Annotated in this window: 55 protein-coding genes, 2 tRNA genes and 3 rRNA genes (1 of these 60 running past the window's edge); 3 read left to right on the forward strand and 57 right to left on the reverse strand. The window is 40.3% G+C overall.

Annotation, left to right across the window (positions count from 1 at the left end; all coding sequences use genetic code 11):
* Positions 1-261: 261 nt before the first annotated feature.
* From lysS to spoIIE, 18 genes are all read right to left on the reverse strand, one after another.
* Positions 262-1,746: a lysine--tRNA ligase gene (lysS, locus tag ACXAEO_RS00750; RefSeq protein ID WP_474876885.1), complete on the reverse strand. Its 1,485-nt coding sequence runs from the start codon at positions 1,744-1,746 to the stop codon at positions 262-264.
* Positions 1,747-1,979: 233 nt separating this feature from the next.
* Positions 1,980-2,981 (reverse strand): tRNA dihydrouridine synthase DusB, encoded by a 1,002-nt coding sequence (dusB, locus tag ACXAEO_RS00755; RefSeq protein WP_474876887.1) that lies wholly within the window; start codon positions 2,979-2,981, stop codon positions 1,980-1,982.
* A gap of 17 nt (positions 2,982-2,998) precedes the next feature.
* On the reverse strand, positions 2,999-3,217 hold the full coding sequence (locus tag ACXAEO_RS00760; RefSeq protein WP_474876889.1) for a helix-turn-helix domain-containing protein: 219 nt from the start codon (positions 3,215-3,217) through the stop codon (positions 2,999-3,001).
* Positions 3,169-3,696, reverse strand: a complete 528-nt coding sequence (gene folK, locus ACXAEO_RS00765) for a 2-amino-4-hydroxy-6-hydroxymethyldihydropteridine diphosphokinase (RefSeq protein ID WP_474876892.1) — start codon at positions 3,694-3,696, stop codon at positions 3,169-3,171. Before folK ends, ACXAEO_RS00760 begins: the two co-directional genes overlap by 49 nt.
* Positions 3,697-4,056, reverse strand: coding sequence for a dihydroneopterin aldolase (folB, locus tag ACXAEO_RS00770; RefSeq protein ID WP_474876997.1), 360 nt, complete (start codon positions 4,054-4,056; stop codon positions 3,697-3,699).
* Complete coding sequence (gene folP, locus ACXAEO_RS00775) at positions 4,049-4,903, reverse strand: dihydropteroate synthase (protein ID WP_474876894.1); 855 nt, start codon at positions 4,901-4,903, stop codon at positions 4,049-4,051. Before folP ends, folB begins: the two co-directional genes overlap by 8 nt.
* On the reverse strand, positions 4,900-5,775 hold the full coding sequence (pabC, locus tag ACXAEO_RS00780; RefSeq protein ID WP_474876896.1) for an aminodeoxychorismate lyase: 876 nt from the start codon (positions 5,773-5,775) through the stop codon (positions 4,900-4,902). Before pabC ends, folP begins: the two co-directional genes overlap by 4 nt.
* Before the next feature lie 3 nt (positions 5,776-5,778).
* Positions 5,779-6,354 (reverse strand): aminodeoxychorismate/anthranilate synthase component II, encoded by a 576-nt coding sequence (pabA, locus tag ACXAEO_RS00785; RefSeq protein WP_474876899.1) that lies wholly within the window; start codon positions 6,352-6,354, stop codon positions 5,779-5,781.
* The gene (locus ACXAEO_RS00790) at positions 6,351-7,769 is read right to left on the reverse strand and encodes an anthranilate synthase component I family protein (protein WP_474876901.1); all 1,419 of its coding nucleotides are present in this window, start codon (positions 7,767-7,769) and stop codon (positions 6,351-6,353) included. The genes pabA and ACXAEO_RS00790 overlap by 4 nt, the downstream gene beginning before the upstream one ends.
* Before the next feature lie 184 nt (positions 7,770-7,953).
* Positions 7,954-8,880 (reverse strand): cysteine synthase A, encoded by a 927-nt coding sequence (gene cysK, locus ACXAEO_RS00795; protein WP_474876905.1) that lies wholly within the window; start codon positions 8,878-8,880, stop codon positions 7,954-7,956.
* Between the two features lie 134 nt (positions 8,881-9,014).
* On the reverse strand, positions 9,015-9,893 hold the full coding sequence (hslO, locus tag ACXAEO_RS00800; protein WP_474876908.1) for an Hsp33 family molecular chaperone HslO: 879 nt from the start codon (positions 9,891-9,893) through the stop codon (positions 9,015-9,017).
* Between the two features lie 53 nt (positions 9,894-9,946).
* Entirely contained in the window at positions 9,947-10,720 is a 774-nt protein-coding gene (locus ACXAEO_RS00805; RefSeq protein WP_474876911.1) for a type III pantothenate kinase, read from the reverse strand.
* 191 nt (positions 10,721-10,911) lie between these two features.
* Complete coding sequence (gene ftsH, locus ACXAEO_RS00810) at positions 10,912-12,840, reverse strand: ATP-dependent zinc metalloprotease FtsH (RefSeq protein WP_474876913.1); 1,929 nt, start codon at positions 12,838-12,840, stop codon at positions 10,912-10,914.
* A 99-nt stretch (positions 12,841-12,939) separates the two neighbouring features.
* Entirely contained in the window at positions 12,940-13,479 is a 540-nt protein-coding gene (gene hpt, locus ACXAEO_RS00815; protein ID WP_474876915.1) for a hypoxanthine phosphoribosyltransferase, read from the reverse strand.
* 29 nt (positions 13,480-13,508) lie between these two features.
* On the reverse strand, positions 13,509-14,891 hold the full coding sequence (gene tilS / locus ACXAEO_RS00820) for a tRNA lysidine(34) synthetase TilS (protein WP_474876918.1): 1,383 nt from the start codon (positions 14,889-14,891) through the stop codon (positions 13,509-13,511).
* Between the two features lie 86 nt (positions 14,892-14,977).
* Positions 14,978-15,964, reverse strand: a complete 987-nt coding sequence (locus ACXAEO_RS00825) for a serine/threonine protein kinase (protein WP_474876920.1) — start codon at positions 15,962-15,964, stop codon at positions 14,978-14,980.
* Positions 15,933-16,670, reverse strand: coding sequence for a vWA domain-containing protein (locus ACXAEO_RS00830; RefSeq protein WP_474876923.1), 738 nt, complete (start codon positions 16,668-16,670; stop codon positions 15,933-15,935). The genes ACXAEO_RS00825 and ACXAEO_RS00830 overlap by 32 nt, the downstream gene beginning before the upstream one ends.
* A gap of 88 nt (positions 16,671-16,758) precedes the next feature.
* Positions 16,759-19,239: a stage II sporulation protein E gene (gene spoIIE / locus ACXAEO_RS00835; RefSeq protein WP_474876925.1), complete on the reverse strand. Its 2,481-nt coding sequence runs from the start codon at positions 19,237-19,239 to the stop codon at positions 16,759-16,761.
* A gap of 294 nt (positions 19,240-19,533) precedes the next feature.
* Here spoIIE and ACXAEO_RS00840 point away from each other — a divergent pair.
* Positions 19,534-19,607, forward strand: a tRNA-Met gene (locus ACXAEO_RS00840).
* A 10-nt stretch (positions 19,608-19,617) separates the two neighbouring features.
* Positions 19,618-19,689: transfer RNA gene (locus ACXAEO_RS00845), tRNA-Glu, on the forward strand.
* A 144-nt stretch (positions 19,690-19,833) separates the two neighbouring features.
* Here ACXAEO_RS00845 and ACXAEO_RS00850 read toward each other — a convergent pair.
* The 26 genes from ACXAEO_RS00850 to metG all read right to left on the reverse strand — a co-directional run bounded on the left by ACXAEO_RS00850 (position 19,834) and on the right by metG (position 45,417).
* Entirely contained in the window at positions 19,834-20,358 is a 525-nt protein-coding gene (locus ACXAEO_RS00850) for a S1 domain-containing RNA-binding protein (RefSeq protein WP_474876927.1), read from the reverse strand.
* A 73-nt stretch (positions 20,359-20,431) separates the two neighbouring features.
* Positions 20,432-20,815 carry an FtsB family cell division protein gene (locus tag ACXAEO_RS00855; RefSeq protein ID WP_474876929.1) on the reverse strand — a complete coding sequence of 128 codons (384 nt, stop codon included), beginning with the start codon at positions 20,813-20,815 and terminating at the stop codon, positions 20,432-20,434.
* 2 nt (positions 20,816-20,817) lie between these two features.
* A complete protein-coding gene (yabQ, locus tag ACXAEO_RS00860) occupies positions 20,818-21,441 on the reverse strand; it encodes a spore cortex biosynthesis protein YabQ (protein WP_474876933.1) in 624 nt (207 codons plus the stop codon).
* The gene (gene yabP / locus ACXAEO_RS00865; protein ID WP_474876935.1) at positions 21,438-21,743 is read right to left on the reverse strand and encodes a sporulation protein YabP; all 306 of its coding nucleotides are present in this window, start codon (positions 21,741-21,743) and stop codon (positions 21,438-21,440) included. Before yabP ends, yabQ begins: the two co-directional genes overlap by 4 nt.
* Before the next feature lie 133 nt (positions 21,744-21,876).
* Positions 21,877-22,140, reverse strand: coding sequence for an RNA-binding S4 domain-containing protein (locus ACXAEO_RS00870; RefSeq protein WP_474876999.1), 264 nt, complete (start codon positions 22,138-22,140; stop codon positions 21,877-21,879).
* Between the two features lie 23 nt (positions 22,141-22,163).
* The gene (yabN, locus tag ACXAEO_RS00875; protein ID WP_474876937.1) at positions 22,164-23,633 is read right to left on the reverse strand and encodes a bifunctional methyltransferase/pyrophosphohydrolase YabN; all 1,470 of its coding nucleotides are present in this window, start codon (positions 23,631-23,633) and stop codon (positions 22,164-22,166) included.
* A 15-nt stretch (positions 23,634-23,648) separates the two neighbouring features.
* On the reverse strand, positions 23,649-25,265 hold the full coding sequence (locus tag ACXAEO_RS00880; protein ID WP_474876940.1) for a putative polysaccharide biosynthesis protein: 1,617 nt from the start codon (positions 25,263-25,265) through the stop codon (positions 23,649-23,651).
* Positions 25,266-25,630: 365 nt separating this feature from the next.
* Complete coding sequence (spoVT, locus tag ACXAEO_RS00885) at positions 25,631-26,167, reverse strand: stage V sporulation protein T (RefSeq protein ID WP_474877002.1); 537 nt, start codon at positions 26,165-26,167, stop codon at positions 25,631-25,633.
* A 419-nt stretch (positions 26,168-26,586) separates the two neighbouring features.
* On the reverse strand, positions 26,587-30,120 hold the full coding sequence (gene mfd / locus ACXAEO_RS00890; protein WP_474876942.1) for a transcription-repair coupling factor: 3,534 nt from the start codon (positions 30,118-30,120) through the stop codon (positions 26,587-26,589).
* A 74-nt stretch (positions 30,121-30,194) separates the two neighbouring features.
* Positions 30,195-30,425: an anti-sigma-F factor Fin gene (locus ACXAEO_RS00895; RefSeq protein WP_474876944.1), complete on the reverse strand. Its 231-nt coding sequence runs from the start codon at positions 30,423-30,425 to the stop codon at positions 30,195-30,197.
* A gap of 61 nt (positions 30,426-30,486) precedes the next feature.
* Positions 30,487-31,047 (reverse strand): aminoacyl-tRNA hydrolase, encoded by a 561-nt coding sequence (gene pth, locus ACXAEO_RS00900; protein ID WP_474876946.1) that lies wholly within the window; start codon positions 31,045-31,047, stop codon positions 30,487-30,489.
* A 97-nt stretch (positions 31,048-31,144) separates the two neighbouring features.
* Positions 31,145-31,759 (reverse strand): 50S ribosomal protein L25/general stress protein Ctc, encoded by a 615-nt coding sequence (locus ACXAEO_RS00905; RefSeq protein ID WP_474876948.1) that lies wholly within the window; start codon positions 31,757-31,759, stop codon positions 31,145-31,147.
* A 170-nt stretch (positions 31,760-31,929) separates the two neighbouring features.
* Complete coding sequence (locus ACXAEO_RS00910) at positions 31,930-32,883, reverse strand: ribose-phosphate diphosphokinase (RefSeq protein WP_474876951.1); 954 nt, start codon at positions 32,881-32,883, stop codon at positions 31,930-31,932.
* 19 nt (positions 32,884-32,902) lie between these two features.
* Positions 32,903-34,282 carry a bifunctional UDP-N-acetylglucosamine diphosphorylase/glucosamine-1-phosphate N-acetyltransferase GlmU gene (glmU, locus tag ACXAEO_RS00915; RefSeq protein ID WP_474876953.1) on the reverse strand — a complete coding sequence of 460 codons (1,380 nt, stop codon included), beginning with the start codon at positions 34,280-34,282 and terminating at the stop codon, positions 32,903-32,905.
* Between the two features lie 310 nt (positions 34,283-34,592).
* The gene (spoVG, locus tag ACXAEO_RS00920; RefSeq protein ID WP_028397363.1) at positions 34,593-34,883 is read right to left on the reverse strand and encodes a septation regulator SpoVG; all 291 of its coding nucleotides are present in this window, start codon (positions 34,881-34,883) and stop codon (positions 34,593-34,595) included.
* 216 nt (positions 34,884-35,099) lie between these two features.
* On the reverse strand, positions 35,100-35,477 hold the full coding sequence (locus tag ACXAEO_RS00925; RefSeq protein WP_474876956.1) for a RidA family protein: 378 nt from the start codon (positions 35,475-35,477) through the stop codon (positions 35,100-35,102).
* Positions 35,478-35,527: 50 nt separating this feature from the next.
* Positions 35,528-36,349: a pur operon repressor gene (purR, locus tag ACXAEO_RS00930; protein ID WP_474876958.1), complete on the reverse strand. Its 822-nt coding sequence runs from the start codon at positions 36,347-36,349 to the stop codon at positions 35,528-35,530.
* Between the two features lie 56 nt (positions 36,350-36,405).
* Positions 36,406-37,275, reverse strand: a complete 870-nt coding sequence (ispE, locus tag ACXAEO_RS00935) for a 4-(cytidine 5'-diphospho)-2-C-methyl-D-erythritol kinase (RefSeq protein ID WP_474876960.1) — start codon at positions 37,273-37,275, stop codon at positions 36,406-36,408.
* 490 nt (positions 37,276-37,765) lie between these two features.
* Positions 37,766-37,939 carry a small, acid-soluble spore protein, alpha/beta type gene (locus ACXAEO_RS00940; RefSeq protein ID WP_474876962.1) on the reverse strand — a complete coding sequence of 58 codons (174 nt, stop codon included), beginning with the start codon at positions 37,937-37,939 and terminating at the stop codon, positions 37,766-37,768.
* 99 nt (positions 37,940-38,038) lie between these two features.
* Positions 38,039-38,305, reverse strand: coding sequence for a biofilm formation stimulator Veg (gene veg / locus ACXAEO_RS00945; RefSeq protein WP_028397358.1), 267 nt, complete (start codon positions 38,303-38,305; stop codon positions 38,039-38,041).
* A 293-nt stretch (positions 38,306-38,598) separates the two neighbouring features.
* Positions 38,599-39,480, reverse strand: a complete 882-nt coding sequence (yabG, locus tag ACXAEO_RS00950; RefSeq protein ID WP_474877004.1) for a sporulation peptidase YabG — start codon at positions 39,478-39,480, stop codon at positions 38,599-38,601.
* A 68-nt stretch (positions 39,481-39,548) separates the two neighbouring features.
* The gene (gene rsmA / locus ACXAEO_RS00955) at positions 39,549-40,430 is read right to left on the reverse strand and encodes a 16S rRNA (adenine(1518)-N(6)/adenine(1519)-N(6))-dimethyltransferase RsmA (RefSeq protein WP_474876964.1); all 882 of its coding nucleotides are present in this window, start codon (positions 40,428-40,430) and stop codon (positions 39,549-39,551) included.
* 2 nt (positions 40,431-40,432) lie between these two features.
* The gene (rnmV, locus tag ACXAEO_RS00960; RefSeq protein WP_474876966.1) at positions 40,433-40,987 is read right to left on the reverse strand and encodes a ribonuclease M5; all 555 of its coding nucleotides are present in this window, start codon (positions 40,985-40,987) and stop codon (positions 40,433-40,435) included.
* 118 nt (positions 40,988-41,105) lie between these two features.
* On the reverse strand, positions 41,106-42,323 hold the full coding sequence (locus ACXAEO_RS00965; protein ID WP_474876968.1) for a ubiquitin-like domain-containing protein: 1,218 nt from the start codon (positions 42,321-42,323) through the stop codon (positions 41,106-41,108).
* Positions 42,324-42,552: 229 nt separating this feature from the next.
* Positions 42,553-43,323 carry a TatD family hydrolase gene (locus ACXAEO_RS00970; RefSeq protein ID WP_474876970.1) on the reverse strand — a complete coding sequence of 257 codons (771 nt, stop codon included), beginning with the start codon at positions 43,321-43,323 and terminating at the stop codon, positions 42,553-42,555.
* 135 nt (positions 43,324-43,458) lie between these two features.
* A complete protein-coding gene (gene metG, locus ACXAEO_RS00975) occupies positions 43,459-45,417 on the reverse strand; it encodes a methionine--tRNA ligase (protein WP_474876973.1) in 1,959 nt (652 codons plus the stop codon).
* A gap of 508 nt (positions 45,418-45,925) precedes the next feature.
* Here metG and ACXAEO_RS00980 point away from each other — a divergent pair.
* The gene (locus ACXAEO_RS00980) at positions 45,926-46,210 is read left to right on the forward strand and encodes an AbrB/MazE/SpoVT family DNA-binding domain-containing protein (protein ID WP_028397351.1); all 285 of its coding nucleotides are present in this window, start codon (positions 45,926-45,928) and stop codon (positions 46,208-46,210) included.
* Between the two features lie 94 nt (positions 46,211-46,304).
* On the opposite strand, the gene rsmI is transcribed toward ACXAEO_RS00980, so the two are convergent.
* The 13 genes from rsmI to ACXAEO_RS01045 all read right to left on the reverse strand — a co-directional run.
* Positions 46,305-47,180, reverse strand: a complete 876-nt coding sequence (rsmI, locus tag ACXAEO_RS00985) for a 16S rRNA (cytidine(1402)-2'-O)-methyltransferase (protein ID WP_474876974.1) — start codon at positions 47,178-47,180, stop codon at positions 46,305-46,307.
* Positions 47,155-47,448: a GIY-YIG nuclease family protein gene (locus ACXAEO_RS00990; protein ID WP_474876976.1), complete on the reverse strand. Its 294-nt coding sequence runs from the start codon at positions 47,446-47,448 to the stop codon at positions 47,155-47,157. The genes rsmI and ACXAEO_RS00990 overlap by 26 nt, the downstream gene beginning before the upstream one ends.
* The gene (locus tag ACXAEO_RS00995) at positions 47,438-48,181 is read right to left on the reverse strand and encodes a tRNA1(Val) (adenine(37)-N6)-methyltransferase (protein ID WP_474876978.1); all 744 of its coding nucleotides are present in this window, start codon (positions 48,179-48,181) and stop codon (positions 47,438-47,440) included. Before ACXAEO_RS00995 ends, ACXAEO_RS00990 begins: the two co-directional genes overlap by 11 nt.
* An 80-nt stretch (positions 48,182-48,261) precedes the next feature.
* On the reverse strand, positions 48,262-48,624 hold the full coding sequence (gene yabA, locus ACXAEO_RS01000; RefSeq protein WP_474876980.1) for a DNA replication initiation control protein YabA: 363 nt from the start codon (positions 48,622-48,624) through the stop codon (positions 48,262-48,264).
* Between the two features lie 14 nt (positions 48,625-48,638).
* Complete coding sequence (locus tag ACXAEO_RS01005; protein ID WP_474876983.1) at positions 48,639-49,466, reverse strand: PSP1 domain-containing protein; 828 nt, start codon at positions 49,464-49,466, stop codon at positions 48,639-48,641.
* A gap of 4 nt (positions 49,467-49,470) precedes the next feature.
* Positions 49,471-50,463: a DNA polymerase III subunit delta' gene (gene holB, locus ACXAEO_RS01010; RefSeq protein ID WP_474876985.1), complete on the reverse strand. Its 993-nt coding sequence runs from the start codon at positions 50,461-50,463 to the stop codon at positions 49,471-49,473.
* A 25-nt stretch (positions 50,464-50,488) separates the two neighbouring features.
* Positions 50,489-50,818 carry a cyclic-di-AMP receptor gene (locus ACXAEO_RS01015; RefSeq protein ID WP_474876988.1) on the reverse strand — a complete coding sequence of 110 codons (330 nt, stop codon included), beginning with the start codon at positions 50,816-50,818 and terminating at the stop codon, positions 50,489-50,491.
* Between the two features lie 272 nt (positions 50,819-51,090).
* Positions 51,091-51,720 carry a dTMP kinase gene (tmk, locus tag ACXAEO_RS01020; RefSeq protein WP_474876990.1) on the reverse strand — a complete coding sequence of 210 codons (630 nt, stop codon included), beginning with the start codon at positions 51,718-51,720 and terminating at the stop codon, positions 51,091-51,093.
* Positions 51,721-51,769: 49 nt separating this feature from the next.
* Complete coding sequence (locus ACXAEO_RS01025; RefSeq protein WP_474876992.1) at positions 51,770-53,221, reverse strand: aminotransferase class I/II-fold pyridoxal phosphate-dependent enzyme; 1,452 nt, start codon at positions 53,219-53,221, stop codon at positions 51,770-51,772.
* A 69-nt stretch (positions 53,222-53,290) separates the two neighbouring features.
* Complete coding sequence (locus ACXAEO_RS01030; RefSeq protein ID WP_474876995.1) at positions 53,291-53,506, reverse strand: sigma factor G inhibitor Gin; 216 nt, start codon at positions 53,504-53,506, stop codon at positions 53,291-53,293.
* A gap of 325 nt (positions 53,507-53,831) precedes the next feature.
* Positions 53,832-53,947 (reverse strand): 5S ribosomal RNA (gene rrf / locus ACXAEO_RS01035).
* Positions 53,948-54,013: 66 nt separating this feature from the next.
* Positions 54,014-56,945: ribosomal RNA gene (locus ACXAEO_RS01040) — 23S ribosomal RNA — on the reverse strand.
* A gap of 209 nt (positions 56,946-57,154) precedes the next feature.
* A 16S ribosomal RNA gene (locus ACXAEO_RS01045) occupies positions 57,155-57,671 on the reverse strand (it continues 1,033 nt past the right edge of the window).
* Together the 16S, 23S and 5S rRNA genes form the textbook arrangement of a ribosomal RNA operon.

Consider the following 57,671-nt stretch of genomic DNA (forward strand, 5'->3'; position numbering starts at 1 on the left):
TCGTCGCCGCGAAGCAACTTTTATATCCTATCACATTTCTAAACTTAAGGTCAACTCTTTTTCAAAAAAACTTTCCTTTGCGTTAACCTGTTCGAAACGACAAATATAAATATATCAGAATAAAAAAAGTTAATCAACCCATTCCAAAAAAGTTTAAATATTAAAAATAAATATCCTCTCCATTGACTGTAAAACTGAACGTATATAAAAAAAGACAGCTTTGCAGAGAGCTGTCTTTTTTTATCCTAAAATAATTACATTTTAACGATGACGCATTTGCGGGAATAATAATACGTCGCGGATAGAAGGAGCATTCGTCAATAGCATAACTAAACGATCAATCCCAATCCCTAAACCACCAGTTGGAGGCATTCCATATTCCAACGCTTCAATGAAATCATTGTCCATTTCATGTGCCTCGTCATTCCCTTGTTCTTTCTCTTTTAACTGCGCTTCAAAACGTTCTCTTTGATCAATCGGGTCATTTAACTCTGTAAATGCATTAGCATGTTCACGACTCACAATGAATAACTCAAAACGGTCTGTGAAGCGCGGATCTTCATCGTTTTTCTTCGCTAATGGAGAGATTTCCACCGGATGACCGTAAATAAAGGTTGGTTGAATTAACTTCTCTTCTACCTTCTGTTCAAAGAATTCATTAAGAATATGACCAAACTGCATATGCTCAGATACTTCCACTCCGTGCTCTTTCGCCAAAGCACGCGCTTCTTCATCAGTCATTTGCTTCCAGAAATCTACGCCTGTATATTCCTTAACAGCATCAACCATGTGAAGTCTTGTCCACTGAGGAGTTAAATCAACTTCGTACTCTCCATACTGAACCTTTGTCGTACCTAATACTTCTTGAGCAATGTGCGCAATTAAGTTTTCTGTTAAACTCATGATATCTTGATAATCTGCATACGCTTCATAAAGCTCAATCATCGTAAATTCCGGGTTATGTCTTGTAGAGACACCTTCATTACGAAATACGCGTCCGATTTCATAAACTTTCTCAAGTCCTCCGACAATCAGACGTTTTAAGTGCAATTCAATCGCAATACGCATATATAAAGTCATATCCAACGTATTATGGTGTGTGATAAACGGTCTTGCAGATGCTCCTCCAGCAATCGCATGCATCATTGGAGTTTCTACTTCTAAGTAACCTTGGCTATCTAAATAACGACGCATGGATTGAATGATAAGACTTCTCATAATAAATGTACTTTTGCTTTCTGGATTTGTAATCAAATCTAGATAGCGCTGACGATAACGTTGTTCAACATCTTTTAAACCATGGAATTTATCAGGAAGCGGGCGTAACGCTTTCGTTAGTAAAGTGAATTCACTCACTTTAATAGAAAGTTCCCCTACCTTTGTTTTGAAAAGTGAACCTGTCACCCCTACGATATCACCAATATCAGCCGTATTAAAGATTTCATACGATTCTTCACCGATTGAATCTTGTCTTACATATAGCTGAATTTGACCCGTTAAATCTTGTACATGAGCAAAACCAGCTTTCCCTTTGCCGCGTTTTGTCATAATACGCCCTGCTAGTGACACTTCAACTTTTTGTTCTTCTAATTCTTCTTTTGAAAGAGCTTCATATGTAGCAAAAAGCTCTTTAGATGTGTGAGTACGCTCGAAACGTTTACCGAATGGATCCATCCCTTGCTCTCTAAGCTTTTGCATTTTCTCCCTACGGACAAGCAACTGGTCGTTTAATTCTTCATGACTCATATAATCATCTCCATGCCTTATTTTTTATCCCGCTCAAATAGACACCTCTCGCCCTCTCAGAATGAACAAGTACCTATTGTCTATTAGAACTTATATAGGTAAACTAACCTCTTAACAGAAAGAGCATTCCGATGAGGAAAGTTCCATTTTATACAAACAGAAAAAAAGCCAGTATTATACTGGCAGCAAGTAATATTCGTTATGGGTAATTATAGGTTAGCACATTCTAGATGTCAAATGACTTGGGCATCCATTTGCTGCTTTAACTCGACTTCTTCAACGTAATTTTTCAATAAGGTTGTCATCTCATCTCTCGTCGTACATTCATTAACTCCATTTCGAACTTGAGCATTCCCACGAATACCTTTTAAATACCAGGCAGCATGCTTTCTCATTTCACGCACCGCTACATTTTCACCCTTTAAGTCAATCAAACGATTAAGGTGCAATAAACAAACATCAATTTTTTCTCTTATAGACGGCTCATCCATCAATTCACCTGTCTCTAAATACTTAACCGTACGATAGATCATCCACGGGTCCCCTAATGCGGCGCGTCCAATCATTACACCGTCTACTCCGGTCTCTTTTAACATACGCTTAGCATCTTGAGGGGTTTGAACATCACCGTTCCCAATAACAGGAATTGACACCGCTTCTTTTACTTGTTTAATTATGTTCCAATCAGCATGACCTTCGTACATTTGCACACGAGTCCTACCATGAACCGCTACAGCCTGCCCACCTGCACGTTCTACAGCCCGCGCATTCTCAATAGCGTAGATATGGTCTTCATCCCAACCAGTACGCATCTTAACCGTAACTGGTTTTTCAACGGCATCAACTACCGCAGCCACCATTTCATAAATTTTATTAGGGTCTAACAGCCATTTTGCCCCTGCATCACATTTCGTAATTTTCGGTACTGGGCAACCCATGTTGATATCAATAATATCTGCTGTCGTATTTTTATCGACAAACTTAGCCGCTTCTACAAGCGTGTCTTTTTCCCCACCGAAAATTTGCAAACTTAACGGCTTTTCACGTTCATCAATGTACAGCATGCCCATAGTTTTAGCGTTATTGTACAAAATCGCTTTATCACTGACCATTTCAGCACAAACGAGCCCTGCTCCGAATTCCTTTACCGTTAAGCGAAAGGCTGCATTACAAACCCCCGCCATCGGAGCAAGCACAACTTGGTTCTTCATTGTAATATCTCCAATTTTAAGCAAATTCTTTGAACCTCCTTTTAGTTTTTCTTCACTTCTTGCGATGTTAATTCTTGAATACTAATATTTAATGCCTCAGCAATATGTTCAACAAATTCTTCAGAGGGAAATCGAGTTCCACGTTCAATCTCCCCTAACATAGAAACAGACACTCTTAAATCCTTCGCAAACTCCTCTTGGGTATAACCCTTTAGTTTGCGAAAAGCGCGTATACGTCTTCCCCACTTCTCCGCTTCCATACCCTGACTCCCTCTTTGTCTTGTAATAATTCCATTATCATTGATATTGACTCATCTTGATTAGGAATATAGACGTCTCGGTCTATTTCAAATAACGGAATCATCACAAAAGCTCGTTCAGTCATTCGAGGGTGAGGGATTTCAAGTTGTTCTGCTTCCATATTTTCTTGGTTAAATAATAAAATGTCAAGGTCTAAAGTACGTGGCCCCCAATGGATATCCCTTTTTCTCCCACATTTTCTTTCGATGTGCTGCAACAGGTCCAACAGCGCAAAAGGAAGCAATGAGGTTTGAATTTTAATGACCATATTTAAAAAAGCACTTTGTTCTGTATATCCTACAGGGTCTGTTTCATAAATGGAGGAGACATCAATGATTTCTACCGAATCATGTTGGTGTAACTCTCCAACAGCCTCCTTCAAATAACCAAAGCGATCTCCTACATTTGAACCTAGTGCAATAAAAGCTATATTTTCCATTTAACGACTCCTTGTAATTTCCACAGAAACATATTCATAGTACCCAGGAATTGGAGGGTCTGGTTTGTATAATTTAATCGTACAAGATTGTACAAGCGAAAAGTTCTCCAAAATCTTGGAAGCCATTGCTTCAGCTACCGCTTCCACAAGATTAAACGGCTTTCCTTCTACCACCTCACGGCAAGTATTATATATCTCCGCATAATTCACTGTGTAATTTAAATCATCCGTCATTCCCGCCTTACGCAAATCCACATCCACTGTGACATCTGCATTAAACCTTTGTCCAAGTTTGTTCTCTTCAGCATAGACACCGTGATACCCATAAAACCTCATACCGTTCACATGAATTTTATCGATGAGAATCCTCCCCTTTCCCAACGAGCACGTCCATCATTTTAGCTGTTCGCGCAATGAGCTTCACATCATGGACTCTTGTCATATGAATCCCTTTTGTAATTCCTAGACAGACCGTAGCAGCGGTTCCCTCTCCACGCTCATGCGGAGGTAAATCTAACACTCGTCCAATCATGGATTTTCGGGATGTACCTAAAAGGAGAGGATACCCTAGCGTCGTAAAACGTTCTAAATTTTGAAGTACCTCTACGTTTTCTTCAAACCCTTTGGCAAATCCAATCCCCGGGTCAAGGATAATGTTTTCGTCTTTGACACCCGCTGCCTTTACAATTTTAATGCTCTCATACAAATCAGAAAGCATATCACCAATCAAGTTTTGATAATGATTGTTCTCACGATTATGCATAAGGATAATTGGAACATTATAAAAAGCAGCCACTTCTGCCATCTTAGGATCCGCCTTCGCTCCCCATACGTCATTAATAATATGAGCTCCAGCTTCCACAGCTTGTTTCGCCACTTCTGCTTTATACGTATCAATGGAAACTGGGATTTCAATCTGTTTCGTTAACTGTGAAATGATCGGAACCACACGATCCAACTCTTCTTCTAGCGATACCTTCACGGCACCAGGTCTTGTTGATTCCCCTCCCACGTCAATCATATCGGCTCCATCAACAATCATTTGCCTTGCATGTTCAACGGCCAAGTCTACACGATTGTATTGACCTCCATCTGAAAAAGAATCCGGCGTGACATTCAATATACCCATCACCAAAGTTTTAGCGGAATAATCGAGTTCATACTTTCCGCAACGGATGACAGAAGGTGTTACGAACGTTCTCGTCATAAGTGCATATTCCTTTCTTTTAAATCACATTTACTCCATAAAGACTCACAAGTTTGGTTGTAAATCTGCTGAATTTGATTTGTTAAGGTATGAGGACCATGATGATATTTACGATTTTCAATTTGTATAATCGGAGTGATTTCCTGAACCGAATTTGTCACGAACACTTCATCACTTAAAAGCAGTTCCTCTTTTGTAAATAACCCTTCCTCTACCTTTATTTCTAATTTGTCCAAAAGAGCCAAAACAAATTGCCGAGTGATCCCATTTAGAATTCCTGTTTCAAGAGAAGGAGTGTAAACCGTTCGCCCTTTTACAAAGAACACATTCGACACGATCCCCTCTGCTATATGACCCTCCTTCGTAAGAAAGATTCCTTCTTTATGCAGGTCATTCCCTACCTCTTTTTTAGCGAGAATATTATTCATATAGTGATGAGATTTAAGCCGACGAGACCCTTCTGGTGAATTTCTCCGCGTCTCTAGAAAGACCCCTTCCTTTTCAATCGTTCCAGTAGAGGGAAGGGGTTTCATATACATTAAAATAGTAGGATTCGTGTATGATGTAGTCGGAAGACCTAACTCAGCAGGTCCAGCTGAAATATTGAAACGAACATAGGCATCTCGCAGTCCATTCGCCTCCAACAGCTTCTCTACTAGTTGAACAATCTCTTCCCTTTTGCATTCATGCCGGATATCTAATTCTTTCAACCCTTCATTTAAACGAGCTAAATGGTCATCCAGTAAAAACGGATGACCATTATATGTGCGAAACGTTTCAAATAAACCTAACCCATACATATAGCCGTGATCAAAAGGGGAAATCATCGCTTCCTTATCGTTGACGATTTTCCCGTTTAAATATATATACATAATTCATCCCTTCTTGTAAGTAGAGATAAAGTTTTGGAGCATTTCTTTTCCAAATGAAGTCATAATCGATTCTGGATGGAATTGAACTCCTTCAATTGGCAACGTTTTATGACGGAGCGCCATAATCTCCCCGTCCTCTGTCCATGCTGAGATTTCAAGACAATCAGGGAAGGTCTCTTTTTCCACAATTAGCGAGTGATAACGTGTCGCTGTCAGCGGATTGTCTAACCCTTGAAAGATGGTTTTCCCATCATGATGGACTTGAGACGTCTTTCCATGCATAAGACGCTCTGCACGAATCACCTTTCCACCAAACGCTTGGCCAATTGACTGGTGTCCTAAACATACACCGAAAATAGGCATTTCACCTGCAAAATGCGTAATTGCTTCTAAACTAATCCCTGCCTCATTCGGACTGCAAGGACCGGGAGAAATCATAAGAAACTCAGGATTTAATTCTTCAATTTCTTTCAAGGTAATTTGGTCATTCCTCTTTACCACTAATTCCTCTCCGAGTTCTCCTAAATACTGTACTAAATTAAATGTAAACGAATCATAATTATCAATCATTAAAATCATCTCTTCTCACCCTCACTCAGCTCTTTTTCACTCTTCTCTTTCGCTTTCCATAAAGCAGTAGCCTTCTTTAACGATTCTTTATATTCCTGAAGAGGATTAGAATCAATTACAATGCCAGCCCCCGCTTGTACATAGGCAGTTCCTTGTTTGGCTACCAATGTTCGAATGACAATGTTTAACTCCATCTCCTCATTGAACCCAATCCATCCGATAGACCCTGTATACAAGCCCCTTCTGACCGGTTCCAACTCTTCGATGATTTCCATTGTCCTAATTTTCGGAGCACCTGTAATGGTACCACCCGGAAATACAGCATCAATTACATCCACATAATCCTTGGATTCTTGCAATGTGCCTTGTACATTCGAAACGATGTGCATAACATGGGAATATTTCTCAATAACCATAAATTCATCTACATGCACCGTGCCATATTCACACACTCTTCCTAAATCGTTTCTCTCTAAATCCACAAGCATCACATGTTCGGCACGTTCTTTTTCATTATGAATCAGTTCATCCGCCAACTGACGGTCCTCTGCATCTGTTCTTCCCCGTGAACGCGTCCCCGCAATCGGTCTTGTACTAACTTCACTGCCCCTCTTTTTTATCAATAGCTCTGGTGAACTGCTGACAATTTCAAACGCTGGGGTCTTCATATAAGCCATATAAGGAGATGGGTTAATTTCACGTAGTTTTTCATAAATATGAGCAGGTGGCGTCCCTAAAGGCTGAGATTGCCGAACAGACAAATTGACTTGGAAAACGTCTCCTTGTCCAATATAAGTTTGTACTCTCTCGACGGCTTCCATAAATGTTTGTTCTGACATCGAAAACGCCAAAGAAGGATCGTAAGGTACAAATACCTCTTCTTTCTTGCCTGCTGTATGTGAACACCACTCATTTTTATATGCTTGAATACGCCCCATCGCCATTTCTTCGTTGCTGAGGTCATCATTGACAATAATCCATAACACCTCTTGATGATGGTCATACACGAACACATCATCAAATACTAGAAAATAAAGGTGGGGCATATTCAAATCATCTTTTGCCACTGACGGAAGGCGCTCAATATGGCGGATATAATCATAGCTGATAAAACCGATAGCCCCGCCTTGAAAATCTGGTAAATCTGGATTAATAGGGGCTTTATGCTGATTCATCCACGTCCTCATAAGGTGGAGAGGATTTCCTTCAAGCTGATAGGTTTCGAACTCATTCGTTACCATCAAACGGTTATAATGCCCCTCTAAAATCGCAACAGGTTTCAAGCCCATCATACTGTATTGTCCGCCTCGTCCGCTTTCTAATAAGATATGATGCGGTTCCTTCTTAGACAAGCGTTGGTAGCCGGAAAACCACTCATTTTTAGGAATGTTTATTTTTTCTCCCCATGATCTGCGCTGCTGCATGTATTCACTCTCCTAAAAGTCAATCACCTAGTTTCCATTTTACATGATTCCAGCGATAAGGTCATATATCGTTTACTGAAAATGTGTAAAATCCAAGCAAAGATCTTTAGGAATACAAGGAAGCGTCAAGGAAGTCCCTTTACAAGACCACCCTTGACGCTTCCTCTTCTATATGTGCTTGCTTCTATTCTTCAAATTGATATAACGGAGTACTTAAATAACGCTCACCATTACTTGGAACAACAGCTAACACTTTTTTCCCTTTACCTAATTCCTTCGCTACTCTTAAGGCCGCAGAAATCGCTGCCCCAGATGAAATACCACCAAGAATCCCTTCTTCTCTCGCAGCTTTCCGTGCAAATTCAAATGCTTCTTCATTCTTAATCTGAATGACACCTTCATACACGTCTGTATTTAAGATGGCTGGAACAAACCCAGCTCCAATGCCTTGAATTTTGTGCGGCCCTGGTTTCCCACCGCTCAATACTGGAGAATCTGTTGGCTCTACCGCATAGATTTTAATGCCAGGGTAGGCTTGACGCAGTACTTCACCTGCACCTGTAATAGTTCCGCCAGTTCCCACACCTGCGATAAAAGCATCTAATTGTTCGCCCATTTGCGCCACAATTTCTTTTCCTGTCGTGCGTCGGTGAACTTCTGGATTTGCTTCATTTTTAAATTGCTGCGGCATAAAATAGCCGTGTTCTTTCGCCAATTCTTCTGCCTTGCGGATGGCACCTCCCATCCCTTCACTTCCTGGAGTCAACACCAGCTCAGCCCCATACGCACGCAACAAATTACGGCGTTCCATACTCATCGTATCCGGCATAACTAAAATGGCCTTATAACCTTTGGCCGCGGCCACCATCGCTAAACCGATTCCCGTGTTGCCACTTGTTGGTTCTACAAGTGTGTCGCCCGCCTTCAATAATCCTTTTTCCTCTGCTGTCTCAATCATGGCCAAAGCAATACGATCTTTGACACTGCTTCCTGGATTCATGAATTCCAGCTTTAAATACACATCTGCCATGCTTTCATCTACAAGTTGATTCAACTTGACAACAGGTGTTTGACCGATTAACTCTGCTACTGAGTTTGCTACACGTACCATACAATCACTCCTAATCCCGAGTAAGTTTATTGGATTTAACAACAATTTAACAGTTATTTTCTAAATTGTCAATCTTTTATATCACAAAAAAAATAATAAGACCGCAATGACTGCGCTCTTATTATTTTCCCACTTCATTTTGCTATTTCCTGCATTTGTTGTAATTCTTCTTTGGAAAACATATATTTTTCATTACAGAAATGGCATTGAGCTTCAGCTTTGCCGTCTTCTTCAATTATCGTTTGAATTTCTCCTTTTCCTAAGCTGATAATGGCGTTTTCAATTCGCTCTTTTGAACATTGGCATCGAAACTCCACTGGCATTTTCTCGAGGAATTTCACATTTTCTTCCCCAAGAATCTCCGTTAAAATGACTTCAGGAGAAAGTCCTTGCTCAATTAATCGAGAAATAGGCGGGATTTTACTTAAACGTTCTTCAATGAATGTGATTTTATCTTCTTCGATGCCAGGCATCAATTGAAGAATAAATCCGCCAGCTGCCAAAATTGAATTGTCCGGATTAACTAAAACACCGACACCTACGGAAGAAGGAGTTTGTTCAGAAGTCACAAAATAATACGTGAAATCCTCTCCAAGTTCACCTGAAACAATTGGCACTTGTCCGGTAAAATTCTCTCTTAAGCCTAAGTCCTTTACAACAGAAAGTGTTCCTGTAGTTCCAACCGCTCTTCTTACATCCAACTTTCCTTGCTCGTTTAAATCAAAATGCGTCTGAGGATTCGTTACGTATCCTCGCACTTGCCCTTTCGCATTGCTGTCGACAAGGATTAGCCCGATAGGTCCTCCTCCTTCGACTTTGATAGTCAACTTGCTATCACCTTTTAGCATAGCTCCCATCATCACACCTGCTGTCATTGTTCTTCCTAATGCCGCAGACGCCGTCGGCCACGTATAGTGGCGTACTTGTGCTTCTTTTACCGTTTCCGTTGTGTCTGCTGCATACGCGCGCACCTGTCCGTCAAACGCTAATGCTTTTACAAGATAATCACTCATTACATACACACCTTTCCTATAAATTCAAAAATTAAAAAGCGGCCGACCTTCCGCTATACCTGTTCTACATTTTTTGTATAAATGAGTTGTAAGCCTTTTAGTGTTAAAAATGGATCAACTACATCAATAATGTCCGATTCTTTTGCCACTAATGTTGCCAATCCCCCTGTGGCAATGACTTTCGGTTCACTTTTAGATTGAGCTTTCATTCGCGAAACAATTCCTTCAACTTGTCCTACATACCCATATACAATTCCTGCCTGCATTGCGGTAACCGTATTTTTCCCAACAATATCATTTGGTCTAGCGATCTCAATCCGAGGCAATTTTGCTGCACGTGAATATAAAGCTTCTGTGGAGATGGTAATGCCAGGTGCAATAGCACCTCCCATATATTGCTTATGCTCATCAATATAGCAATACGTTGTGGCGGTACCAAAATCAACAATAATTAAAGGACTTCCGTACAAATGAATACCCGCAACTGCATTAACAATTCGATCGGCTCCAACCTCACGAGGGTTTTCATATTTAATATTCAAACCTGTTTTAATTCCAGGTCCTATAATTAAAGGTTTTAGATGAAAATATTTTTGGCACATCCGTTCTAATGAGAACATGATTGGCGGTACAACCGAGGAGATAATAATACCACTTATATCATGAAAAGATAAACCAACATGCTCAAATAAAGCTTTGACTACCATTCCATACTCGTCTTCTGTTTTATTACGGCTTGTCTCAATGCGCCAGTGATATTTTAATTCTTCTTGTTCATATACACCTAACACCGTATTGGTATTACCTACATCTAATACAAAAATCAACCTCATCACCACTTTATCTATATTCAGTATTTACACTGCCACCATCATACCATAACTGCTTGAAATTCGTCCTTATGTTACAAGATTTCACCTACTGACAATACCATCTTGTTCAACGCGATAAAAAAATCGCCTCTTCTGACCTAAAAAGGAGAGAAGAGGCGATTGAAAAGTTTAAATGAAAAGAGACATTAACTCTTTAATTCATCATTGTCAGCGTCAGTTTCATCTTTTTTCGATTGAATGTTTACTTTGACATCTTCTGATGAATCTGTCGCTACAGGATCTACAGGTCTTTCAGGAAGTTTCCCCTGTTCCACTAGATGTTTAATTTGCTCAGCATCTAACGTTTCTACTTTAAGAAGCGTTTGAGCAACTAACTCTAGCTTATCGCGATTTTCAGTCAGAATTTGTCTTGCGCGTTCATAACAATCTTTAATGAAACGTTGCATTTCCATGTCAATTTCATGGGCAATGGCATCACTGTAATTTTGCTCATTGTGAAGATCACGCCCTAAGAAAACTTGACCTTGTGACTGACCAAATTGCATTGGTCCTAGCTTGTCACTCATTCCATACTCTGTAATCATGCGACGGGCAATGCTTGTCGCACGTTGGAAATCGTTATGAGCTCCTGTACTTACTTCACCAAACACAATTTCTTCTGCCACACGGCCACCAAGTAACCCGGTAATTTTATCAAGAAGTTCTGGTTTGGTCATGAAATAACGATCTTCTTTCGGAAGCATAACCGCATATCCACCAGCTTGACCACGCGGAACAATCGTCACTTTATGAACCATATCAGCTTCATCCAATACGGTACCGATAATGGTATGGCCCGCCTCATGGTACGCCACAATATTTCGCTCTTTCTGCGAAATAACCCGGCTTTTCTTTGCAGGTCCGGCTATTACTCGATCCGTCGCTTCATCGATATCTGTCATATCAATTTTCTTTTTATCTTGTCTCGCAGCTACTAATGCAGCTTCGTTTAACAAGTTTTCTAAGTCCGCTCCAGAGAATCCTGGTGTACGCATTGCAATAGCTTTTAAATCAACTGAATTATCTAAAGGCTTATTACGAGCATGTACTTTCAACACAGCTTCACGTCCGTTCACGTCTGGACGATCAACTGTAATTTGACGGTCAAAACGACCTGGACGTAATAACGCTGGATCAAGAATGTCCGGACGGTTTGTAGCGGCTACGATGATAATGCCTTCATTCGCGCCAAACCCATCCATTTCAACGAGCAATTGGTTCAGCGTTTGTTCACGCTCATCGTGACCGCCTCCTAAGCCTGCGCCACGTTGACGACCAACCGCATCAATCTCGTCAATAAAGATGATACAAGGTGCATTTTTCTTTGCGTTTTCAAATAAATCACGCACACGGGAAGCACCGACCCCAACAAACATTTCTACAAAGTCAGAACCGCTGATAGAGAAGAATGGAACACCCGCTTCACCAGCTACGGCTCTCGCCAGTAATGTTTTACCTGTTCCTGGAGGTCCTACAAGTAAAACCCCTTTCGGAATTCTAGCGCCTAATTCAGCAAATTTGCGAGGGTCTTTTAAGAATTCAACTACCTCGACTAATTCTTGCTTCTCTTCATCTGCACCCGCTACATCTTTAAATTTAACTTTCTTTTTCTCTTCTGTATAAAGCTTGGCTTTGCTTTTTCCGAAGTTCATCACTCGGCTTCCTCCGCCTTGCGCTTGATTCAACAAGAAGAAAAATAAAATAAAAATGATGACAAACGGAATGATGGATGTAAAGAATGTCACCCAGCCGCTTGTTTCTTCAGCAGGCATGATGTTAATTTCGGAGTTTTGAGCGGCCGCATCAATACGGTCTAACGCCTGATCTCCATTAGTAATGTACGTTAAAAAATACTTATCCTCATCATAAGATGTGAGCTGGCCACGTACTTCAAAGACTCCTCGCTCCGGCTTCATGGAGAGGGACTCTACATCACCTTTTTCAAGATGACTGATGAATGTATCGTAACTCATCGGCTCAGTTTGTTGGTTTGAACCACTGAAGAAGCTAACTACACCAATGATTACTAGGAAAATAAGTAAATAAAATATGGTATTACGGAAGATGCGATTCATCCCTTACCTCCTCCCATAGTAAAAAACTACCTTAAATAGTATCATAGACATTTTATCCTATACAACAAATATGGTTTCGACGATTAAATGGAATTCGTTTTAGTTGCTATATACTTCCGGCTTTAATACACCAATGTAAGGTAAATTGCGGTATTTTTCTTGATAATCTAAACCATACCCTACTACAAACTCATCTGGCACGTTGAAGCCAACATAATCAGCTTCGATATTTGCTTTTCGTCCTGCCGGCTTATCGAGAAGCGTCACAATCTTAATGGATTTAGCTTTTCGATGTTTGAATAATTCGACTAAGTAGCTTAACGTTAATCCACTGTCAATGATATCTTCCATAATCAGTAAATTACGGCCTTCTACAGAAGTATTCAAATCCTTAATGATTTTGACTTCCCCTGACGAGACAGTTGAATGGCCATAACTTGATACATCCATAAAATCCATCTCTAAATATGTATCAATGCGCTTTACTAAATCTGACATAAAAGGCATTGCGCCTTTTAAGACACCGATAACTAAAGGAAACTTATCATTGTAGTCCTCTGTTAACAGTTTACCCAAATCTTTTACTTTTTCTTGGATTTCTTCTTCAGTAATCAAAATTTCTTGAATATCTTGATTCATTTGCTTACTTGCCTCCTAGAAGTTCTTTACTACTTATAGTACAACACAACATACTTTCCACCATGCATAGATTCCGATTCATAAGCTGATTTTTTCAATCCAGGCAACCATAAAAGGCGACCAGAACTATCTTCAACGATAGGCCATGTGTCCCGCCTTGATAAAGGAATTTTTTCATCAATAAAAATATCCTTTACCTTTTTCGTTCCCTTCATCCCCTTAACTGCCATTTTGTCACCGCTTTTTCTCGTGCGGACAATTAAAGGCAAGGACAGCTTATCGACATCTAATACCAACCTATTGTTTCCTCCTACTTCTAACGAAAGTTGGTTATGTATTTCACATACGATCTGACGACCTTCCGGCAAGATTGTGCAACCCGGTACTTCTAGCTCTTGTACATATGGCAGCGACTCCTGCTGTCGGAACGTAAACAAACAATCATTATATGAACGAACAACCTTTAAATTCTCTGGGAAGTGCAGGACACCCGATGGGTGCTCACTCTCAAGGAAGGTCAAAAGATTGTCAACATGAACCGAGGAAAGAGATGGAGGAATTTCCTTATAAAGATAGTTTAATATTAGTTGAATCCCTCTCCTTTGTAAAGGTTTACGCACTTGAAGAAATGCATCTCTCAAGAGGAGAATTTGTCCACTTTCCTTTTTCATTACTACTTTATTCATTGCCTCAATAGCTAATTCCTCTAAGTATTGCACATCTTCTAATAATTTTTCGCTGTAAGATTGGAATTGCTTATGAGTTTGTGGATTTTCTTCCTTTAAAAAGGGAAGGATGCGCTGTCGAAATCGATTTCTCGTATACACTGTTTTTTCGTTGCTTTTATCGATTCTCGGATTTAAAGCGTGTTGTTGGCAATAAGTAAGAATCTGATTTTTATCAACCGATAGAAACGGTCGAATGACCACTCCTTCACCAAAAGGTCTTTTCGCTGGAATGCCTGCGTAGCCAGCCATCGTACTGCCTCTTACTAATCTCATTAAGACGGTCTCAATTTGATCATCCCCATGATGAGCAAGTGCAAGAGACGATGCGCGAAATTTTTTCATCATGTTTCCAAAGAAACGATAACGACATTCTCTCGCAGCTACCTGTGCTCCTATTCCTTTTGTTTGCTGATAAAAAGAGACATCTTCTTGAGCGGCTTCAAACGTAATTCCTCGCTGCTGGCAAAAATCCCTGACATACATCATATCTTCCTCTGATTCTTTCCCTCTAAACATATGATCAAAATGGAGAGCAATGACAGAGAGATTTTGTTCATCCTTTATGCTCCATAAAAAATGCAGCAAAGCTAACGAATCCGGTCCTCCAGACACTCCGACCAACACGGTTTCTCCCGGCACAAGGAGCTCATGCTTTTTCATAAATTCTTCAACTTGTTGTTTCATAACGTAAGATCAGTCCTTAACAAGTTTAGATGTACCAATAGTATATACGAAAAGGCAGGCAAAAGGTTTCATATTTTCTTAAGTTTTTACCAAGTTTGGATAAGTACATACATAGCATACGCTACCATAAGAGATAAAAACAACAATACCGTTTCTAATAAATGGTATTTCGTGTTCTTTCTTTTAGCTGTTCGGCTCTGGGTACTTTTTTTACGCTTTGACATGCTGGCTTTAGGTTCAGGGACATCATGTTCTTGCAGCTTGTCACCGCTCAGCCCCTTTAATAGGTCTACCCTCATTTGTTCAGCATGTTGATATTTACCGGTGAGGGCTTTTAGAAGACAATGACGATGAGGACGCAATAGAGCACTTTGCTCGATTAATTGCTTCAATTGAGGGATGGTATCTTGTTGCTTCGTAAATCGATTCGGATAAGCAGCATTTATCATAATCATAGCCACCGCAAACAAGTCGTAAGAAGGTTCTGCTTTTCGGGACCCAAGTCCCCAATGTCCACGATCAAAAAAATCCGTAAATTCTTTAATAGCCCTTCCTGCTAGCGTTGTCCCTCCGACATCTAACCATCTGACTTTAACAGGTGACGTCGTCACAATCAAGTTCTCTGGCTTTAAATCCCCAAATACCCATCCAGCTTCATGAAGATGTTGAAGATCCCTTAATAATTGCAATGTTAAAATTCCTGCCCATTCCGCACCTCTCTTTTTAATAAACTCCAAAAAAGGCTCTCCTTTTAAATACTCCATTGCGTAAAAAGAAAAGGTTTGGTTATGCAATGAACTCTGCCAATCGTCTACGTCTAATAAAGAAGGTCCAAGGACTTTTCCGTGGACCTTTGAAAAATGTTTAAGTACATTCACTTCTGAAGTAACAGACATATTGTTAAAGCTAATTTTCAGCGCCACCAACCCGTTTGACGAATCCGCTAAATAGACGACCCCTGTTGCTCCAGCTCCTAATTTTTTGACGAGGCGATAGGAATATTGATGCCACTTCCCTACTACTAACGTACCTGGAGCGAGATTACATACCTGTTTCTTCAATCGATCGTTCATCACGGCTCAACAAACTCCTTAACGAGCGTTTTTGCTTAAAGTAATGAAGAGCTTCACGTATAGCAGGGCCTGTTGGTGTGATACCCCCAGCCGTCAGCTTCGGAAAAATGGTCGACATCGATTCCAGTTTCGGTGTCCAATCTAACAGTTTTTCGACGTCTTTCTTTTTCCCAGGAAATAAGAAAATCGAAAACAAATTGTCCCCCATCCGCGCATTAAGGCTTAACGACAAATCAAGCAGCGCCTCTTTCACCGTCGGAAGCTTATTTTTCATACTGGCGCTCATATCTACTAAGATTAAGACTTCCAAGTCAGCAGTTTCACTTAATTCATCGACAACTTCTAGTACTTCGCCTCGTTTTTCAGGGGGTAAGTCTTCCATTTGAACACGCGATCCTAATATTTGTTGCAGTTCTTTGTTGACGACTCCTTGTAAAGTTTGCGTCATTGCTTGGCGAGTAACCATTTGGACCGTTTGGGAAAGCTCTTGTGCATAAACAACTTGACTAACCCCTCCCCCAGACATCGCAATTCCCTCAATTTCTTTCATGCTTTGTTCATCAATCATATTTTCTTCCATAACGCCAATAACGTTTACTGTAATTCCGTGTTCTTGCGCTAACGCAGCCATCGCAATCGGATCTTCTCCTGTGTTAGAGCCTCCATCCGTAATCACTAGCATTTGCTTAATTGTCCCTTTTTTCATTTTCGTCCCCTCCTAGCCCGGCATTATTACCATCTTTGACGCTCATTTGCGAAAATATACCTTTTTAGAAGGGGAACGTCGCCTTTCTCTACAAAGCCTTCTTCTTATAGCTTCGCGCAGGAATGGACGACCATTTCGGGATATTGTGTTCAATCTTAGCTACGACGACCGTCATATCATCTTCAATCATACCTGAACGAGTTCGAATCACCTCTTCCATGATCAAATCTGCTACTTCTTGAGGGTCACCGGTTTCCAGTTCCGATATTTTTCTTTTCATCCACATATCATAGTTTTCCACATGCTTTGGTCCCTCAAATACTCCATCTGTCATCATAATCAATAAGTCGCCCGCTTTTAGCTGTTCACTAACGACATCGACTTCAAATTCTTCGATAATTCCCATAGGCAAATTATTGGCTTGAATTTTAATGACTTGACTTCCTCTTTTTACAAAACTTGGCGTCGAACCAATTTTTAAAAACTTAGAATTCGCATGCTGTAAATCAATAATTGCCAAATCTAACGTCGAAAAAATTTCATCGTTCGTCCGAAGTGATAAGATGGAGTTGACAGATTTAATGGCCACCGTCTCTTCGATTCCAGTTTGTAAAATCTGCTTTAGTAACTGGAGAGTTTCATGGCTCTCATAATGAGCTCGTTCACCATTGCCCATTCCGTCACTAATCGCTAATGCATATTTTCCCGAATTCAGTTCAAGCGTAGCATAGCTGTCACCTGAAACAAAACCGCCACCTTTAGCAGCATGCGCTACGCCAGTTTCAATGACATAGGCTTTCGTTGATCCAAATGAAACGTGACAATATCCTTGAGGATAAGACGCACATTCCTCATGCCGTACCATAATCGTTTCACCAAGAATATCAGAAAGCATCGGAGCAATTAATTTTTCACACTCTCCTCTACCATTGCAAAATGGTGTCCACATATCAATATCAACATTCCCTTGTTCTAAGCTATAGATTTCAATTTGATTAATTTCCATCCCAAAGTTCTTTAACACCTCTAAAATTTGTTCTTCCTGCACATGTAAATTTTCACGTTCACGTTTAATTTCCTGCGCGAAGTTCTGCATCACTTGAGATACGCCAGACAATTGCTCTGCGACAATTCGGCGACTCTCCCTAATTTGCTGCTTCAGCTTTTGATTAGCTTGAAAGAAGGTATATTCTTGTTCAATGGTCTCCATCACTTTCTTCGCTTTAACACAGTGCTTATCCATCTCACGCAATAGCTTTGTATTGTACTGTAATGTATCTTGTTCAATATCATGCATAATTTCAGTCATGTATTCATATGTTTTATCAAATTGATACGTCCAGCATTGCTCTTTTTTAAAGCAGAGTTGGCAAGTTTTTTCGGTCACATTGCTTAGAAAGAAATCAACATCTCTCGTTTCATTTTTCGTTTCTTCATACAGACCATTTTGAGAAAAGCTTTTCGCTAATGCATCAAATACGTCTGAAAACTGCTCGACTCTGTTAGCTGTAACGTCTCGAATTTTCCGTAAATATTGTTGCTGTTCTGTTGTGCTTTCATTTGTTCCCGGTATGATTTTTCCAACCTTTCGTACCCAACCCCCAGGAGTAAGCAAAAATAAGACAATCGCCGTCAACGATTCGTATAAATTCGTTGATAAAATGCTATTATTTTGAGCATATAGCCCAATCAGGGATGTTCCGATGAGAAGACCGATAGAAGTACCTAATCGTTTTCCATCTTTCAGTAACCCCCCTAATAAACCAGAGAAAGCTAGCAGGCTCATTTCATATAAGCTTGCAACATTAGCCAGACTTAAAATGAGCCCCGTAACAACCCCGACCGTCGATCCTACCGTTGCTCCAGCTACAAAAGCAAATAACAAAACGAGATAACGTGATAACACATGTTCAACAGCCAAACCATAAATCTCCCATCCAATCGTTCCTGTCAAAACAGATGCAAGGAGAATGATTAAACAAATCACTTCTTCTGTCTTTAAAGACTGCCGACTCTTTTTCGCCGCTAATAAAGGGACGCTTTGCAGAAAGATCATGGTAAGAATAAAACCAAGCCCCGCTTCTACCACAGCAAATAATAAATCATAGTTTGTCAGTTGCTTCGTCCACAAATAAAAAATACTAAGTTTCGTACAGAGCATGGCGAAAAAAATAGTGAACGGTAGTTTTTTGTAAACATCTGTATCAATCACCATATTGCTTAGGCGATTAAAAAGTAAAAACACCACAATGGACGCCAGTGCAAATCCACCATTTTGAAGAGACACAGAAAAGGCACCTGCTAGTACCGCCAATACGACAACAGCTGTTTTTTCCCTTTTCATCAAATAGACGGTTGCGATAAAAGGAAGCGCAAAAGGCATGATTTTAGCCAAAATTAAGGCTCGTCCTAACAAAAAACCAACCGCAAGCAATATTAATCCCCATTCAAACATCACTTTCTCTGCTTTGATATTCATTTGATTCCAAAACTTCGAAAACTCTACCTTCGTTCTATTGAATACTACTTCCGCTACAGGTTCTGCATAGTTTCTTTCTGTCTTTTGCATATCCTCACCACCCAAATAAAGATACTTATTTGTAATTATATAGAAAAAGTTTTTCATTTTTTGTCAAAAGGCGAACGATAATTTAAGAAACGTTCGACTATTTTCTATCTTGCACACAAAAACCATACAAAATATGCGTTTATCAGTGTATAATAACCGTGGAATAAAAAAATGTGTCGTAAAACAGGCGTGTTATTCTGCCTGTTTATCCAATATGATATTTTTTAAAAATCATGTTGACTTCTTTTGAGAAAAGATATATTATATTAATTGTCTCTTAGAGAGTGTTATTATGGCGGTGTAGCTCAGCTGGCTAGAGCGTACGGTTCATACCCGTGAGGTCGGGGGTTCGATCCCCTCCGCCGCTACTTATATTAAGGCCCGTTGGTCAAGCGGTTAAGACACCGCCCTTTCACGGCGGTAACACGGGTTCGAATCCCGTACGGGTCATACTAAAAAACAGCATTGCGAAAAGCATGCTGTTTTTTGTTGACCTTTTTTATAGTAAAAGGTTCAGACTAAAAAACACCTTCCGCTAAGCGAAAGGTGTTTTTTATCCGACTCGTTATTATTTATATTCAAATAAGCAACAAGTTAGCCTCGTTTTGCTCCGCGTCCACCACGTTTAGACTCCGTGTGACGCTTCAGGGAAGATAAGCGATCTTCGCTGTCTTTTAAGAAGCGTGCCATTTTTTGTTCGAAATTTTCCTTCATTCCACCACGATCACGGTCGTGATTGCGGTTACGGTCGTTTCGATTGCGGTTTGGATTCGGACGGTACCCTTCACGCCCTTGATATGACGGACGACCTTCACGATTCTGATATCCTTCGCGGTTCTGATATCCTTCGCGGTTCTGATATCCTTCGCGACTTTGTTGAGGTTGTTCTTTTGCTTTCTTAATGGAAAGCCCAATCTTCCCATCCTTTTCTACATTAATGACTTTCACTTCGACTTGATCGCCTACTTTTAAATGGTCATTAATGTCTTTCACATAATTATCCGCAACTTCACTAATGTGAACTAAACCTGTTGATCCTTCCGGCAATTCCACAAACGCTCCGAAATTAGTAATGCCTGTTACCTTTCCCTGTAACTTGCTGCCTACTTCAATTGACATAAAAAAAATGCTCCTCCTTAAGAAATATAAAAAAACAATTTATTATAATTATACCTAAAGAAAATTTACACTGTCAATTAGATGAAGACCCGTCTCGCACATTGAAAATAATTTCCCCTTCTTCTGACAAGAAATAATCTCTTCGGGCAATTTTCTTAATATACTCTTCATCATTCAATTTGACGACTTCTTCCCGCAGGTCCTTTTCTTTCCGCTCCAGCTGTGCAAGCTGTTCCGTCAGCTCCACTTTTTCTTTCTCCTTGCTGGAGATAGCCGATGCTTGCGAAATCAGAGTAGAGATCATAATGATTGAAACGGTCAACACTAAAAGTCCAAATGCCGTCAATCGTCTAATGAGTCCGATACGCTTCCGTTTCGAATTTTCTTGCATGTTCTGCTGCATCGAAACATATTCTGTATTTAACTGCGTTACATTCTTTTTCGGTACGGCACTCACCGCTACTCATCCTCCTTCTTTTTAAAATAGTCCATCCACGACTTTATTCTTTGTTTCGTATTCTTTATTTTTTTATAAAATCCTTCTGTTCGCTTAAAAGAAACTTCCAAAAAGCGTTTCACATTTTTTGGCAGCATTCGCCATATAAGTTGCGTAATCCATCGAATGGGGACCCATATGATGCGCCAAGATATTCGCAGAAGAGCCAGTAACCACTTCCAACAGGTCAGTAGCAGCACCACTAGAACGTGAAACAGAAAGAGGATTGGCTTCACTATAAACATCTGAATTAGCCTTACAATAAAACGATACGTCCGAATGACTAGACTGACCGTTTTCTTCAACAAACGCATATAAAGATATTTCAACAAGCTTTGATATGCAGCAAAACCACATAAAATAGCCAAAAAAATATATAATCGCAGTTCACCCTTGTTGACATAAAATAGAACATAAAATACTAATAAGGCCTGGACAATCCAAAAAAGGAAATCATTGAGAAAGACAATCCACCTGTTACGCTTAGGGCGATTTAAAAAGAATTGGTACGTATCCAGGGCAGCACCTAAATAACTGCCCATTCCTACCATTGAGATAATTGTATAAAACTGAGTGGTTAAGGTCATCGGAATAACTTGCTAAAAAGCCCTTTAGCTTTCTCCGACTGATTTTCATCTAAATAAAGGATATCAAATACTTTTCCTTTTATGGATACAATACCTTTATCGACATCTAAGTTCTTCATTTGAAGATTTTGTCCTCGAATTGATAAAAAACCCATCACCGTTTCCAACAAAAATTCTTCGTTATCAAAGCTTTCGACTTGCTTCACTCCAGTAATATCAAGGAGCCTTCTTCCCTTCATGATAACATCATGATTCGGAGTATGATCTTTATTGGTTTGATTTCCATCATAATATTGGTTCATTTCCATCCCCCATCTCCGCAAATGGGAAATCAAGCCTCCACCATCCATTGGGGTGGCCGTTCCCGCATTCTTTTGTTTAAACATATGAGGGGGAAAAAAATTTTAGAACAAGCCTTATCGTCTTGATACGGTCTTATTCACTTTCTACCTTTTCTTCTTTTAACACCGTATATAGATTACTTGCTTCTTCTTTTTTAGCTGTTTGTTGCAGCCCTTCTACCCGTACGGTTACTAACTTTGTACCAAATCGAACCGTTAACTCGTCACCTTCTTTGACATTTGTACTAGCTTTCGCTACCGTCCCGTTAATGCTAATGCGCCCTTGATCAGCTACTTCTTTCGCCAATGTTCGTCTTTTAATTAAACGGGATACTTTCAAAAATTTATCTAATCTCATCATTGTCTAACACTCTCCCTTTATCATCGTTCACTTTTTTTCGCTTCATCCCAAAATTGATCTAGCTCTTCCAGGGTAAAGGACGAAAAGGGTCGGCCCGATTCTTTTACCCGTTTTTCAATATATTGAAAACGTCTTGAAAATTTAAGATTCGTTCCTGCTAAAGCAATTTCAGGATCAATTTTATAAAACCTCGCTACATTTACCAACGCAAATAAAATATCACCAAATTCTTTACTTGCTGCCTCTAAATTAAGCGGTTCACTTTGAATTTCAGCCTGAAATTCGTTTATTTCCTCTTCAACCTTTTGCCATACCGGCTCTATATCATCCCAATCAAACCCTGCTTTGGCAGCTGCTTTTTGATATTGATATGCCTTCATTAAGCTCGTCGCTTGTTTCGTTACACTTTCCATTAACGAGACTTCCAGCTGACCTTTTTCCTCCTGTTTAATCGCGTTCCAATTTGCTACAACTTGTTCTGCATCGTCTGCTTCTATGTCACCAAACACATGAGGATGACGGCGAACCATTTTTTCCGAAAGAATACGAATAACGTCCGAAACCGTAAACATTCCCTCGTCTTCTCCAATTTGGGCATGCAACATTACTTGCAAGAGAACATCCCCAAGCTCCTCGATAATGTGGTCATCATCTTGTTCATCGATCGCTTCAATTAATTCATACGCTTCTTCCAGTAAATAGGGCCTTAACGATTCATGCGTTTGCTTTCGGTCCCACGGACATCCATCTGGTCCTCTTAATGTTGCGATAATAGAACGAAGCGTTTCAAATTGGTGATAAAGCGTTTCTGTTTGTTGGACTGGCGGTACATAAACAGTCGTTAAATTATTAATAGACATCTGATGATCCAGCTCATACAATCTTACTTTTGTCACTTCTTCTTCACGACTTCCTGCAGCTGTCACAATATATACCTCGTATTCATCCGGCAGTTCTTCCATCAAGGTCAACTTTACTTCTGAAGCTATGAACTGATCGTATACTTGGGCAATTAGAACATGATTGGTTAGCTGCAAGTCCTCTCGTTTGAATGCTGTGCCATCCAGCAACTGAAACCCTTCAATTGGGTCAATCTTTAAAGATGCAAAAATAGGGTCTAAAAAGCTTTGTCCCCCTTTGATCTCCACATGAATACCTCTTTCTTCTCCTTGGTCGAGCAATAACTGTACTGTACGCTCTGCAACAAGGGGATGACCCGGAACAGCATATACAACCGATCCTTTCTCCTCTGCAGCTGTCAATAGCTCTTCGGCAATTTCCCCGTATACTTGCTCGAACGTCTCCCATTTTTCATATACATCATCAAATGAGCGGAAAGAGATCCCCTCTTCCACCAAATTTTGAACAAGAGGGTGCTCTTTTGTTCTTAAAAATAGATGTTCAGCCTTTTTCAGCTCGTTCCACATCCCGATTGTCAGCTGCTCGAAATCACCAGCACCCAAGCCGATGATGTTAATCTCTTTTTTCATCTTGTCATCCTCCGTTTACCGCTTTATCCATTTAGACAGTTTATCCCCATATGGAATGTTTAACACTTCTTGGCGGGTAAATAAACCATTGCGCAAGATTAACCATATATAAATCACTCCACCAATTGCTACTGCACTCAACGCTTCCCACACTGTCCCTACACTTCGGTCAGAGCTAGCAGAATTAAACAAATGCAAAACTTTTACATAGAAAAACAAGACCACAACCATTACCACCCCTGCTTTAAACGTAACAGAAAGGGTCTTTTTTTCAATAATGGCACACCTTAATTTTTTATATAAATAAAGACTATTTCCTCCTGCAACGACGGCAAAACTAAGAACAGAAGCAACAGCGGCGCCTGTTGTTCCCAAAAAAGGAATCAGCCATATATTTAATCCCCATTTTACCACCATGCCCATTACAACCGTCCAGGCCGAAATCGCCGCATACCCCATTCCTTGTAAAATCGCAGCGGTTGTTGCGCTCATTGTCGTAAAGAAAATAGTTACACAAAATACCTTCAACATATTTGTTCCGTCTGGGTTTCCATAAAGCATGGTGTTAACAGATGGCATCACACCGAGTAAACCTAGTACCGCACCCGCTCCTATCACAAAGGATAAGCGGATAGAAAGTTCCGTCTTTCCTTTTAATAACTCGTCATCCTTCTGCGACATCGCTTTCGAAATGATCGGCACAAGGGAAAGAGAAAACGCTGTTCCGACGACCGTTCCAAGCTGAATGAGCGGCAAGCCACGGTCATAAATTCCTTTGAGGACTTTAGCCACTTCTTGATCCATAATGCGGGCAAGCTCGTTATATAAAGTAAATGAATCAATAAATTGAATTAATAAAAGGCCCATTCCGCTAATGCACGCTAATGAACCTTGAACGAGAAGACTAGAAACAATTCGCTTCGTATCTCCTTGCTCTTTGCCCTTTGCCCACTCTTGTTCCCGCCTTTTTCGATGTTTCACATAAAACAGAACTAAAACAGCCAAGGCGACAAAGCCCCCTGTGATGGAACTAAACACGGCTCCCGCTCCCGCTGCGTACAGTCCATACCCATTCGCTAATAACAAATAAGAAAAAGCTAAAATCGTTCCCACGCGAACAAATTGCTCCATCACTTGTGACACCGCCGTAGGCACCATATCATTTAAACCTTGATGATACCCCCTCAACACGGCAATAAATGGGGTGAGCAAAAAGGAAAAGGCTACAATTCGAATTAAGTCAGCCAGTTGACGATCACCCATTAAACCAGCAATTTTCTCCGCCCCCATATATTGCAAGAGGAATAACAGCACATTCACTAGAAATAATGTCCAAAATGACACTTTCATAATGCTGTGAACGGCCCCCATTCTTCCATGCCCCACCTCTTGTGCAATCAATTTAGAGATAATGACTGGAAATCCATATGTACTAAATAGTACCGCTAATCCATAGAAAGGATAGATTTGTTGATAAATATAAAATCCGATATCCCCGGCAATATAATGATACGGGATGCGATAGCCCGCACTCAATACTTTCGAAATTAAAGCGGCTAACGTTAAAATAACAGCCCCGTTCCAAACATGCCGAAGAGGGATTTCTGTTGAATGTTTTCTTATGTTTTTCAATACCCCTACTCGACCTTCCTCATCGTTATATCCGCTACGTCACCAACTGGTATCCTTCGCATTCAGACGGCTTAAATGAGCCTATCAAGAGCGGAAACACTGGACATATTGTCACCTTGTCTCCTCCACCAATCGATATAGAAAAGAACACCAGTAATTATATCATGAGTTTTATTGGAAAAGGTTCAGTTCCATCACAATCTAAAATGAGACAGGCACCTATCAGCATTTCTGCTTTTCAGGCACCTGTCTCATTATCATATCATGTGTTAGATTATTTAGTCCGTTACCTACATGCTAAAACAAAACGTTATCAAAAGGGATAGGGAAAATAAATACTGGGAGCTTGTCCAACCAATAGTCCTTTATTGCTCCATTTGACGGGATAAAAACCCTGCCGCTGTTTCTACTGCCTTATGTTCAATTTCACTAAGTGCTTTATCTTTGGAAAAAATAACAACTGCACCAATCGGATCGCCGCTAGCTATAATTGGACCGATTGTGTAAGAGGTGACCTCTTCACCATGTCCTTCTACCAATTCCAGCTCTTTTTGATCCGAGACTAAAACAGAATTTCTGCTTTCCATTACTTCTTCTACTAATTCACTAATATTTTTATTTAAATACTCTTTCTTGGACCCTCCTGATACTGCGATGAACACATCCCGATCGCAAATGAGAACGGGGTGGCCGAGACTATCATAGAGCGCCTCACCATATTCCTTTGCAAAATCACTTAACTCACTGATTGGAGAATATTTTTTCAAAATGACTTCTCCATCTCGATCAACAAATATCTCTAATGGATCTCCCTCGCGAATACGTAATGTTCTTCTAATTTCTTTCGGTATGACTACCCGACCTAAATCATCAATACGACGAACAATACCAGTTGCTTTCATCATGGAAGCCTCACTTTCATATGATGATTGAAAAATAATTGGTGATGATGTTCATTCTACCCTTTGATTGAAGATATCACCATTGTTGAAATTAGTATCCTTCACAAATGAACTTCTATACACCAACTGTATCTTTTTTTGTTAAAAAGTCCCCACTATAATCATTAACAACCATTTTCAAAACCAAACCTTCTATTTCCATAAATAAAAGGAGAAATAATTGTTTTGTTGTATACTTTGTACCCTTATCCTCTTTTATCCAAACTTTTTTAAGAAATATATGGAAATAAAAAATAAAAGCCTTTTTCAACAGATTGCTGTACCACATCTGTTGAAAAAAGCTTAAATGAAAAGATGATGCTTTAAGACATGTTATAAATCCTTTTTCTGCCCTAGCCAAAAGTGACGTTCATATCGATTTAACTTTTGACCCCTTCACGATGCATATTCGGTAAATCTTTAATCATCCCATAGGCAATATCCAGCCATTTTTCTTGGGCGACCCCTTTTGTATTAATCACCATTTTTACTTTCTTTCCATCCATTCCCAAGCTGATCATGCGACCAAATTCATTTCCTGCTTTAAAGAGTTTCGCCCCATCAATTGTCTCACTCGCTTGTTCAGATAGTAAAATTGTTACATTTTGTTTCACTTGTACAATGGATTCTACGAAATTCATTTTTGCGTGTACTTTCATTTCCGCAATCTTGAATAAGTACGCGACTTCTTCCGGGTAATCCCCAAATCGATCCACCATCTCTTCTTGAAGTTCCTGCACATCTTCTAATGTCTCAATTGCTCGGAAACGTTTATACATCTCAATTTTCAAACGACCGTCGGTAATGTATAAATCCGGAATATAGGCATCAATATCCACATTAATTTCGACATTAAAGGCCGTTTTCTTCTCTTCGCCATGTTCTTTTCTCGCTTCAATCGCTTCTTTTAGCATTTGTGAATACAAATCGAACCCGACAGAGTCAATGAATCCATGTTGTTGGGAACCAAGAATATTCCCTGCTCCGCGAATGGACAAGTCTCTCATGGCGATTTTAAAGCCAGACCCTAGCTCTGTAAACTCTTTAATCGCCTGAAGCCTTTTTTCCGCCACTTCCGTTAACACTTTGTCCTTTCGATATGTGAAATAAGCATACGCGACACGGCTTGATCTTCCGACACGCCCCCTCAATTGGTAAAGCTGCGATAAGCCCATTTTGTCTGCATCATGAACAATTAACGTGTTCACATTCGGAATATCTACACCCGTTTCAATGATAGTCGTACTCACCAACACATCATATTCCCCTTCTAGAAAGTTCAATATGACGGCTTCTAGTTCATTTTCATTCATTTTCCCATGAGCAAAGGCAACACGAGCATCTGGAACAAGCATAGAAATCTCTTCTGCTTTTCGCTCAATATCTTCTACACGGTTATATAAGAAATAAACTTGTCCATCTCGAGCCAACTCCCGTTCAATCGCCTCTCTGACTAAACCGGGATTGTATTCCGCTACATATGTTTGAACAGGGAAGCGGTTTTCAGGCGGTGTTTCAATCACCGATAAATCCCGTACTCCAAGCATGGACATATGCAATGTACGAGGAATTGGTGTAGCCGTTAACGTCAATACATCGACATTCGCTTTCATTTGCTTAATTTTTTCCTTATGTGTAACACCGAAACGCTGTTCTTCATCGATGATTAACAAACCTAAATCTTTATACGTAACATCTTTTGAAAGAAGTCGATGGGTCCCCACAACAATGTCGACCGTTCCGTTTTTCAGCCCCTTTGTCGTCTCTTGAAGCTGTTTTCGCGTACGGAATCGACTAAGAAGCCCAATATTCACCGGGTACTCTTGAAAGCGTTCACGAATCGTTTCATAATGTTGCTGGGCTAAGATGGTCGTAGGCACAAGAAACGCGACTTGCTTTCCATCACTAATAGCTTTAAAAGCTGCACGAATGGCCACTTCCGTTTTTCCATACCCTACATCACCGCAAAGCAACCGGTCCATCGGCCGCTCTCGTTCCATATCACGTTTAATTTCTTGAATGGAGCGCAATTGATCCTCTGTCTCTTGATAAGGGAAAGAAGTTTCAAACGAACGCTGCATATCCCCGTCCGGTGAAAAGGCATACCCTTTACTCGCTTCACGTTCGGCATACAGCTTAATCAAATCATCGGCAATGTCTTGGACAGATGATTCCACTTTCCGTTTAACTTTCTTCCATTCACTCCCCCCAAGCTTGTAGAGCTTCGGTTCTTTCCCTTCTGATCCTACATATTTTTGAACTTGGTCGATTTGTTCAACCGGTACATACAGTTTATCGCTGCCTTCATACTTAATATGAATATAGTCCTTATGAATCCCATTGATTTCAAGTGTTTCAATCCCTAAATATCGACCAATTCCATGATTAACGTGTACAACATGATCGCCAACATTCAATTCGGAATAATTTTTAATCCGTTCCGCATTTGATAATTTTTGACGTCTTTGGCTTTTTTTCGCTCGCTTCTTAAACAATTCTTCTTCCGTTAATACGACCAGCTTATGCATAGGAAGTTCAAACCCCGCTTGAAGATCGCCTTGCATAATTTGGACTTTCCCTTGAACGAGTGAACTATCACCTGATAACATGGAAGCGTCAATTTCGTAATCAGCCAACACGCTCTCAAGTTTCTCAACACGCTCTTGACTTGCGCCTAGCAGCACCACCGCCATATTGCTTTTTAACCAGCGATCGATTTCACTTTTCAACACATTCATCTGTCCATAAAACTGCTGCATAGATTTATATGAGATGTTAATAATGTTTTGCGGATTTGTAAACGGAATATGCTTCAAAAACAAAGAAAGATATATTCTTCTTTTTGTTGTCTTTCCAATTAACTGACCAAGTTTTTGAGAAACCGTCACCCCATGGATGATTTCCCCGGAACTAAGTAAATCCGTAATCCAATCAGCCTCTTCTTTATCTAGTTGATCAGACATTTCATGAATACGGGTCGTTTCATCGAACATGACAACCGTATTGTCAGGAACATAATCTAGTAAACTTGTATGATTTCCGTAGAAAAGAGAGACATATTTAAAGACATGGTCCGGAATAGTCCCTTGCTTCAAATACTCTAGCTCTTGCCCAACTTGTTCGAGCAGCTTTTCTTTAACAGCAGGGTCCTTCACTTTTTTTATCGTCGCTGCCAGCCCTACTTCCAACGCCCCAATCCCTCTTTCGATATCTTCTTTAGAAAACACCGTCTCAATGGCAGGACCAATCATGATTTGCTCCATTTTCTGTTGAGAGCGTTGATCTTCAATCGTAAAGGAACGGATGGAATCAATTTCTGTATCAAATAGCTCGATACGAACAGGAAGCTCCTCCGTCAGCGGATAAATATCAACAATTCCACCTCGAATGCTGAACTCACCCGGGGACGCAACCACCCCTACACGTTCATATCCCATTACAACAAGCTTTGCCAGTTGTTCCTCCAAGTCAATGTCTTCTCCTACCTTGAAAACGAGCTGACTTTTTTGCCATTGCGCTTTAGGCGGCAACAGCTTTCTCAACCCCGAGATAGGTGTCACGATAATTCCTTTTGAATGATGACTCCAATAATTTAGGACGTCAATCCGTTGTGCTCGGAGCTCTGGACTTGCTGTCGCCATTTCAGACGCAATTAAATCATTCGACGAATATAAGAAAACAGGCGCTTCTGGCAATAAATTCGTTAAATCCTCATACACTTTTTGTGCCTGATATAAATTATGGGTCACAATCAGCAAGGGATCTTGTTTCTTCTCATATAAGGAGGCAGCTAAGATGGAGCGGGCAGATCCAGCTAATCCCGCAATCATTTGCTCACTCAACCCTTCCTCTAAGCTGGCTACAACCGTTTGAATATCTTCTGTCTCATAAAAATAATTTTTAATCCCTAACAAAGGATTCCCTCCTCCCGTGAAACCATTTATATAAATAGAAAAACGCTTTGGGGAGATGGCTCCCAAAGCTTTAGTTACTGTATAAATGTTTCATACTGATGATAATCCGGATTTCGATCCAACGCTTCTTGGCAATCTTCACAAATCGTCTTGACGGACATGTCGCCATTAGAATGATATTGAATAAATTCTTTTCTTTCTTGCGCCGTTAAATGATCGAAACCAAGTGCTTGACTATTTAGCGATGTATAGTCGATATCTCCTACTTTACAGCCGCAATGTCTGCAAAAATAACGAATGGACATAGCGTTCCTCCCAAGGGTTTTAATGCTATTATGAACACTCAGGAGGCTTTTTATTCAACTCTTATCCGTTATACACATTCATTACTTCTAAGAAAGGGCGCTTCGTCCATTCATTGCTCGCTTCTACCGATTTATGTATCGCTTCTTTTAATAATACCATTTCTTCGTTCGTAAATCTCCCCAACACATAATCCACGACCTTCATTCCGTTTTGAGGGCGCCCAATTCCAACTCGAATTCGGTTGAATTCCTGTGTACCTAGATGCTGATTCAGCGATTTAATGCCGTTATGACCGCCTGCACTTCCTTTACCACGCAGACGAACCTTTCCTTGCGGCAAATCCAAATCATCATAAATAACCAACAAGTCTTCTGTCTCAAGATTATAATAGTCCATTAATGGGCGAACGGACTCTCCTGATAAATTCATATATGTTAACGGCTTTAATAATAGAACCTTCTCTCCGTTGACTATTCCTTGTCCATATAATCCGTTAAATTTTGTTTTATCTAACTGAATCCCCATTTGCTCAGCTAATTCATCAATAATCATAAACCCGATATTATGACGTGTTTGGTCATATTCTCTTCCAGGGTTTCCTAATCCAACTATGAGTTTCAAATGAATAGGCTCCTTTCAATAATAACTGTCCTATTCTTATTATAATCAATTCAAATAAAAAGGCGTAACCTTTTGGTCACGTCTTTTTATTTATGCTTTATTCTTCGTTTGTTTCTACTTCATTCACTTCATCCTGCTGTTCACCACTATCAATATTTTCCTCTTGTTTAGGTGGGAGAATCGATGCAACCGTTTCTGTCGGTTCATGATTTATCTCGTATTTTCCACCTGTACTAATGTCTCCAACGCTGATGGTTTCACTCACTTGTAAATGGGATACATCCACTTCAATGGAAGATGGAATTTCTTGCGGTAAGGCACGAACCGACAGCTGATGAAGGGCTTGCTGCATCACTCCACCTTCTTTTACGCCAGGAGCGTCACCAGTTAATACTACATTGACGTCTGCATCTACCTCTTTAGACATATCCACCACTTGGAAGTCTGCATGCATCACTTCATTTTTTAGTGGATCCGTTTGAAGATCGTGTAACATGACGGAAAAAGTTTCATTTTGAACAGTTAATGTTAGTACTCCGTTACGCCCCGCTTCTTTCATCGTTTTCATAAAATCGGCACTGTTCACATAAATCGGCTTTGACTGAACTTGTCTGCCATACACAACTGCGGGAAAATGACCTTCATTTCTCAATTTTGTCGTTGCCGAATGTTTCAAATCTTTACGCTCATTTGCTGTCAATACAATACTCAATTCTTTTCACCTTCCATGTGTAAGTCTAGTTATTTGTCTACTATAAACGTGCCCCATTTCTCCTAGCCTTAAACATGGATACAAAAAATGAATACAACTGCTCAACTCTAAAAATCCGCTAATCTTCATGTCAAATAAAAAAAGCCCTGCCACTGGCAGGACTCTTTTTATCAATCGAATAATGTACTTACAGATAAGTCTTCGTGGACACGGATAATTGCTTCTCCAATTAATGGTGCCACCGATAGTTGGATTAACTTCTCAATCTTCTTCTCTTCCGGTAAGCTGATGGAGTTCGTCACCACTAGTTCTTTAATCTTTGAATTTTGAATACGTTCGATAGCTGGACCAGATAATACTGGGTGTGTACAACATGCATAAACATCTGTTGCCCCATTTTCCACAAGCGCATTCGCTGCAAGCGTAATTGTCCCTGCTGTATCGATCATATCATCAATCAAGATGGCTGTTTTACCGTCAATATTTCCAACAATGTTCATAACTTCTGCTACATTTGGACGTGGACGGCGCTTATCGATAATCGCAATTGGTGCTTTTAAGCGTTCCGCCAGTTTTCTTGCACGCGTTACTCCGCCATGGTCTGGGGATACAACGACAACATCTTCCAAGTTTTTACTCTTGAAGTATTCTCCTAAAATCGGCACGCCTACTAAATGGTCAATAGGAATATCGAAGAACCCTTGAATTTGAGGTGCGTGCAAGTCTAGTGTGATGACACGGTCCGCACCAGCTGTTTCAAGTAAATTAGCTACTAATTTCGCTGTAATTGGTTCACGGGCACGGGCTTTGCGGTCTTGACGCGCATAACCGTAATAAGGCATTACAATGCTAATTGTTTTAGCAGACGCACGCTTTAGTGCATCAATCATAATTAACAATTCCATAATATGCTCGTTTACCGGTGCACTTGTTGATTGAATAACGAATACATCACAACCGCGAATACTCTCTTCAATATTGATTTGAATTTCACCGTCACTGAAACGTGTAACCGAACATTGTCCAAGCTGGACCCCAATCACTTTCGCAATCTCTTCCGCTAATCCCGCATTTGAATTTAAAGAAAATACTTTTAAGTTCTCATCGCCGTATTGTTTTGACATTTTAGTATAAGCCCCTCCATTAGGATTTTTTATGAACATCCATTTTTTCTGCGTAACCTTCTTTGTTCACCTGGCGCGCACGTGCAATCGACAATGCCTTTCCAGGTACATCTTGCGTAATCGTTGAACCGGCAGCTACGTAAGCTTCTTTCCCTACAGTGACCGGCGCAATCAAGTTAGAATTACAACCAATAAACGCCCCGTCTTCTATTTTCGTGAGAAACTTATTTTTCCCATCATAGTTAACCGTTATTGATCCACAGCCTAAATTTACATTTTGACCTACTTCAGCGTCGCCAATATAACTTAAATGAGAAGCTTTGCTTCCTTTACCGAACGCTGTATTTTTAATTTCAACGAAATTGCCAATACGTACCTCATCTGCAATGGCAGACTTAGGACGAATATGAGCAAATGGACCAATCGTGACGTTCATACCCACTTCACTATCATGAACAACGGAATGACGAATAACTGTTTCATTTCCGATGCTGGAATCTTTGATTTCTGTATTTGGCCCCACTTCACATCGCTCTCCAATAACAGCCGCCCCTTGAATGATTGTGCCAGGGTAAAGGACTGTATCGCGGCCAATTTGGGCATCTACCGAAATATACGTATGAGACGGATCAATAATCGTCACACCATTTAACATATGTTGCTTATTGATTCGTTTTTTCATAATCTCTTCTGCTTGAGATAAAGCATAGCGATCATTTACGCCTAATGTTTCTTCAAAATGAGGAGTTTGATAAGCAGATACGGTCTCTCCGGCTTTTTGTAGAATTTCTACAACATCCGGTAAGTAGTATTCACCTTGAACGTTATCATTAGATACTTTAGCCAGCGCATCAAACAGCGATTGATTATCAAAGCAGTACGTCCCTGTATTAATTTCTTGTACCGCTCGCTCACTCTCGGACGCATCCTTATGCTCGACGATTTTCTCCACTGACCCATTTTCATTACGGATGATTCGTCCATAACCAGTCGGGTCTTGTGCATAGGCTGTCAAAATCGTCGCCTTGGCGTTATTTCGTTCATGGTGTTGAAGCAATGCATCAATTGTTTGAGAGGTGATAAGGGGAGTATCTCCGCAGACTACAATAGTCGTCCCTTTTTCATCCATTAATAAATCCTTCGCTTGCATTACTGCATGGGCTGTTCCTAATTGTTCTGCTTGCAAGGCAAACAGACTTTTGTCACCAATATGTGATTGAACTTCCTCTGCACCGTGACCAACAATTGTAATAAGCTTTTTTAAGTCTAAAACAGATAGTTGATCAATTACATGCTGAACCATTGGCTTACCGCAGACAGGGTGTAACACTTTATATAAAGAGGACTTCATACGCGTTCCTTGTCCAGCTGCCAATATGACTGCATATCTATTTGTCATAGCCGGCCTCCAATTTTACCTTTTTATCCATTAAGAATATATCCTAAATAGGCTATCATTTCAAGGAATGATGGAAAAGTACATATTTTTGTCAGCACTTTTATGAAAATAGAGCGATTATAAGGTTATACGCATGAGCTAAACATACGAATTATCCATTTTTTGTTTCATAACTAAGGAAAACGGGAAAAAGAATTCAAAATAAAAAGATGAACCAAAGGGGGTAATATTCTTCCCTTCAGTCCATCTTCTCATGTACTACAATTTCAAATAGTGTATTACACCCTATTGAAACCGTTCTGTGCATATTTTAAGAAGCACCTGCTTCTTCAAATTCGACTTCTAATTCACCTAAACGGTGATATTCAGCTAAGACAGCATCTTGAATTTTCCCGCGAGTATTTGAGTTAATTGGATGAGCGATATCGCGGAATTCACCGTCTGGCGTACGTTTACTAGGCATGGCGACAAATAAGCCATTATTGCCATCAATTACACGGATATCATGAACAACAAATTCATTGTCCAACGTAATAGATGCAATTGCTCTCATACGTCCATCGGTGTTTACGCGGCGTAATCTTACGTCAGTTACTTCCATTTATGTTCACCACCTTTTCCTATATCGAAGCTTTACATAATTAATTCCACAGTTTTTATTATTTTCCTTCAATTCAAAAAAATTTTTTAGTATATTTCTAAAAAATTGAATTTTTCAGCCTCATTGATCGATTTAAAGTCAGGTTCACTCATAAAATATTGGGCAGTTCAAAAAAGAGGGACGCTAACATGTTCACATGTTAGCGTCCCTCTTTTTTCATGATTTAACTAAAGCGATGACTTCAATTTCTACTAGAACGTCCTTCGGAAGTCTAGCCACCTCAACACATGAACGTGCTGGTTTATGTTCTCCAAAATAACGACCATACACTTCGTTTAATGGAGCAAAATCATTCATATCTTTAATGAAAACCGTCGCTTTGACTACTGTTGATAAAGAAGCACCTGCTGTTTCTAGTACGGCTTTTAAGTTTTCAAATACTTGCTCCGTCTGCTCTTCAATACCGCCCTCTACAAGAGTCCCATCTGCTCTTAACGGAATTTGCCCAGAGCTGTAAAACATATTATTGACGATGATTCCTTGAGAATATGGACCGATTGCCTGCGGCGCTGCTTTTGTTTGGACCTGTTTCATGTTTCATCCCCCTATATTTAGACAATGTCACTTTCTTTTTACCACATTTTTCATAAATGTGTAAAATAGTTTCCTTCCGTTACACGAATTTGCTTGTCTTTTACATTCACATCCGTTAACTTGATGAGAGAAATGTATTCGTCTACCAGTCGTTCTTCAATATCTTCCGATTCCACTAAGACACCAATGCCAGCCACATTAGCTTGAAACTCTTCCAACAGACTAATCATTCCATTGACCGTTCCGCCTGCTTTCATGAAATCATCGATAATCAGTACATTAGAACCCGTCTCTAAGCTTCTTTTCGCTAGCAGCATCGTTTGAATGCGCTTAGAAGATCCTGACACATAGTTAATGCTGACAGTTGAACCTTCTGTTACCTTACTGTCTTTACGAACAATCACTACAGGCACATCTAAAAACTGAGCCACTGCATAAGCTAACGGAATTCCTTTTGTTGCGACCGTCATGACAACATCTATTTTGCGATCCGCATAAACCGAAGCGAACAGGCGCCCGATATTGTTTACGATTCGCGGATTCCCTAAAATATCAGTCAAATATAAATATCCACCTGGGAGCAAGCGCTCAGGGCTCTCCATCATCTCACATAGCTCACTAATAAAGGCTTCTGCTTCCTCTTTTGAAGCTTTCGGAATAAATTTCACTCCACCTGCCGCCCCTGGCAGTGTTAACAATGTCCCTACACCTTGCTGCTCGAATGTTTGTTTAATAATTCCCATATCCTCACTAATCGAGGATTTAGCGGATTTATATTTATCTGCAAAATAAGTTAAGGGAATTAGGCGCTGAGGATTTTGAAGAAAATAGTGAGTCATATCAATTAATCGTCCACTCCGCCGAAACTTCATAGTTACCTCCTAAAAAACCGAATGTTATATTGTAAATATAACATTAATATACGTGTTTAATCAATATCTACACGCTCACCTAGCAATCTTACCGCATATACGTTGTCACAAAAGCCACGTAAACCATTATAGACTCTTTGCATCCGAGAATCGTATTGGGCCAACCCAAACACAGTCGGTCCGCTTCCGCTCATTAAAACGGCATCCGCTCCGAACCGCTTCATTTGTTCCTTAATAAGATTCACTTCTGGATGCATCTTTAATGTCACGTTTTCCAAAACGTTGCCGACTGATTGACACATTTTATCGTAATCCTGCTGATCGATAGCCTCGAGCATCGAGTCAACGTTTGGATGAGTGACATGTGATAGATTGAGGTTTTTATACACTTCCGCTGTCGACACACCGATTTCTGGTTTAGCCAATATCACCCAACAATTAGGAGGGGTTTGGATGTGCTCGATGATTTCTCCTCTGCCTGTCGCAAGAGCGGTTCCTCCATATACACAAAAAGATACATCAGAACCAATTTCAGCTCCTAAGGTCGCTAATTCATCAAGGGACAGGTTTAAATCCCAAAGCGTATTCAACCCTCTTAATGTCGCAGCAGCATCACTGCTCCCACCCGCTAAACCGGCTGCAACAGGTATGTTTTTAACGATAGAAATCGTTACCCCTTTGCGAACCTGAAAACGTTCCTTCAGCAACTGTGCTGCCTGGTACGCCAAGTTACGGTGATCGTCAGGTACGTAGCGGTCATGTGAATGAATCACAATGCGCTGGTCATCCCTTTCCTCCAATTCAACTCGATCGGCCAAATCAATTGTCGTCATCACCATTTTCACTTCATGGTAACCATCGGAACGTTTATGTAATACATCTAGCGAAAGATTTATCTTAGCTGGTGCTTTCACCATTAATTTCATTAACTGTCACCTACTCTGCTTACTAAAGTTTAATGCTATCCATAATAAAATATACAATATGAATCATGTTATTTCGACATTTGTCTGCATTAAATTAAAACTTTTACCACAAAATTCAAGAGGCCGAAGCGCTTGCGCTTCGGCTGTCGCAATTTCATTTTATCCCGCATTAACGGACAACAAGAATTCCCACCTCAAAATGTTGAATGATTGTAGAAGTTTAAGTGGAATCTAACAGCCCGTAAAAACCCGATAAATCAACGAATCATCGGTAGGGAATGAAAGAACCCCCCTACTGATGAAAGCTTCCTTTATCCCTCGGTAACCGAAAGCAGAGCCTCTTGGCAACATTCCGAAGAGTTCCGGCATATGCTGCTCAATAGGCGTGTGACTATTTGTGAAAGCACCGTAACACGACGGCTCCTCGACAAGTTTTTCGGTAATGAGTATAACCCTTTTCCTTCACGTCAAGAGTGCAACCTAAACTCTATTATGAATCAAGCAGGTTTTGTTGCGCTATTTCAATGGCTCGCTTCACCATATTTCCAGCATCCTTGGAACGAATAGCTCCCCATCCTGCTTGCTGTACTACATCGTAGAAGCCTAGCTCTTTTGCCAGTTCTTCTTTTAAGCGGTGTGACATCATGCCTTTACGTCTTCCCACTCGCATGCAGCTCCTTTCATGAAACTGCGACATCTTTAGTATGTATAAACGAAAAATATTCTATGTTTAAATAGCAATAAAAAAGCAGCAAACAAATGTCTACTGCCCGCCCATTGCTAAATTCCCTGAAGTCTCATCAAAAAACGTTAACTGTACCGTTTCCGTTAAAACGTCTGCATAGCTGTACGAAACTCTTTCTAATGCGTTTTCTTCATCTAGTTCTACGACAAATACAGAAGGATATGTTTCTGTTAATACCCCGAAACGCTCAATCGTCTTTCTGCGGCCTCCGTTTGCCTTTAATTTAAGCCTTCTGCCTAAATTAGAGTCAAGCGACTGCTTAATGTCCGATAATGTTTTAGCCATATTCGCCACCTCACTGATTAAAGTATAACACGCATTTTAATATAAGTCAAAAATTTAAATTATATCAACGTATAACAATGAGTGTCAATACAAAGTTATCAACAAAAATCTACAACCATTATTATGCACCCATTTTTCTTAAATATGTACACTTTTACAATTTTTTCACATCTCTCTATTTACATCCAATCTTTTAAAAAAATTATCTAAAATAGAAAAAAGAACCCGTCAATCCATCCATTGCTTGTCGGATGGAGGCGACAGATTCTTCTTTTCAAACATGCATAGGTTGTTCATTCATCCTCATGAGGATAATAAGGCATCCCAGTACGAAGCAGCCCTCTCGTTTGGATGCCTCCCAGCCCTTTATCACCTGTCAGTGTGTTTTTTAACACATCCCATACACTTACGTCCTCTGTAAAAGGGGTGAAGCTAATGCGTGCCACAATATAAACAGGATCAAGCGCATGAATGTTCACTCTCGAAGGGGAACTAGCAAAATTTGCCCCCGCGTATATAAGAGATTCAAAATGAGACTGGCACGCTCCAGCAAAAATGACTAATTGATCCCGATGCGGAACTCTCTTTCTTGCCTCATGGACAGTTTGAACAAAATGCTGGGAATGGCGGTATGCCATGAGGTCATTCTTCTTCCCTTTTACTTTGGAATAAGCATCATGTCCAGTAATAACTAATAAATCGGGTCTGATTTCATCCATCAGTTCCCCGATTCGTGCTGGCATCTCTTTTTCTAAGCAGTGGGCCCCATGAACCGGTATTCCAATCTTCTCATACAACATTAAACATTTATTCAAATAGTTAGGGTCTCCATCCAGATGCAGGACCCTCCCTGGCATTTGGAAAAAACGGTTCGCATGACCATATCCACTTGTCGCATTATACTCATTTTTCTGCCTAACAAGGCGATAATCTTGTTGGATTAAAGATAAAGACTGCTCTAACAATTGTTCCTCTCGCTTTAAGCGTTTCTCACGCTCAGAGTTACTGACAACCTCTAAATCAGAAAAAGGAGCGTCTGCGACCAGTCGAACATCTTCTCCATAAAGCGTCGCATATTGTTCCCCTTTTGCGTCTTCAGTAACCGAAATGACCCGAAACAACAAATCTCGTTCATAAGATGGTCGAGTGACAATATCACCAATATGAATATTCATCATTTTCACTCCGCCCTGCCTACTTAAGTTTCTTCTAAATAACCTATGTAGAATCAGGGAAAAGGTGATTATGACTCTTTTAACGTCTGTAAAGTATCACTTAATACGGCAAATTCCTCGATGGAAAGCGTCTCTCCTCTTCGCTTCGGATCAATTCCAATTTGATGGAGCATTTGGTCAATCTCCTGTTTTTTGGCTTTCCCAAACGGTAAATTACTGGTTAAGTTATTCAAAAGCGTCTTCCTGCGCTGCGCAAAACTTGCTCTAACAACTGTAAAAAAGAAACTCTCATCTTTTACTTTAACCGCTGGTTCCTTCCGTTTCGTCAAGCGAAGAACCGCAGAATCAACATTTGGTTGAGGGTTAAAAACGGTTTTTGGCACAATCATCACCGTTTCCGCTTCTGTATAATACTGAATGGCAATCGACAGCGACCCATAATCTTTCGTGCCTGGTTTCGCTGCAATTCGGTCTGCCACTTCTTTTTGAAGCATCACGACAATTCCGCGCACTGGAATTTTATCTTCTAACAACTTCATCAAAATAGGCGTTGTTACGTAATAAGGAAGGTTCGCTACCACCATTAAATCCTCAACCTCTTGAAATTCAGCCTCAACCACGCTATGCACATCCGCTTGCAAAATGTCTTGATGAATGACTTTCACATTCGGATATGGAGAAAGTGTATCTTTTAAGATTGGCAGCAGACGTTGATCAATCTCAAAGGCCACTACCTTCTTCGCTCTTTTCGCTAACTGCTCCGTCAGTGCCCCAATTCCAGGACCAATTTCAATCGCTCCTGTTTGTTCCGTTACTTCTGCATGATCAACAATACGATGCAAAATGTTTGTATCCACCAAGAAATTTTGACCTAAACTCTTTTTGAAGGTAAATCCGTATTTATCCAGTATCTCTTTCGTTCTCTTAGGGGTTGCAATATCTTTTAACAAGTTTATCTTTCCTCCTCTTGAATGCTTTTTAAAGCCGCGACAAAAGCGCCTTTAGAAATTTGAAACATTTGTAGTCTCTTATGAAGCTGTTTGCCATTTGTATAGCCGATTTTTAATATCTTCCCAATTTTTTCGCGTCGCTCACTTGAACCAGGTCCACCAACAAGGCCAGCGACAATGAGATCTTCCTTTGAAATCTCTTCTTCCCCTTCTATCCACTCTTGTTTGACATGCTGAAGAGCCGCTCTAATAGATTGTGGCGAAGCATGCTCAATCCCTACCTTTTTCCCGTTTTTCGCTTTTGCTTCTTCTTTTGGTAAAAAGGCATGCTTGCACCCTTGAACTCGCTCGGTAATGGTGTTTCGAATTTTCTCTCCTGGATAATCAGGATCAGTAAAAATGATCACCCCGCGCTTCTCTTGAGCCAGTTTAATCTTTTGAATCGTTTCCTCATTTATGGCTGATCCATTTGTTTCAATTGTGTCGGCATTGACTGCCCGTTGGATGGCAGTCGTGTCATCGCGCCCTTCCACAACGATAATTTCTTTTATTTTCATTTTTTCCTCCAAAACGCGAAACTTTCTTGTTCCTTGTACGTCTAATTAATAGCAAGATTTAAATCCTTTATATTTTAACCTAAAAAAGGCAGAGGATAAAATCTCCTCTGCACATCCATTACTCTAACACTCTTATTTTAACAGTTCTTCGACCCCATTTATATGCTTGAGATTTATCGGCAAAGAACACATCGATTTTGTTTCCTTTAATGGCACCGCCAGTATCACCAGCGATTGCATAGCCGTATCCTTCCACATATACCTTACTCCCTAACGGAATAACATTTGGATCGACTGCGATGACTTTCGCATTAGGATTCGCACGTAAATTAATACCTGTCTTGGTTTTCCCTGAGCAGCCGTTACAGAAGGCTGTATAAGCGGTAGAGTTGACATAAAATTCTTTCGCTACCTTGTTGTCATCACGAGACACTTGTACTGCCGCCGTTTGAGCAACAGGTTTTACCACTTTGGAACCAACCGCGACTACACGGTCCTTACTTTCTTGTATATTTTCGGTTTTGATTAATTTTCGAGAAACTTCTTTCCCGTTCTCCATCATGACCTCATAATGTTTGGCTACGCGCCCTTCTACTCCTTCAGACACCACTTTTTCCGTGCCTTTTTCTAAAGAAGGGTCGTTTTTAGTAACGACTGCATAGCCAACGGGTTCTTCCACTACATCGGTGACTTTTTCTACTTTTACAACATTTACGACAATATTAGGTGTGACTAAACTAGTTAAATTAGGTTCTACACGGTCTAAGTCATCCAGTTTAATTTCTTGTTGTTTTAAAAAGTCAGCGACCGTAGTCGAAGTTGACCACACTTGTTGTTCGTTTCCACCTTGATTTAGCTTAATCAAAAAAGCTTTATTCACTTGAACAGTTAAATGGTCTTCAATGGCTGTATCTAAATCAGGTTCTACTTGGTCATGCTCTGATATGTTAATCTTTTCATTTGCAAGAACTTCTTTAATGGTATCTGCTGTTGTCCAGATGCTTTGTTTTTGGTTATCGACGATTAAGTCAATCGACTTCGCCGGCTTCCAAACCACTTTCATATCACTGCTTACACTCGCTGATAACGTATGGGATAAAAAGTCCTCATCTCGAACTTTAATGTTTTGCTCTTTCAGCAATTCCCCTACGGTATCCGCGTGGGTCCTCAGTTTTTCCTCTTTTCCGTCAATCGTTAGAGAAACTGATGCTTGTGTCGTTTGATAGACAGTGAATGATAAGACTGCCGAAACGACTATGAAACTTGTAAGCATAATGCTCAGTCTCTTTTTACTCCTGACAGAATCGGAAAACAGCTTTTTCACGTTTTGTAACACGATGAAAAACTCCTCCTTCTCTCGCAGAGATTATATAGAGTACTTATCAACTTGTCAACCCTCCCATCCGGGCAACGGATATAGTCTATTATGTCTAAACTTTCAAAAAAAGGGAAGGAAGACTTGTCGACAAGTTTATACTATGAGTAAAAAGAGACTTGTAGAACTTTTTTATTCTGGTGCTTTTTTGGACAAAATTACCTGAAAATTTATCGATTTTTATCGATTTTTATCGATGGATTCTAAATAACTTTTTGGCATTTTCCGTTGTTATTTTCGCCAATTCTTCATAATCCATTTCTTTGAGGGCAGCAATTTGTTCCGCTACATATGAAACATACCCAGGCTCATTCCTTTTTCCACGATAAGGATGTGGCGTTAAATATGGACAATCGGTTTCAATTAATAACTTATCAAGCGGAATTGCCGCAGCGACTTCTTTCGGCTTTTTGGCATTTTTGAATGTAACCGGGCCTCCAAATGAAATGTACATATTCATATCCATGCATTGCTTCGCTACTTCCAAACTCCCTGTAAAACAATGCATAATGCCGCCTACTTCTTCTACCTTTTCTTCTTTCAAAATGCGGACTACATCTTCCGTAGCATCACGATTATGAATAATAATCGGCAGATTCACTTTTCGTGCTAAGCGAATTTGTTGACGGAATACTTGTTGTTGTACATCTTTTGGAGATTTATCCCAATAATAATCAAGTCCCATCTCACCAAGTGCTACCACTTTCGGATGAGCGGCCAGTTCTTCGATCCATTTTAAATCCTCTGGCGTCATATCAATCGCATCAACTGGATGCCATCCAACGCTCGCATAAATAAAGTCATATTTTTCCGTAATTTCTATCGCTTTTTGAATCGTTTCCCGATCAAATCCAACAACGACCATCTGCTCGACTCCAGCTGATTGGGCACGCTCAATCACTTCTTCTAAATCATCTTTGTATTGATTAGCATTTAGATGAACATGTGTATCAAATAACATGATTACTCCCTCATTTCTTCCTATATAGATATAATTTATTAAAATAACAACAAGAAGAGGGTTCCTCATTATACAACCATAAGAAACCACTCTTCTTTCATCTCAAATCATTAAAATCAATATTCTATTATATCTTTATTTGATTTTTGTACCATTTGTCAAAGATTGATCGACACTTGCTAAAAATAAGCCGTTTTCATCTTCTCCAGCTAAAATCATTCCTTGTGACAGTTCTCCTCGAAGTTTCACAGGCTTTAAGTTCGTAACACAAATCACTTTTCTTCCTACTAATGTTTCAGGTGTGTAAAATTTCGCTATTCCTGAGACTACTTGACGCTTCTCATATCCTAAATCAAGCTGAAGCTTTAATAATTTGTCTGCTTTTTTAATAGGCTCTGCTTCAATGACTTGTGCCACTCGCAAATCAACCTTCATAAAATCGTCAATCGTAATTTCATCCACTTCTGGAATGTCCTGTTTTTGTTCTTTTTCTTCTACTACAGGAACAGGCCCTTGCATTTGTTCTTTAATATATTGAACTTCTTCCGCTAAATCTAAACGCGGGAATAACGGTTGACCTTTGACAACTTTTGTTCCTGCTGGAATTTGTCCAAATTGTGATGTGCTCTCCCATGTTTGAAGGGATTCGTCTTGAATGCCAAGCTGAGCAAAAATTCCTTCTGGTGTACGTGTTAAGAAAGGCTTTAATAAAATGGCTGTATGACGAATTGACTCGGCTAAATGGGTCATAACTGACGCAAGTTCTTCTCTTTTGCTTTCTTCTTTAGCTAATGCCCAAGGCTGTGTCTCATCAATGTATTTATTCGTGCGGCTCACTAGCTGCCATAAAGCCGTCAAGGCTACTGAGAATTCCATCCGCTCCATGGCATCCTCAAATTTCTTCACGGTCTCCTGCTGCATTTGTACAAGCTGATCATCAAATGCGGTAACCGCCCCTTGATAAGTAGGGATAACGCCATCAAAATATTTATCAATCATGGCTACCGTACGGTTAACTAAATTTCCCAAATCATTAGCTAAATCAAAGTTAATACGCTCAACGAATCCTTCTGGTGTAAACACGCCGTCGGCCCCAAATGGTACTTCACGTAATAAGTAGTAACGAAGGGCATCCAATCCGTAGCGCTCAATCAGCATAACTGGATCGACTACATTTCCTTTTGATTTGGACATTTTACCGTCTTTCATAAGCAACCAGCCGTGAGCAAACACTTTTTTCGGTAAAGGTAAGTCAAGAGCCATCAGCATTATTGGCCAATAAATCGTGTGGAAACGCACGATTTCTTTTCCTACTAAATGAACGTCTGCAGGCCAATACTTTTGATAGTTAGAATCGTTATCTGCCCCATACCCTAACGCAGTAATATAGTTGGACAAGGCATCAATCCATACATAAACGACATGCTTAGGATTACCAGGAACTTTTACTCCCCAATCGAAAGTGGTTCTGGAAACAGCTAAATCCTCTAATCCTGGTTTAATAAAGTTGTTAATCATTTCATTTTTACGAGATTCCGGTTGGATAAAATCCAAATTTTCCTCATAAAACTGTAAAAGGCGGTCGGCGTACTTGCTCATTCTAAAGAAATAAGATTCTTCGCGTACCTTTTCTACTGGACGTCCACAGTCTGGACAATTGCCATCTACTAATTGCCGATCCGTAAAAAAGGATTCACACGGTGTACAATACCACCCTTCATATTCATCTAAATAAATATCACCTTGCTCCAACAACTGTGCAAAGATTTTTTCGACTGCGTCTTTATGACGTTTATCTGTTGTGCGGATAAAATCATTATAAGAAATATCGAGTTTCTTCCATAAATCTTTAATGCCCGCTACAATTTCGTCTACATATTGCTGCGGCGTAATTCCTTTTTCTTCCGCTTTACGTTGGATCTTTTGTCCATGCTCATCCGTGCCTGTTAAATAGTAGACATCATAACCGCGTAAACGCTTATATCTTGCCATCGCATCTCCTGCTACAGTCGTATATGCATGACCGATATGTAATTTATCACTCGGATAATAAATAGGTGTAGTAATATAATACGTTTTCTTTTCTCCTGACATTTTAGCTACCTCCAACATCATTGCATGACCATTCAACACTATGTGATCATCATAAAATGTGCCATGTTATATTGTGTTCTATCATATATTACTATTTTACATGATAAACTCAAAAAATTCCTTTCTTATTCCCCATAATTCACTATTATCATCTTCAACCAAATTGATCTAAAAATATACAAACTTGATTTCAATCTTTTTGTCGAATTATCGTAGGTTCATGTCGAAAATTCGACAAAAAAGGGATTTTTGTCGAATTTTCATAGTAATTCTACCATACATTTATTTATTTTTTTGGGTAAATATTACATGTAAAAAAATGACTAACGGTCAAAAATCCTTGATGTATAAGGATTTTTATTTATTTTTTATCATCTACATATTTTTACATATAAAGTTATTGACTAGTTTTGGAAACACTGGTATGATGAAATCACAGATAAATTTGTCGAATAATGACGAAATAATAACATAGAAAAATAAGAGAATTGAGAGGAGATTATTTATTATGAAATCTACAGGAATTGTTCGTAAAGTTGATGAATTAGGACGCGTAGTTATTCCAATCGAATTACGTCGTACATTAGGTATTGCAGAGAAGGATGCATTAGAAATCTATGTAGACGAAGAAAGAATCATCTTAAAGAAATATAAACCAAACATGACTTGCCAAATTACAGGGGAAGTTTCTGACGATAACCTTCAATTAGCTGACGGTAAATTAATTGTAAGCCGTGAAGGAGCAGAAAAAATTCTAGAAGAACTTCAAAAGAGCTTACAGCTTTCTAAATAGGAAACAGCCTATAGTCTGTTTAAATATAGATGTAAAAGACCCTTTCCTTCTATTATATATAGAAAGAAAGGGTCTTTTAGTAGACACCATTTTGTTACTGATGATAAGCATTGTATACATCTCTTTTGGAGATTTTACGGTCTTTGGCTGCCTGCTTAATAGCGTCTTTATTATTTAAACCTTTTTCATTCATATAAAAATCAACATGCTCGATCATCGTAAAGGCTTCCCACCAATTCTCTTCTCCCTCGGTCTCCTCTTCATCTCCGCTTCCCTCTAAGATGAGACAGAACTCTCCACGAATTTCTTCATTACTTGCCCATTCTAACGCTTCTTCTATCGTGCCTCTTATAAACTCTTCATACTTCTTTGTCAGTTCCCTTGTCACAGCTATTGATCGATTTCCGAATACATCAAGCATTAGTTGCAACGTTTCCTTAAGACGGTGTGGAGCCTCATAAAAAATAAGCGTAGTTGGAATCTTTTTTAGTTCAGCCAATTGTTCTTTTTTGTGTTTTTTATTTCTTGATAAAAATCCATAGAACATAAAATGAAAGGTTGGTAAGCCTGAAGCAATCAACGATGTTAACGCAGCATTAGCTCCTGGAAGAGGAACAACGTGATGCTCATGTTGCAATGCCAAAACGACTAATTCATAGCCGGGGTCAGATATAGTCGGCATTCCCGCATCACTAACAAGCGCAATAATCTTTCCTTCATTTAAATCATTTAAAATTTGCTTTCCTTTGCTCTCTTTATTATGTTCATGATAACTAGTAATTGGCGTAGCAATTTCAAAATGATTACATAACTTTCTCGTTTGTCTCGTGTCTTCCGCGGCTATATAATCTGCTTCTTTCAATAAACGGATTGCCCGAAACGTCATATCCTCTAAATTTCCAATAGGCGTAGGCACTAAATATAACATGCCACCTTTTCGTTGCTCATTGTAGCTTTTCTGCTGCCACATTGCTTTCCATTCCTTCCTTTTTCAAGAATTCCACCTTTTGCGGCTTTTTTAATTTTTTAAACTGCGCTTCTGCCTTCATCGCTTCGCTTTTTGAAGCAAACTCTTGATAAAAAATGAGCACGACTGGTTTTCTCGAATTGGTGTACTTAGCACCTTTGCCGCTATTATGCATCGATAACCGACGCTGCAAATTCGTCGTGTACCCTGCATAGAGACTGTCATCTTTGCATCGTAAAACGTAAAAGTAATGAGAATTATTATTCTCCATATAAAATCGCCCTTACTTCTTTTGTATACTCATTTTCTTCATTATATACAACGAGCGGAGGCAAGACTTTTAAATCCGATTGACCGTTTTTAATCCCTTCCACTAAAATCGTATTTGCTTCTTTACCTGCTTTTGGGTAAACAAACTGCAGTCTTTTCGGTTCGACTTTATATTGGCGCATTAAAGAAAGAATATCCATCAGTCGTCCAGGACGATGTACAAGTGCTACCTTTCCTCCTGCTCTTGTCAGTTGACTGCTGACACGAATAACATCCTCTAATGTACAATGAATTTCATGCCGGGCAATCGCCAAATGCTCATTTTCATTGATTTCATCCGGATTAGGCGTTTTAAAATATGGAGGATTACATGTCACCACGTCAAACTTTCCATAACCGAGTTTAGCTGGCATTTCTTTTAAATCTCCATGAATGAGGTGAATCTGATTTTGGAGTTCATTGTACTCTACGCTTCTGACCGCCATATCATATAATCGCTCTTGAATTTCTACACCTGTAATGGTTCCCTTTGTACGTTTTGATAAAAATAAAGGGATTACACCATTTCCTGTACATAAATCAATGATATTTCCTTTTTGAATCGGCATATAAGCAAAGCGGGCAAGCAGTACTGCATCTAAAGAAAAAGCAAAAACGGAAGGACTTTGAATAATTCTTAATTTTTCTTCCGCTAATAAATAATCAAGCCGTTCATCATCATATAAATGTACCATTGTTCTTTCCTTTCTTCGCTAAAATATCAAATACGCGATAAAAATAGCCTCCCCAAAAGGAAGGCTATTTCGTATATCCACTACTTTTTATTTAAAAATGATAGACAGAATAGGCAATCCCCATCTTTACGGACACTTCCATAATGAATGTTACAAATATGGAAACCTTCTTGATACAGGCGGGCAAGATTATCATATCCTTCACCAATATCAATTTTTTGCTCTTTTTCTTGTTTGTTCACTTTATGTTTGTCATCTTTTCGTTTCATTTCCAAAGTTGTCTGGTCAAGGCGGCGACGCAGATGGTCATTTTCAAGCTTTAAATGATGATTTTCTTCAATTAGCTTGGCTAAATGTTCTTTTAGATGCCCCAGCTGATGATATAAGTGACTAATTTGCCCTTCCATATTTGTGACCGAATCAAAAATCTCTTTCTTATCCACCTTTACCCACCTCGTTACTCTGTAGCTTGAAATGAAACAGCCCCTTCTTTTACAATTTCACTCAATGTAAATTCTACAATTTGCTTGTGTTCAAACAATTCTACTTGTAAAATCCGCTCTAGAATGTTTAGGCCCACTACTTTGCCGGCCCCACTCGGTGTTTGAATAGTTTCTCCGAGATCAGGAAGCTGTTCTTTTGCCGTTTCATACTCATCATTTTCATATTTTAAGCAGCACATTAACCTTCCACAAAGTCCTGAAATCTTTGTTGGATTCAAGGACAAGTTCTGGTCTTTCGCCATCTTAATTGATACAGGTTCAAAATCACCTAAAAATGTCGAACAGCAAAGCATTCGACCGCAAGGACCAATTCCGCCAAGCAACTTCGCTTCATCCCGAACACCAATTTGACGCAATTCAATTCTAGTACGGAAAATTGAAGCTAAATCTTTGACCAGTTCACGGAAATCAATACGGCCGTCAGCTGTAAAGTAAAAGATCACTTTATTGCGATCAAACGTATACTCGACATCTACTAATTTCATATCTAAATTGTGCTCATAAACCTTTTGTACACAAACTTCGTATGCTTCCTTTGCCGCCTGTCTATTTTCTTCTACAATTAGTCTATCTTTTGCATCTGCAATCCGAATGACTTTTTTTAAAGGAAGTACAACATCCTGTTCACTGACTTGCTTTTTATTGATAACAACCTTGCCAAACTCCACTCCTCGAACGGTTTCGACAATGACGAACTCTCCGTCAGGAATGATAAGTTGACCTGGATCGAAATAATATATTTTCCCCGCTTTTTTAAAACGGACTCCCACTACATCATACAAGCGTTTATCCCTCCTGCAAATCCAACACCAGCTCCTCCATTAGCAATTGTATATTCATATTGGAGTTTAGCTTATTTTTCGCCTTCAGAATCGCTTCTAAGTCATGAACTGTTTTCTTTTGAGTAATTTGAAGGGCTTGCTGTTTTAAATATTCGAATCTATCGGTAAACACAACTTTGTGCTCTTGATCCAGTTGAATGGACAGTAAATCTCTGTAAAGCATGAGCAACATATTGACCCCTAACTCTGTCTGATTTTTTTCGGAAAAGTGTGCCATCCACTTTTCATGAACAAAGAGCAGAGCTTGCTGTGGTCTCGTCGCTAGCATTTCATTTAATTGTATCACTAACTTTCGTGCAAGTCCAAACCATTCATCTTCATATAATTGAAGCGCTTCTCCAAAATCATTGGTCAACTGCGCTAACAGAGCCGCGATTGCTGGAGGAATTTCGTTCTCTATTAGCCTTTCTTGAAGTCCTTCAGGCGTCAATGATCGAAAGGAAATCACTTGGCATCTTGATATAACAGTGTTTAATAGTTTATGAACTTGCTCAGTTAATAAAATTGCATACGTATCACTATTAGGTTCTTCGAGAAATTTCAATAAGCTGTTCGCTGCGCTCACTGTCATTTTATCAACATGCTCAATAATATATAACTTCTTGTTGGATTCTACTCCTGTTTTCATAAATTCCGATTGTAAATGCTGAATCTGTTCTTTCTTTATCGATAAGCCATCAGGTCCAATCTGATGGACATCGGGATGGTTGGTCGAATTAATACGTCGACAGTTGCTACATTCATTACAAGGTTTATACTGATCTAACTGTAAACAAAAAAGACTTTTAGCGAATAAAAGGGCAGCATCTTTTTTACCTGTTCCTTTTCCGCCTTCAAAAATATAAGCGTGGGCTACCCGTTTTTTCAATAAACCATTCTTCATCATTCTCATTGCATTCGGCTGTATTTGTTCAAGTTGCTCCCACGTTTTAGTCATAATTATAATCACCTTTTCATTTATCTTAAAATTGATAAAATCCCTCTACAGGTAAAACAAATACCGTTGCTCCCCCGACCTCCACTTCAACCGGGTAAGGAATATACGAGTCTGCATTTCCACCGAGTGGCGAGACAGGAGATATGAGTTGCTTCCTGTGTTGGCATTGGGATTCAATGATATCTAAAGCGTCTTGTACGCGATGATCCTCTGTTCCAATCATGATTGTCGTATTACCAGATTTCAAAAAGCCTCCGCTGCTTGCTAGTTTTGTTGCGCGGAAATGACTTTTAACTAAAGCACTCAACAATTTCGTACTATCTGAATCTTGAATCACCGCCACGATTAGTTTCATAAATCAATCCCCCACTACTTTTTATTGAATTGCATGTGTCCTTCTCAACCGTTTAAATATTCACTATATCATTTATTGTAACAAATTATTCCATGTTATTTTAGAAGATTACATATTATCTATGTTCCTTAATTGCTTCTTTTCACATAAGATGATTCATTAACCGTTATGTAGTTCGACCAAAAATTTCTTTAGACAGCTGGTATCAGCCGCTTAAGTGTAGAAAATTTAATATGATGGTTCTTTGGTCATGCCGAATTTTCTACATCGATTTAAATAGACAGATAGCTCTTTAACTTTTCATTAATATCCTCATATACTTGTTCAATCGACTGATTCGCATCAATTAAACAAATTCGTTCCGGAAACTTCTTCATTAAGCTTAAATAACCTTGCCTTACTTTATGATGGAATTCCAATTTTTCTAAATCTAAGCGGTTAATTTCCCGATTTTGATTTTGATTAATTCGCTGTAAACCAATTTCAGGATCAAGGTCTAAATAAAAAGTTAAATGAGGAGCTAAACCGTTAATAGCAAATTCATTAATGCGATAGACTTCTTCAATCCCCAGTCCTCTAGCAAAACCTTGGTAAGCCAGTGAGCTATCAACAAAACGATCACATAAAACAATCTTTCCTTGATTAAGGGCAGGAATGACCTTTTCTACTAAATGTTGCCTCCTTGCTGCTGCATAAAGAAGAGCTTCCGTTCTTGGATCCATCTCCGTATGTTCCGTATTTAAAATGACGGTGCGGATGGCTTCTGCAATCTTAATTCCACCTGGTTCTCTCGTTAGTAAAGAAGACACCCCTATATGTTGTAATGAATTATAAATCATTTGAATAATCGTCGTCTTTCCGGCACCTTCTGGCCCTTCAAATGTAATAAACTTCCCTGACACGTCTTCGATCTCCTTTATATTTAATTTCATCTATTATTTAATAAATTCTTCATATCAAAAATACATCCAAATGTTGGTTAATTAATCCTTGTGGACCTTGGATTTTCGCTTCTAAAGCCTGAAGGTGTGCAATATAAGCAACATGGCTTTCTTTGATTAATTCTCCTTCAACTAAAATAGGAATTCCTGGTGGATAAGGAATCACAGAGGAGGCTGCTACCTTTCCAACGGCCTCTTTAAATGGGAGAGATACTTTTTGCAACGATTTCATTTTTTCATAACTAATAACTAATGATGTATTTTCAAAATGAAATGGCTGAATAGCTTTGACATCTAACAAAGGCTCACTTTCTCGATTAGCTTCCATTGCTATTTGGATACGCTCAATTGCTTTTTCAAACGGGAACTCTTCTCCAAGAGGCAACACGAGCAAAACATGAAAAAGATCAGCCAATTCACTATAGATATGTTGAGACTCTAGCAATGATTGTAATTGATAACCCGTTTTCAATGTGGAAGCTGCTGGCTCTATAAGAATTTTTAGCGGATCTTGTTTTATAGTAGGTGATAAAGGAGAACTGATTTGAATTCCTTCTATCTCTCCTAATTCCCTTTTGAAATCATTCAGACACTCGACTAAAGAATGAAATTTTTCCTGATTTGATTGTAGTTCACCTAAATAAAATCGTGCTAAGTCCAGTGAAGCCATAATAGGATACGAGGGACTACTAGATTGTAGAGCTCTTAAGTAGAACTCCAACCTCTCACGATTAATACGGTCTCCTTGTAGATGCAAAAATGATCCCATCGTCATAGCGGGTAATGTTTTATGAGCTGATTGAATCACTAAATCAGCCCCTACAGTAACAGCAGATGCAGGAAATGGTTCTCCTAATATAAAATGAGCTCCGTGGGCTTCATCAATAATAACAGCCATGTCATGATGATGAGCGCATTGAATAGCGGCTCGTACATCTCTAGTCATTCCATAGTAATTCGGATTAGTCAGAATTACTGCTTTCGCAAGTGGATATGTTTCAATCGCTTGCATGATAGCTTCTTCACTTACTCCTGTACAAACGTTTGCTTTCTCATCATATTCTGGAGCAATAAATACAGGATGGGCATTCGCCATCTTTAAAGCATTCAATACAGATTTGTGGCAGTCACGCTGGACAATAACCGTATCATAAGAAGACACAACAGACAGGATAGCTGCTAAGTTCCCTACCGTTGACCCATTAATCAAAAAATACGTTTTATCCACTCCATACAGCGTCGCAGCCAAATCTTCTGATTGAGCGATGACCCCACTTGGATCATGTAAATCATCTAAACCACTCAATTCCGTCATATCTATATTTAAAATGGAAGAAAACCACGAAATCCCCGTTTCAGGAAATACGACTCCGTTTTTATGTCCTGGTACATGAAAAGAGAGGGGGTGCTTTACAAAGTGTTCCTTAAGTTTTGTAAACAAAGGAGTTTGAGATTGATCCATCGTATGCCTTCCTTTTTTAACAAGTATTAATATTTATTATAACAATAAAAAGCCTCCTACCGAGGCTCTTTAAAAAGACAATTCCTTTAATTTTCGAACAAAATATACGTATAAATCCTCATGGCTTGTTACATCAACGATCTCTTTTTCACAGTGTACACATATGAAATTTTTATGAATATGCACTCCATGCTCTTTCCGCTCATCACATATTAGACAAGTGTTTAAGGAGTCAACTGAGTAAGTAAATGGGTATTGATTCATTTCTCCACCTCCATTACTCATTTATTCTCTATAATAAAACATTTCATACTCAAAAACATTAATAATACATCTTACTCTTCCATATGATGTCCTGTTAATAAAAACAAAAAATTTTATTATTTATATACCAAAAAAGGCTAGTCAATTGACTAGCCTCAGAGTGTAGACAAACTCCTTTTTCAAAAAAATATCTGGAGAAAAAGGGGTTTTGTTTCTTTTTTAGTTGTATATTTGGTTGTTCTTTCAAAGAAGCAACACTATATATTGATGAGTTAGTATTTATAAAAAACGGCTATCGACTTTGTCGACAGCCTGAAGGCTAGTCAATTGACTAGCCTTTCGTGTTGCCTGGCAATGTCCTACTCTCACAGGGGGAGACCCCCAACTACCATCGGCGCTGAAGAGCTTAACTTCCGTGTTCGGCATGGGAACGGGTGTGACCTCTTCGCCATCATCACCAGACAATATGAAGGTTATTCCTTCAAAACTAGATAACTGCAGCTGAGAAAAGCACGTTGTGCTTTAAAATTGGTTAAGTCCTCGATCGATTAGTATCAGTCAGCTCCACACGTCGCCGTGCTTCCACCTCTGACCTATCAACCTGATCATCTTTCAGGGATCTTACTAGCTTGACGCTATGGGAAATCTCATCTTGAGGGGGGCTTCATGCTTAGATGCTTTCAGCACTTATCCCGTCCGCACATAGCTACCCAGCGATGCCTTTGGCAAGACAACTGGTACACCAGCGGTGCGTCCATCCCGGTCCTCTCGTACTAAGGACAGCTCCTCTCAAATTTCCTGCGCCCGCGACGGATAGGGACCGAACTGTCTCACGACGTTCTGAACCCAGCTCGCGTACCGCTTTAATGGGCGAACAGCCCAACCCTTGGGACCGACTACAGCCCCAGGATGCGATGAGCCGACATCGAGGTGCCAAACCTCCCCGTCGATGTGGACTCTTGGGGGAGATAAGCCTGTTATCCCCGGGGTAGCTTTTATCCGTTGAGCGATGGCCCTTCCATGCGGAACCACCGGATCACTAAGCCCGACTTTCGTCCCTGCTCGACTTGTAGGTCTCGCAGTCAAGCTCCCTTGTGCCTTTACACTCTACGAATGATTTCCAACCATTCTGAGGGAACCTTTGGGCGCCTCCGTTACATTTTAGGAGGCGACCGCCCCAGTCAAACTGCCCACCTGACACTGTCTCCCACCCCGATGAGGGGTGCGGGTTAGAATTTCAATACAGCCAGGGTAGTATCCCACCGATGCCTCCACCGAAGCTGGCGCTCCGGCTTCCAAGGCTCCTACCTATCCTGTACAAGCTGTACCAAAATGCAATATCAGGCTACAGTAAAGCTCCACGGGGTCTTTCCGTCCTGTCGCGGGTAACCTGCATCTTCACAGGTACTATAATTTCACCGAGTCTCTCGTTGAGACAGTGCCCAGATCGTTACACCTTTCGTGCGGGTCGGAACTTACCCGACAAGGAATTTCGCTACCTTAGGACCGTTATAGTTACGGCCGCCGTTTACTGGGGCTTCGGTTCAAAGCTTCGCTTGCGCTAACCTCTCCCCTTAACCTTCCAGCACCGGGCAGGTGTCAGCCCCTATACTTCGCCTTACGGCTTCGCAGAGACCTGTGTTTTTGCTAAACAGTCGCCTGGGCCTATTCACTGCGGCTCTCTCGGGCTTGCACCCTATCAGAGCACCCCTTCTCCCGAAGTTACGGGGTCATTTTGCCGAGTTCCTTAACGAGAGTTCTCTCGAACACCTTAGGATTCTCTCCTCGCCTACCTGTGTCGGTTTGCGGTACGGGTACCTCCCACCTCGCTAGAGGCTTTTCTTGGCAGCGTGAAATCAGGAACTTCGGTACTTTATTTCCCTCGCCATCACAGCTCAACCTTACGAGAAGCGGATTTGCCTACTTCTCAGCCTTACTGCTTGGACGCGCATATCCAACAGCGCGCTTACCCTATCCTTCTGCGTCCCCCCATTGCTCAAACGGTGGGGAGGTAGTACAGGAATATCAACCTGTTATCCATCGCCTACGCCTTTCGGCCTCGGCTTAGGTCCCGACTAACCCTGAGCGGACGAGCCTTCCTCAGGAAACCTTAGGCATACGGTGGATGGGATTCTCACCCATCTTTCGCTACTCATACCGGCATTCTCACTTCTAAGCGCTCCACCAGTCCTTCCGGTCTGACTTCACCGCCCTTAGAACGCTCTCCTACCACGGACATCGTAGATGTCCATCCACAGCTTCGGTGATACGTTTAGCCCCGGTACATTTTCGGCGCAGAGTCACTCGACCAGTGAGCTATTACGCACTCTTTAAATGGTGGCTGCTTCTAAGCCAACATCCTGGTTGTCTAAGCAACTCCACATCCTTTTCCACTTAACGTATACTTTGGGACCTTAGCTGGTGGTCTGGGCTGTTTCCCTCTTGACTACGGATCTTATCACTCGCAGTCTGACTCCCAAGAATAAGTCTTCGGCATTCGGAGTTTGACTGAATTCGGTAACCCGTTGGGGGCCCCTAGTCCAATCAGTGCTCTACCTCCGAGACTCTTATCTTGAGGCTAGCCCTAAAGCTATTTCGGAGAGAACCAGCTATCTCCAGGTTCGATTGGAATTTCTCCGCTACCCACACCTCATCCCCGCACTTTTCAACGTGCGTGGGTTCGGGCCTCCATTCAGTGTTACCTGAACTTCACCCTGGACATGGGTAGATCACCTGGTTTCGGGTCTACGACCACATACTCATTCGCCCTATTCAGACTCGCTTTCGCTGCGGCTCCGTCTCTTCAACTTAACCTTGCATGGGATCGTAACTCGCCGGTTCATTCTACAAAAGGCACGCCATCACCCGTTAACGGGCTCTGACTACTTGTAGGCACACGGTTTCAGGATCTCTTTCACTCCCCTTCCGGGGTGCTTTTCACCTTTCCCTCACGGTACTGGTTCACTATCGGTCACTAGGGAGTATTTAGCCTTGGGAGATGGTCCTCCCAGCTTCCGACGGGATTTCTCGTGTCCCGCCGTACTCAGGATCCACTCAAGAGGGAACGAAGTTTCAACTACAGGGTTGTTACCTTCTTCGACGGGCCTTTCCAGGCCTCTTCATCTACTTCGTTCCTTTGTAACTCCGTATAGAGTGTCCTACAACCCCAAGAGGCAAGCCTCTTGGTTTGGGCTAATTCCGTTTCGCTCGCCGCTACTCAGGAAATCGCAATTGCTTTCTCTTCCTCCGGGTACTTAGATGTTTCAGTTCCCCGGGTCTGCCTTCCATACCCTATGTATTCAGGTAAAGATACTGTTCCATTACGAACAGTGGGTTTCCCCATTCGGAAATCTCCGGATCAAAGCTCACTTACAGCTCCCCGAAGCATATCGGTGTTAGTCCCGTCCTTCATCGGCTCCTAGTGCCAAGGCATCCACCGTGCGCCCTTTCTAACTTAACCATTCGCCTTACGGCTACATGTTTCTTACATTAGAAAAGCTTTCACTTTCCTCAGCTATTACTGTTATCTAGTTTTCAAAGAACAACCATGCACCACTTGGTGCATTTGATATTGAAGGATGAACCTTCAAAACTGAACAAAACGTTTTCGTCAACGATTCTTACTGTCTAGCTACGGCATACGCCTTCGCTTTTCTTAGTAATCCTTAGAAAGGAGGTGATCCAGCCGCACCTTCCGATACGGCTACCTTGTTACGACTTCACCCCAATCATCTACCCCACCTTAGGCGGCTGGCTCCTTACGGTTACCTCACCGACTTCGGGTGTTGCAAACTCTCGTGGTGTGACGGGCGGTGTGTACAAGGCCCGGGAACGTATTCACCGCGGCATGCTGATCCGCGATTACTAGCGATTCCGGCTTCATGCAGGCGAGTTGCAGCCTGCAATCCGAACTGAGAACGGTTTTATGAGATTAGCTCCACCTCGCGGTCTCGCGACTCTTTGTACCGTCCATTGTAGCACGTGTGTAGCCCAGGTCATAAGGGGCATGATGATTTGACGTCATCCCCACCTTCCTCCGGTTTGTCACCGGCAGTCACCTTAGAGTGCCCAACTGAATGCTGGCAACTAAGATCAAGGGTTGCGCTCGTTGCGGGACTTAACCCAACATCTCACGACACGAGCTGACGACAACCATGCACCACCTGTCACTCTGTCCCCCGAAGGG

The organism is Bacillus sp. ABA4_010 (assembly GCF_056159105.1).

Coding starts and splice junctions, on each gene's coding strand:
- lysS (WP_474876885.1), bottom strand. CDS start 1,746: ATGAGTCATGAAGAATTAAACGACCAGTTGCTTGTCCGTAGGGAGAAA.
- ACXAEO_RS00760 (WP_474876889.1), bottom strand. CDS start 3,217: ATGGAAGCGGAGAAGTGGGGAAGACGTATACGCGCTTTTCGCAAACTA.
- folK (WP_474876892.1), bottom strand. CDS start 3,696: ATGGAAAATATAGCTTTTATTGCACTAGGTTCAAATGTAGGAGATCGC.
- folP (WP_474876894.1), bottom strand. CDS start 4,903: ATGACGAGAACGTTCGTAACACCTTCTGTCATCCGTTGCGGAAAGTAT.
- pabC (WP_474876896.1), bottom strand. CDS start 5,775: ATGTATATATATTTAAACGGGAAAATCGTCAACGATAAGGAAGCGATG.
- pabA (WP_474876899.1), bottom strand. CDS start 6,354: ATGATTTTAATGATTGATAATTATGATTCGTTTACATTTAATTTAGTA.
- ACXAEO_RS00790 (WP_474876901.1), bottom strand. CDS start 7,769: ATGCAGCAGCGCAGATCATGGGGAGAAAAAATAAACATTCCTAAAAAT.
- cysK (WP_474876905.1), bottom strand. CDS start 8,880: ATGGTACGTGTAGCAAACTCAGTAGCAGAGTTAATCGGTCAAACACCT.
- hslO (WP_474876908.1), bottom strand. CDS start 9,893: ATGAGTGATTATCTTGTAAAAGCATTAGCGTTTGACGGACAGGTGCGC.
- ftsH (WP_474876913.1), bottom strand. CDS start 12,840: ATGAATCGCATCTTCCGTAATACCATATTTTATTTACTTATTTTCCTA.
- hpt (WP_474876915.1), bottom strand. CDS start 13,479: ATGAATCAAGATATTCAAGAAATTTTGATTACTGAAGAAGAAATCCAA.
- tilS (WP_474876918.1), bottom strand. CDS start 14,891: ATGAAACAACAAGTTGAAGAATTTATGAAAAAGCATGAGCTCCTTGTG.
- ACXAEO_RS00825 (WP_474876920.1), bottom strand. CDS start 15,964: ATGAACGATCGATTGAAGAAACAGGTATGTAATCTCGCTCCAGGTACG.
- ACXAEO_RS00830 (WP_474876923.1), bottom strand. CDS start 16,670: ATGAAAAAAGGGACAATTAAGCAAATGCTAGTGATTACGGATGGAGGC.
- spoIIE (WP_474876925.1), bottom strand. CDS start 19,239: ATGCAAAAGACAGAAAGAAACTATGCAGAACCTGTAGCGGAAGTAGTA.
- ACXAEO_RS00850 (WP_474876927.1), bottom strand. CDS start 20,358: ATGTCAATTGAAGTAGGCAGCAAGTTACAGGGAAAGGTAACAGGCATT.
- yabQ (WP_474876933.1), bottom strand. CDS start 21,441: ATGACCTTAACCACTCAGTTTTATACAATTATCTCAATGGTAGGAATG.
- yabP (WP_474876935.1), bottom strand. CDS start 21,743: ATGAACCAATATTATGATGGAAATCAAACCAATAAAGATCATACTCCG.
- ACXAEO_RS00870 (WP_474876999.1), bottom strand. CDS start 22,140: ATGAGATTAGATAAATTTTTGAAAGTATCCCGTTTAATTAAAAGACGA.
- yabN (WP_474876937.1), bottom strand. CDS start 23,633: ATGAAAAAAGAGATTAACATCATCGGCTTGGGTGCTGGTGATTTCGAG.
- spoVT (WP_474877002.1), bottom strand. CDS start 26,167: ATGAAAGCAACTGGTATTGTTCGTCGTATTGATGATTTAGGTCGGGTA.
- ACXAEO_RS00895 (WP_474876944.1), bottom strand. CDS start 30,425: ATGTCCATTCGTTATTTTTGCAGACATTGCGGCTGTAAAGTAGGAGAT.
- ACXAEO_RS00910 (WP_474876951.1), bottom strand. CDS start 32,883: ATGTCAAAACAATACGGCGATGAGAACTTAAAAGTATTTTCTTTAAAT.
- glmU (WP_474876953.1), bottom strand. CDS start 34,282: ATGACAAATAGATATGCAGTCATATTGGCAGCTGGACAAGGAACGCGT.
- spoVG (WP_028397363.1), bottom strand. CDS start 34,883: ATGGAAGTAACTGACGTAAGATTACGCCGCGTAAACACCGATGGACGT.
- ACXAEO_RS00925 (WP_474876956.1), bottom strand. CDS start 35,477: ATGAAACAGGTCCAAACAAAAGCAGCGCCGCAGGCAATCGGTCCATAT.
- purR (WP_474876958.1), bottom strand. CDS start 36,349: ATGAAGTTTCGGCGGAGTGGACGATTAATTGATATGACTCACTATTTT.
- ispE (WP_474876960.1), bottom strand. CDS start 37,275: ATGAAATTAATGGTGAAAGCACCAGCTAAGATAAATCTTTCGCTAGAT.
- veg (WP_028397358.1), bottom strand. CDS start 38,305: ATGGCTAAAACATTATCGGACATTAAGCAGTCGCTTGACTCTAATTTA.
- yabG (WP_474877004.1), bottom strand. CDS start 39,480: ATGAATATTCATATTGGTGATATTGTCACTCGACCATCTTATGAACGA.
- rnmV (WP_474876966.1), bottom strand. CDS start 40,987: ATGAAAATAAAAGAAATTATCGTTGTGGAAGGGCGCGATGACACGACT.
- ACXAEO_RS00970 (WP_474876970.1), bottom strand. CDS start 43,323: ATGTTATTTGATACACATGTTCATCTAAATGCTAATCAATACAAAGAT.
- metG (WP_474876973.1), bottom strand. CDS start 45,417: ATGTCAGGAGAAAAGAAAACGTATTATATTACTACACCTATTTATTAT.
- ACXAEO_RS00980 (WP_028397351.1), top strand. CDS start 45,926: ATGAAATCTACAGGAATTGTTCGTAAAGTTGATGAATTAGGACGCGTA.
- rsmI (WP_474876974.1), bottom strand. CDS start 47,180: ATGTGGCAGCAGAAAAGCTACAATGAGCAACGAAAAGGTGGCATGTTA.
- ACXAEO_RS00990 (WP_474876976.1), bottom strand. CDS start 47,448: ATGGAGAATAATAATTCTCATTACTTTTACGTTTTACGATGCAAAGAT.
- ACXAEO_RS00995 (WP_474876978.1), bottom strand. CDS start 48,181: ATGGTACATTTATATGATGATGAACGGCTTGATTATTTATTAGCGGAA.
- holB (WP_474876985.1), bottom strand. CDS start 50,463: ATGACTAAAACGTGGGAGCAACTTGAACAAATACAGCCGAATGCAATG.
- ACXAEO_RS01015 (WP_474876988.1), bottom strand. CDS start 50,818: ATGAAACTAATCGTGGCGGTGATTCAAGATTCAGATAGTACGAAATTG.
- ACXAEO_RS01025 (WP_474876992.1), bottom strand. CDS start 53,221: ATGGATCAATCTCAAACTCCTTTGTTTACAAAACTTAAGGAACACTTT.
- ACXAEO_RS01030 (WP_474876995.1), bottom strand. CDS start 53,506: ATGAGTAATGGAGGTGGAGAAATGAATCAATACCCATTTACTTACTCA.